The following is a 57671-nucleotide window of genomic DNA, read 5'->3' on the forward strand; positions in this document are numbered from 1 at the left end:
CAGGCTTATCTCCCCCAAGAGTCCACATCGACGGGGAGGTTTGGCACCTCGATGTCGGCTCATCGCATCCTGGGGCTGTAGTCGGTCCCAAGGGTTGGGCTGTTCGCCCATTAAAGCGGTACGCGAGCTGGGTTCAGAACGTCGTGAGACAGTTCGGTCCCTATCCGTCGTGGGCGTAGGAAATTTGAGAGGAGCTGTCCTTAGTACGAGAGGACCGGGATGGACGCACCGCTGGTGTACCAGTTGTCTTGCCAAAGGCATAGCTGGGTAGCTACGTGCGGACGGGATAAGTGCTGAAAGCATCTAAGCATGAAGCCCCCCTCAAGATGAGATTTCCTTTAGCATTATGCTAGTAAGATCCCTGAAAGATGATCAGGTTGATAGGTTCGAGGTGGAAGCGTGGCGACACGTGTAGCTGACGAATACTAATCGATCGAGGACTTAACCAATTTAAATGAACGATATGAACGATCTTGATGAAAAATATTATCTAGTTTTGAGAGAACAAAAAAAACTCTTGATTTTCTCATAAAATATATTATAATAGTATTTGTCCTTAAAAAATGTCTGGTAATGATGGCGAAGAGGTCACACCCGTTCCCATACCGAACACGGAAGTTAAGCTCTTCAGCGCCGATGGTAGTTGGGGGCTGTCCCCCTGCGAGAGTAGGACGTTGCCAGGCTGAAGGATATAATTCTTCTATTCCACCATAGCTCAGCGGTAGAGCATTCGGCTGTTAACCGAAGGGTCGTAGGTTCGAATCCTACTGGTGGAGCCATTATGGAGAGCTGTCCGAGTGGCCGAAGGAGCACGATTGGAAATCGTGTAGACGGTTACCGCCGTCTCAAGGGTTCAAATCCCTTGCTCTCCGCCATTCTTAAACTCTTACAATTATGGCCCGTTGGTCAAGCGGTTAAGACACCGCCCTTTCACGGCGGTAACACGGGTTCGAATCCCGTACGGGTCACCATTATATATTGGAGGATTAGCTCAGCTGGGAGAGCACCTGCCTTACAAGCAGGGGGTCGGCGGTTCGATCCCGTCATCCTCCACCATAAATTATAAGATTAATATCGTCGCGGGGTGGAGCAGTCCGGTAGCTCGTCGGGCTCATAACCCGAAGGTCGCAGGTTCAAATCCTGTCCCCGCAACCAGGTCCCGTGGTGTAGCGGTTAACATGCCTGCCTGTCACGCAGGAGATCGCGGGTTCGATTCCCGTCGGGACCGCCATTATAAAAAATTTGAATTAAGTCTCGGTAGCTCAGTCGGTAGAGCAACGAGCAAAGCATCACTGAATTTACTACGAGTTGTACTCGTCGAGAGGCTTCTTGAATAGTCTTCCTGAGACGAGGACAATGGATACGAAAAACAAAGTTTAGGCCCAACAATAATAAATGGCTCGGTAGCTCAGTCGGTAGAGCAATGGACTGAAAATCCATGTGTCGGCGGTTCGATTCCGTCCCGAGCCACCATTTAAATTATAAAAAGAAATAATTGCATTTAATATATGCCGGTGTAGCTCAGTTGGTAGAGCAACTGACTTGTAATCAGTAGGTCGTGGGTTCGACTCCTATCGCCGGCACCATCCTTACTGGAGGGGTAGCGAAGTGGCTAAACGCGGCGGACTGTAAATCCGCTCCCTTGGGTTCGGCGGTTCGAATCCGTCCCCCTCCACCATTTTAAATTAAGTTGTAACAATTCTTACTATAGGGGCATAGTTTAACGGTAGAACAGAGGTCTCCAAAACCTCCGGTGTGGGTTCGATTCCTACTGCCCCTGCCAATTATAAAACAAAACTTAACATTATGGCGGTTGTGGCGAAGTGGTTAACGCACCAGATTGTGGCTCTGGCACTCGTGGGTTCGATTCCCATCAATCGCCCCAACATTATAAAATTATTGGGCTATAGCCAAGCGGTAAGGCAACGGACTTTGACTCCGTCATGCGTTGGTTCGAATCCAGCTAGCCCAGCCAATTTTGCGGAAGTAGTTCAGTGGTAGAACACCACCTTGCCAAGGTGGGGGTCGCGGGTTCGAATCCCGTCTTCCGCTCCAATACATTAGGCGGCATAGCCAAGTGGTAAGGCAGAGGTCTGCAAAACCTTTACCACCGGTTCGAATCCGGTTGCCGCCTCCACTAATAAATGCCAAACAGTGTTACAAGCCGGGGTGGCGGAACTGGCAGACGCACAGGACTTAAAATCCTGCGGTAGGTGACTACCGTACCGGTTCGATTCCGGTCCTCGGCACCATTTTTTATTTTAATACTGTTTACGCCGGTGTGGCGGAATTGGCAGACGCGCACGACTCAAAATCGTGTTCCTTCGGAGTGTCGGTTCGAACCCGACCACCGGTATTAATTAAGAATAGGCCAGTGCGGGTGTAGTTTAATGGTAAAACCTCAGCCTTCCAAGCTGATGTCGTGGGTTCGATTCCCATCACCCGCTCCATACATAGTGAGTAACGTAGTGTTTCGTTAAACAAATTAACGATGCATTACGTTTTTTTGTTTACCCACTATGGATACTTTTAATCTAATATGTTAAAGAACAAAAAAAGAATTCATTAATAAAATGAATTCTTTATGATACTAGATTTACTTTAAAATTCCCGCCGTTAATTTGTACAAACATAGAAGCAACACTCTCTAGCATCTTTACTGCTTCATTATTTTCAATAGATGGAAGTAAATAAACAAGTTGAATGGCATCAGTAGTTGCTTCTGAAATAGGGGATCTAGTACTATCAATGTAAGGACTTCCGAACGGGCCATTTTCGTCAGCAGTATGAAGGATTTTATCAAGACTGATTATTCTACCGTTTAAACCAGTATAGTGATCATTTTCTTTTCCAATCATTACTGATAGCTGTCCGTTAAGTTTTGCATTATCATATAAACCAAAAGGAATTGAATACTTTAACGAAAAAAAATTATTAATGTCTACGCCAGAGTTTACAGGTTCAAGAAACTGACCTTTTTTAATCCTTCTATATAGCGCTTCGGCGGATGGGCGGTACCTACTCGGATCAGTACCAGTTTGTTTGAAAATCTTTCTCCATTCCGCTATTCCGTGAACACTTTTTAGTTCTTGATCAAGTAAATCAAAGTATATTGATTCTTGAAAAAGGCGAAATCTACCTTTAAACATTTGGGGTGTAGTGCTTATAGTTGTATTTTCATATTCAATATAACCTAACTTAAAATTTGGAATAGCTTTTTTTACTTCATTATGTATTGTAATCATTATACCGCTTCCTTTATTTCCATGTTTATATTAGTTTACCACACATTAAATGAATAGTTAAAAATGTTAGCAAAGGAGGTGCATACATTGAATTTTACTAAATTAAAAGAAGAAATTATTCAATACAGTAAGCAAATTGGCATTGATAAAATTGGTTTTACAAGTGCAAGTCCTTTTGTTGAATTGAAGGAACGGTTGAGAGTACAGCAAGAAAATGGGTACCAATCAGGTTTTGAAGAAAGTGATATTGAAAAGCGAACGAATCCTCAGCTTTTACTCCCTCAAGCAAAATCTATTATTGCGATTGCGATTGCTTACCCATCAAAAATGAAAGATGCACCTCGTAGTACGAGGAAGGACCCACGGGGTATTTTTTGCAGGGCATCATGGGGAACAGATTATCACCTTGTACTGAGAGATCGCTTAAGTAAATTAGAAGAATTCATTAAACAAAAAGTCCCAGAAGCAACATTAAAATCAATGGTCGATACAGGTGAGCTTGCAGATCGAGCAGTTGCCGAAAGAGCAGGTATCGGGTGGAGTGGTAAAAACTGTGCCATTATTACGCCAGAATTTGGTTCCTACGTGTATTTAGGTGAAATGATTACAAATATACCATTTGATCCAGATCAATCGATTGAAGACCGTTGTGGGTCGTGTAATAAGTGTGTGGATGCTTGTCCAACCGGTGCATTAATTCAAGGAGGGCAACTCGATTCTAACAAGTGCATTGCCTTTTTAACACAGACGAAAGGCTTTTTAAAAGAAGAATATAGAACAAAACTAGGTAATCGTTTGTATGGTTGTGACACGTGCCAGACGGTATGTCCAGAAAATAAGGGGAAGGACTTTCACCTTCATGCGGAATTAGAACCCGATCCTGAGCTAGTAAAGCCGAGATTAAAGCCTTTGTTAACAATGAGTAATCGAGAGTTTAAAGAAAAATATGGCCATATGTCAGGTTCATGGCGAGGAAAAAAACCAATCCAACGAAATGCAATTATAGCACTAGCCCATTATCGGGATAAAACGGCTGTCCCAGTTCTCCTTGAGCTAATTGAAAATGATCCAAGACCTGTCATTAGAGGGACAGCAGCATGGGCATTAGGTAAAATTGGAGAACAATCTTCCTTACCTCGCTTAATGCACTTAATGGAGAAAGAACAAGATTCAGATGCACGAGAAGAAATGGAGAAGGGAATAGCATTATTGAAGAGTGAGAGTTAACCAATAACTCTCACTTTTTTTCTGTCTTTTTAATGAGACTACTTCTAAAAGCATACAGTGTAAAAAGAAGTTTTCTGGAGGAGTGTATACGATGAATACTCAATTGAAAAGACATGTTGAAATGTTGCTTCAAAGTTATGTATATAGAAGTTCTCAAACTGGTAACTATATTATAAACGACGATACGATAAAGAATAAAAGGGAAATGCACAGAAGAAGAGGGGCAGAGATTGTCAAATGTAACGCAGAAGGGAAAATAAATAAAATTACTTCGATCGGAAACCAGAAAGAAGTCACATATCAAATTCATATTAGGTATTTAATTAATCATAAGGATAAACTATATTTAGAAGAAGAAATGTTAAATAGAATATCTGTATGGGATGATAATGAAATAGTAACTGATAGACAAGTAATGAATAACGTAGAGCCGATTTACATGCAACCGATAGAAGAATGTGAAGAGCGGGATTATCGTTTCACTTATGATAGAATGGCTGCTGTTCAATATGCAGAAAGATGGTGGAATAGTTACAATCCTCAGTTTAAAAAATTTGATGTTGATTGTACGAACTACGTTTCTCAATGTGTACACGCAGGTGGGGCCCCAATGGTAGGTTTTCCTAATAAGAGTAGTGGTTGGTGGATGAAAAATAAAGCTTGGAGCTATACATGGTCTGTTGCTCACTCTTTACGCTGGTATATACCTAATGCAAAAAGTGGCATGAAAGGAAGAGAAGTAACAAGGGCAGCTGATTTAATGCCAGGAGATGTTATTTGTTATGATTTTCAAGGTGATGGGAGATTTGACCATAATACTATCGTAGTTGCCAAGGACCAAGATGGGATGCCGTTAGTAAATGCACATACACATAACAGTAGAATGAGGTATTGGGCATATGAAGACTCGTCAGCGTACACTCCAAATATAAAATATAAGTTCTTTCATATTATTGATCGCAATTAAAATATTGATTATCGAATAAATTAAATGTATTGTTTATATGTATGATTGATTTAAGTAATTTTAGAGGTGAAAAACTTGGGTATACATGTAGTATTATATCAACCAGAAATTCCAGCTAACACAGGAAATATAGCTAGAACTTGTGCTGCAACAAATACAACACTACATTTGATTCGACCGCTTGGATTTTCAACTGACGATAAAATGTTAAAACGGGCAGGTCTTGATTATTGGGAGTTTGTAAATGTTGTTTATTATGATTCACTTGAAGAATTGTTTGAAAAAAACAGTGATGGTGAATTCTTTTTCATTACAAAATTTGGTCAAAAACCACATACTTCCTTTGACTATAGTAATTTGGAAAAAGATTATTTCTTTGTTTTTGGAAGAGAAACAACCGGTCTTCCAAAGGAAGTTATTCAAAAGAACATAGACACTTGCTTACGTTTACCTATGACGACAAATGTAAGGTCGTTAAACTTATCTAATACAGCAGCAATCTTAGTATACGAAGCACTAAGACAACAAGATTATCCTAACCTTTCAATTGAATATCCTGAAATTTAATGAAAAAACGGAGCGTAGATTTAATTCTATACTCCGTTTTCTATTTGTGTCTAAAAAAGCGCTTGTCCTAGTGAATAGGAAAGCGCCGGGGTGTTTCCATTATTTAGTTTTTGCACCAGGTCTATCGTTATAACCAGCAGTGAAAATTGCTGTTAAGAACGCTAGGCATACACCTAAAATTAAAATTGTTCCCATATGTAGCTCCCCCTTTAATAAAGTATATAAGTAAGCATACTATCCATTATTATAACTTAATAAGTAATTATTGTGAATGTAATGTATGAATAAAATTTGACAATATTTCCTTTATTCTATTATGTACCGTATTCTTTAAACTGATTCAAAATTGTTTTTTACAATAATATGGTACTTCATAAAAAATCGTTGTTATTGTTGCTATATGTAGACAAACCTTACACTTCTGATTTTATTATTCCTCAAGAAGGTCCTTGAATAATTTTCTTTGAAAAGCATGTTTCAAATAATGACAGCATACATATTATTAATCTTGCTCTTGAAGAGATAAATGGGGGAGGTCCTTATGGATATTTTACGTAAAATTGAAAAGTACAGGGAAGAAGAACAGCGGCTTAAGTGGGAAGGAACCTTCGGCGAGTATTTAAAGTTAATAAAGGAACGCCCGTATATTGCACAATCGGCTCATTCAAGGGTGTACAATATGGTCAAAGATGCAGGAGTAGAAGAGGTTAATGGCAGGAAGGAATATAAATTTTTCAGTAATTCGTTATTTGGGTTAGAAGAAGCATTAGAGAGACTCGTCGAGGAGTATTTTCATCCAGCAGCAAAGAGGCTCGATGTTAGAAAACGTATCCTTTTATTAATGGGTCCTGTAAGTGGAGGGAAATCAACTTTAGTTACAATTTTAAAAAGGGGCTTAGAACAGTATACGCTAACAGACCGTGGTGCTGTTTATGCAATTAAAGGCTGTCCGATGCATGAAGATCCTTTGCATTTAATACCGCATCATTTAAGAGAAGATTTCCATCAAGAGTATGGTATTCGTGTTGAAGGAAACTTATCACCATTAAACATGATGAGACTGGAAAAAGAGTATGGTGGAAGAATTGAAGATGTACTAGTGGAACGAATATTCTTATCGGAAAATCAACGTGTAGGTATTGGAACGTTTAGTCCGTCCGATCCAAAATCACAAGACATTGCTGATTTAACTGGAAGTATTGATTTCTCGACAATTGCAGAATTTGGTTCTGAGTCAGATCCACGGGCATATCGTTTTGATGGTGAACTGAATAAAGCAAACCGCGGTATGATGGAATTTCAGGAGATGTTAAAGTGTGATGAGAAGTTTTTATGGCATTTATTATCATTAACCCAAGAAGGAAACTTCAAAGCTGGGCGTTTTGCATTAATAAGTGCAGATGAATTAATTGTTGCTCATACGAATGAAACAGAGTATCGATCCTTTATTTCTAATAAGAAAAATGAGGCACTTCATTCACGGATTATTGTTATGCCAGTCCCGTATAATTTAAAAGTTACACAAGAAGAGAAAATTTATGAAAAGATGATAAATGAAAGTGATGTGCGTGATGTGCATATTGCACCGCATACGTTACGGGTAGCAGCAATGTTCACAATTTTAACAAGGTTAAAAGAGCCAAAGCGTGGCGACATTGACTTATTAAAGAAAATGAGATTATACGATGGTGAGCAAGTAGAAGGCTTTAACTCAGTGGACGTGGAAGAATTGAAGAAAGAATACAACGATGAGGGAATGAGCGGAATCGATCCTCGATATGTTATAAACCGCATATCTTCCACTATTATTCGAAAAGAAGTACCTTCCATTAATGCATTAGATGTTTTACGCTCATTAAAAGAAGGGTTGGATCAACATCCATCTATTTCGAATGAAGATAGAGAAAGGTATTTGAACTTTATTTCAGTAGCAAGAAAAGAATATGATAACATTGCGAAAAAAGAAGTTCAAAAAGCATTTGTTTATTCATATGAAGAATCTGCTAAAACATTAATGGATAACTATTTAGACAATGTGGAGGCATATTGTAATAGAGTTAAACTACGTGATCCACTTACTGGTGAAGAAATGAATCCAGATGAAAAGTTAATGAGGTCAATTGAGGAGCAAATCGGTATTTCTGAAAATGCAAAAAAAGCATTTCGTGAGGAAATATTAATTCGTATTTCCGCTTATGCGCGAAAAGGGAAGCGATTTGATTATAATTCCCATGAACGACTACGAGAAGCAATCCAGAAGAAGCTATTCGCCGATTTAAAAGATGTGGTGAAAATAACGACATCCTCTAAAACACCGGATGAAACGCAGTTGAAGAAAATAAATGAGGTAGTTGCAAGGCTTATCGATGAGCATGGATATAATTCAACATCAGCGAATGAATTACTTCGTTACGTAGGAAGTTTATTAAATAGATAAAAAAATTAGAGAGTACCTTATGAGCTATTCATTAGCTTTTACGGGTACTCTCTTTTGTTATAAAATATATTACTTACATACTTTTACTTTTTATATCTATAAATTGTTGATCCACATTAACAGGTTTGTTCGTAAATAAGCTTACGAGAACGGTTGCGAGTAATGCAACTAAAAACCCTGGCACTGCTTCGTAGGTAACTCCGAATAATATTTTGGCAAATAACGCTTTTACATCAGGTAAAAAAGCAAAAGTCCATTCAGGCTGCTTTTTAACTAATATAACCGTTATTAATCCGAGGATCATTCCAGTAAGAACACCAGCTTTTGTTGTACCTTTCCAGTACAATGATAGTATTAGTGCTGGGCCGAAGCAGGCTCCAAGTCCGCCAAATGCGAAAAGAACCATCCAAAATACAAATTGTTCTGCGGAAAACGCTAACCATACAGCAAGTAACATAAAACAAGCAATAGATATGCGGCTAAATAATACTAGCTTCTTTTGAGAAACTTCTTTTCCTTTTGCAAAAATTTTATCATAAATATCACGAACGACTGCACTTGCTCCAACGAGTAGCTGGCTATCTGCACTCGACATAATCGCTGCTAGTACTGCGACTAATAAAATCCCCATAAAAAACGGATTTAAAATTTCCTCACCAAGAGTTGTAAAAATCGCTTCACTGTTTTCACCAGGTAACATACTAATATTAGGGAAATACGCTCTACCGGCAAGACCTACCATGATTGCTCCCCAACCCATAACAACATTCCAAATGGTTCCGATTAACGCAGCTTGACGCATTTCATTTACATTTTTTAAAGACATATATCTAACAAGAATATGAGGGTTCCCAGGACTTCCAAAACCAATTCCTAATAAACCGACAATTGCTCCAAAACCGAATGTCCAAATGCTTGTAAATCCAGCCCCTTGTGCATGCATCGTGTCAAGAATTGGGCCGAAGCCACCGAGACCGATAATTGCTATAATTGGTAAAATTATTAGAGATAAAAACATAAACATAGCTTGCAAAACATCTGTTTTACTTACGGCGTGAAATCCACCTAACATCGTGTACAATAAAATAATAATAGCTGTTAACCACATTCCGTTAGATTGAGAAAGCCCTAAGCTAGATGAAAAAGCTGTCCCGCCTGCAACTACTTGACTACCTACATAAGCAATCATAAAGAAAATGATAATAAGAGAGCTTGTTATTCTTAGCAGGTTAGATTTATCTTCATATCTGTTTTCTAATATATCGGGTAAAGTAATACTTCCTGTTTTCTCACTATATACTCTAAATCTTTTAGCAACGTAAAAAAACATAAATACTTCAACTGTTATGTAACCAGCAACAGCCCATACTGCATTAAGACCAGTTGCATAAGCAGTTCCAGTGACCCCTAGTACTAACCAAGCACTTCTTCCAGAACTAACCGCACTTAATGCTACCGTAAACTCCCCTAAGCCTCTACCAGCTAAGAAAAAGTCAGACAATCCACCAGAACTTTTTTTAGTACTAACAAAGCCTATCCCAATAAGCACTAGTAAATAGAACACTAATACAGCTACTGTAATTGGATTAGCACTCATTTTGTTTCACCTTCCTTTTCCTTCGTATGATAAAAGGCTGCAACTGCAAGACCAATAATAGCGAGAGGAATGATAATTAAACCTAGCATCATATCAAAATTCATAACGTAATCCTCCTTCCAGTTAGATATGGAATTATCATATCTAACTTATCGCGAATCGTAAATACTATTTGAAATATTACAAAAATTATATGTTTACAATTTGGACAAGCGGGAATGTAAAAACCAAGAGGTGATAACAATGGAAAATGTAAAAAATACGATGGCACCAAATAATGAAGAAATGAAGAAGTTGGCAAAAGAAATAGAACAATTGAAAAAGAATAATTCAAATAAAGAGGAAGTACCAAAACAATTTGAGAAGAAAGAAAAAATAAGTAAAAGCCCGTAGCATTGCTATGGGCTTTTGTATAATGAGCTAACAATCAGTTTTCACCTTTTTAGTATGATACAAGCTATTGCTCGCATAAGAATAAATACAAATTAGAAATAATATTGGACCGGTTGCTCTTATATAAAAAAAGAAACAGTTTTAGGCAATAAAAGAAGCATGTCCGAGTTTAAAAGAGGCAACATTTATCTAAATAATCTGTCAATATTTTTACGATTCTGCATAGGATAGAGTAACCAACCTCTCGTTAGTTTAAGGTTGGTGCATTTTTTACAGTAACCAAAATATTGTATGAACTTTACTTGCAAATCGTGCATAATTTTTTAAAGTTTTTTAATAAAAAGGAGGGAAACAATAATGAGTTCCAATGAGACAAATTTTATTGTATCAAAAGAGGATTGGTCCCTCCATCGTAAAGGCTACGACGACCAAAAACGCCATCAAGAAAAGGTACAAGAGGCAATAAAAAACAATCTACCTGACTTAGTTACAGAAGAAAATATTATTATGTCTAATGGTAAAGAGGTCGTGAAAATTCCTATTCGGTCATTAGACGAATATAGAATTCGCTATAACTATGACAAAAACAAACATGTAGGCCAAGGCGATGGGGATAGCCAAGTTGGCGATGTTGTGGCGAGAGACGGATCTAATTCAGGAAAACAAGGCGCAGGGAAAGGTCAAGGGGCCGGAGATCAAGCAGGAGAAGATTATTTTGAAGCAGAAGTTTCGTTAATGGATATAGAAGCTGCTCTTTTTAATGAGTTAGAGCTACCAAATCTTCAGCAAAAAGAAAAAGCAGAAAATGTTGTGGAGCATTACGAGTTTAATGATATAAGACGTACAGGATTAATGGGAAATATTGACAAAAAAAGAACAATGCTTTCCGCATATAAGCGGAATGCAATGAACGGAAAAGCTAGCTTCCACCCAATTTATAAAGAAGATTTAAAGTTTAAAACGTGGAACGAAGTAATTAAACCAGATTCAAAGGCAGTAGTTTTAATGATGATGGATACAAGCGGATCGATGGGTATGTGGGAAAAGTATATGGCTAGAAGTTTTTACTTTTGGATGACAAGGTTTTTAAGAACAAAATATGAGACAGTAGAAATTGAATTTATTGCACATCATACAGAGGCTAAAATCGTCTCAGAAGAAGATTTCTTTTCCAAAGGGGAAAGTGGTGGGACTATTTGTTCTTCAGCCTATAGGAAAGCGTTAGAACTAATAGATCATAAATATAATCCAACACATTACAATATTTATCCGTTCCATTTTTCTGATGGTGATAACTTAACTTCTGATAATCAACGTTGTGTAAAATTAGTAGGGGAATTGATGAAAGTTTCCAATATGTTTGGGTACGGAGAAGTTAATCAGTACAATCGACATAGTACTTTAATGTCGGCCTATAAAAATATTCACGAAGAAAAGTTTAGACATTATATTTTAAAGCAAAAACCAGATGTTTTTCATGCGATGAAGGAGTTTTTCAAGAAAGAAGAAAGTAAATTGTATGCTTAAAAAACTAGCGCACAAGCGTTAGTTTTTTATTTTTATAGATAAAAAGAGGGAGGCTTATAATAAGCTCTCCCTCTAGTAAAAGTTACATTATTTTAGTTTAATACCTTTGAAGTATGGAGTACCACTGAAGTCTACGAATAGACCAGAAGCAACACCGTTAGTTCCGTATACGAAGTCAGGATGTTGTAGGTAAACCATTGGTACTTCGTCTACAAGAATTTCAGAAAGTTCTTTGTAAGCTTCGTTACGCTCATCTTGATCAGTTGAAGAACGAGCTAAGTCTAATAATTCGTCAACTCTTTCGTTCGTATAGAAAGAACGGTTACCAGGTGCCCCATGCATATCAGAATGGAATAGTGCATATAAACCGTAGTCAGCATCACCTGTTACTGTAGTCCAACCAAGGATGAACATTTCATGCTCACCAGCACCAGTTTTTTCTAAGAATGTACCCCACTCAATAGATTGGATATCAACATCGATGTTGATTTGAGCTAATTGAGATTGAATTAAAACAGCGATATCAGCACGCTCTTTGTTTCCTTCGTTAACATATAACGTTGTTTTGAATCCGTCAGCATATCCTGCTTCTTCTAATAATGCTTTTGCTTCTTCCACATCGAAACCAAGTGGAGTTAAGCCTTGGTAGTTACCAACTACAGTCGGTGCCAATGGACCAACAGCAGCAGTACCTTGACCATCTAAAATACCATCAACGATATCGTTTTTGTTAATTGCCATAGAGATTGCTTGACGAACTAATTTGTTATCAAATGGTTCAACACCCATATTGAATCCTAAGTAGTCCATACGTGTACTTACGATACGAGTAAGTTCAATATCAGGTACACCTTCCATATGTCTTACGTCAGAAGAACCGATTTGAGCTGCATTCGCATCTCCAGATTCTAACATAGCCATACGAGTAGATTGCTCAGGAACTACGATAAAGCTCATTGTATCTAGAGAAGTTTTCGTACCCCAGTAATCTTCGTTTTTCTTAAATTTAATTTCGCTACCACGAGCCCATTCTTCTAATACGAATGGTCCAGTACCGATTGGGTTTTCATCAACTGTTTTTCCACCATTGTTTTCTTCTTCAAGTGCAGAAGGAGCAATGATTGATCCAGCGTTATGTGCTAAGTGAGCTGGTAGTGGAGCAAATGGCTCAGCTGTTTTAATAACAACTGTATAATCATCTTCCACGATTACTTCAGAAATCATGTTAAGTACAACAGCACGAGGAGAAGCGAAATCAGGATCGATTAGACGCTCTAAAGATAATTTTACTGCCTCTGCTGTAAAATCAGTACCGTCATGGAATTTTACACCTTGACGTAATTTGAATTCCCAAGTTCTGTCGTCAATTGGATTGAATTCTTCAGCAAGTAGAGGTACAACAGATCCATCTTCAGCGAAATCTGTTAAACGCTCAAAAATTTGAGAAGTTGCATTTGTTGTTGCAGTGTCGTTCATACCGTGTGGATCAAGAGTTGGTGCATCCGAGCCTGTAACAAACACGAAATGTCCGCCATCTTGTCCTTCAGCAGTTCCACCGCCATCATCTTTACTATCATTGTTAGTGCCAGCGTTTTGACCGCCACAAGCTGCTAATACTAGCATAACAGCTAGTGATAGCATTAAAAGAAAGTGCTTTTTTGCTTTCATAAAATGAAAACCCCCTATTTTTTTATCAACAATACATGTCTATGCATGATTAGAAATTATAATAATCGAAAAATTTTAAATTTACAAGGTTTATTTTTAAAATTTGTCTAAAAACATAATATTTTACTTATATTACCAATAACCTGATTTTAAATTTTTTATAGGAAAGAAGAGATCCATCAAATGAATCCCTTCGTTTAGTAATTGTTAATTTAGTTTTACATTTTTGAAAAATGGAATTCCGCTAAAGTCGATATATAAACCTGATTCAACCCCGTTAGTTCCATATATGAAATCAGGATGTTGTAAGTAAACCATCGGAACTTCATCTACTAAAATTTCAGAAACTTCTTTGTAAGCTTCGTTTCTTTTTTGTTGGTCTGTTTCGGAACGAGCATAATCTAATAGTTCATCTACTCTTTCATTTTTATAAAAAGATCGATTTCCTGAAGCACCTTGATTAGCAGAGTGGAATAAAGAGTATAACCCGTTATCAGCATCTGCTGTTACAGTTGTCCAGCCAAGAAGAACTAAATCGTGTTCACCAGCGCCTGTTTTTTCTAGTAGGGTTCCCCATTCAGTTGATTGTATGTCTACGTTAATATTAATTTGCTGTAATTGAGATTGTATAAAGACTGCAATATTCGCTAATTCTTTATTACCTTCTCTAACAAAAAGAGTAGTTGTAAATCCTTCAGCGTAACCAGCTTCTTCTAAAAGGCTTTTCGCTTCTTCTACATCGTAAGTGAGAGGAGTTAGTCCTTGATAGTTACCTACGACAGTAGGAGCAAGAGGTCCAACGGCTGGTATACCATGACCTTCTAAAATGCCATCAATAATATCTTGCTTATTAATTGCCATTGCAACGGCTTGGCGAACTAATTTGTTATCAAAAGGCTCAGCATTCATATTAAATCCTAAGTAGTCCATACGCGTGCCACGTATGTGAGTTAATTCAATACCAGGAATACTTTCCATTTGAGTAACGTCAGAAGAACCGACTAGAGCGACATTTGCTTCGCCAGATTCTAACATAGCCATACGAGTAGACTGTTCAGGTACAACTGTAAAACTCATTGTTTCGATGGTAGGTACATCTCCCCAATAGTTTTCATTTCTTTTGAATTTAATCTCGGATCCACGATTCCATTCATCTAATAGAAATGGGCCTGTACCAATTGGGTTTTCATCAACAGTTCTTCCACCGTTTTTTTCTTCCTCAATTGCTGAAGGGGCAACGATGGATCCCGCATTATGTGCTAAGTGTGCTGGAAGTGGAGCAAAAGGTCCATCCGTTTTAATTATTACTGTAAATTCATCTTCTACAATTACTTCTTCAATCATATTTAGTAATACAGCCTTTGGAGAAGCAAGTTCTGGATCTAAAAGACGATCTAACGACATTTTAACAGCATCTGCTGTAAAGTCTGTTCCATCTTGGAATGTAACTCCTTGGCGGAGTTTAAACTCCCAAGTAGTATCGTCTAATGGAGTAAACTCTTCTGCTAATACTCCATACACAGTACCATCCTCATTGTAATCTGTAAGTCTTTCAAAAATTTGAGTTGTTGCGTGTGTAGATGCAGTGTCATTCATACCATGTGGATCTAGTGTTGGTGCATCAGAAGCCGTAACATAAACAAAGTGTCCACCTTCTTTACCTTCTCCACTTCCAGCATTGGTGCTGTTGTCACTACTGCATGCAGCTAAAGCAAGGACTAGAGCCGTAAATAAAACGGCAGTTAGTGAATTTTTTATTTTCATAGACTTTGACCTCCTATATGTTTTTGTAAAATAATGTTGTCTATGTAGAATAGTAGTTATAATAGACTAAAAATTCCATTGTTACAAGTGTATATTCGAAATTTATTGAATAATAATAATAAACTTTTTATAAAAAAAACTATCTCAAAAAATTATATTAGTCTAATTAGTAAGATTAATCCAACAAATGCTATTGTCAACTTTTAAATTTCTATATAATATAGTAATCAACAATTTAAAAAATTTGTAAGATTATCAATTTATTTAAAGGGGGAAAAGGTATGAGTCAACCGCAGATTGAAACGACAACAACAGTACCTATACGACATCAATCTGGTACTATCCGACGTTGGTCGGCATTTTATAAAAGATTAGCTAAAAATAAAGCTGCGTTAGTTGGGGCAGCTATCGTTTTAGTTTTTGTCATCTTAGCAATATTTGCACCGCTTATTGCTCCTTACGATCCAAAATTAGTAGATATGCCTAAGAAACTACAAACACCTTCCGCTGAGCATTGGTTGGGCACTGATGAAATGGGAAGGGATATTTTAAGTAGACTTATATTTGGTGCTAGAGTTTCTTTAACAGTAGGAGTACTCTCTACATTACTAGGGGCTATTATTGGAGTTTTCTTAGGAATCGTCGCTGGATATTACGGGAGAGCGATTGATTCTGTCATTATGAGATTTTGTGACGTTTTATTAGCATTCCCTGGTATTTTATTAGCATTAGCTATTGTAAGTATTTTAGGAGCTAGTACAACGAATGTAATTATAGCAATTGCTTTCTTTGCAATACCTACTTTTGCACGTATTGTACGTGGTTCAACGTTAAGTGTTAAAAAGCTAGAATACATAGATGCAATACGGGCGATGGGCTCAAGTGATTCTAGAATTATTTTTAAGCATATTTTACCGAATGTTTTATCACCGATTATTGTACAGTCAACGCTTTACATTGCTTCAGCTATTATTACAGCAAGTGCTTTATCATTTTTAGGCTTAGGTACACAGCCACCAACTCCTGAGTGGGGGGCAATGTTAAGTGACGGTCGACATTTAGTTCGTTCTTCTCCGCATGTAACGCTGTTTCCTGGTATAACGATATTAATTGTCGTTATTGGTTTTAACCTATTTGGAGATGGCTTAAGAGATGCACTAGATCCGAAAGCGAAGAAATAATTTTTATGGAAGAAGGTGAACTTAAATGTTTGTATATATAATTCGTAGGTTACTACAAACTATCCCGGTAATGATTGGGGTTACTTTAGCAGTATTTTTAATGATTCATTTAATTCCTGGTGATGCTGCGGTTATCATGGCTGGTGAACAAGCAAATCCAGAACAAATAGAACAAATGAGAGAAAATTTAGGCCTAAATGATCCATTACATGAACAATATTTACGTTATGTAGGAAACGCAATTCAAGGTGATTTAGGAAATTCTATTCGAACAAAGCGTCCTGTCGTAAACGAAATATTCGATAGCCGTTTTTGGGTCACCGTCCAACTAGCTGTTATCGGTACAGCACTAGCAGTATTGATTGGTCTTGTTGCAGGTGTAATATCAGCTACGAAAAAATATACTTTTACTGATACAGGGGTTATGATTCTTGCGTTATTTGGACTTTCCATGCCTAATTTCTGGTTAGGTATTATGCTAATTTATTTCTTCTCCGTCAATTTAGGATGGTTACCAGTAGCGGGCTGGGGAACATCTTGGAAGCAGATGGTTTTACCTGCGATCACGCTAGGAACAGGTGGGGCAGCAATTATTGCTAGGATGACACGTTCTAGTATGTTAGAAGTACTGAACCAAGATTATATTCGTACTGCTTATGCAAAAGGTGTAAGTGATAAACTAGTAATCTATAAACATGCCTTACGTAATGCTCTTATCCCAGTAGTAACTGTTGTTGGTTTACAGTTTGGTGGATTATTAGGGGGAGCGGTTGTAACAGAGAGTGTTTTCGCAATCAATGGTTTAGGACGCTTCATTATTGATTCTATTAAAGCTCATGATTTTCCAATGGTACAAGGGGCGATATTAGTATGTGCACTATTATTCGTACTCGTTAACTTCCTTGTCGATATAACGTATAGACTTATTAATAAAAGAATTGATTTAAACTAAGGTGGTGAAAAGGAATGACGACAACTAATAATGTGATACTTGAAGTGAAAGGTCTACGTACATCCTTTTTCACGGATGAAGGTGAAGTAAAGGCTGTTGATGGTGTAGATTTTGAAATAGAAAAAGGGAAAACACTAGGAATCGTTGGGGAATCCGGTTCTGGAAAAAGTATAACGTCCTTATCTATTCTTCGCTTGTTGGAAGAACCAGTTGGAAGAGTAGTTGGTGGAAATGTTTTCTTTAAAGGAGAAGATTTATTAGCGAAATCAAAAAAAGAAATGATGAAAATACGCGGAAATAATATTTCGATGATTTTCCAAGAACCAATGACTTCCTTGAATCCAGTATTAACTTGTGGAGAGCAAATTGCCGAAAGCATACGAATTCACCAAAAGTTAAACAAAAAGGATGCATGGAATAAAGCGGTTGATATGTTAAAGCTAGTAGGAATTCCTTCTCCAGAAAGTCGTGCGAAGCAATATCCATTTGAACTATCAGGTGGAATGAGGCAGCGTGTCATGATTGCAATTGCACTCTCGTGTAATCCTGAACTTTTAATCGCTGACGAACCTACTACTGCGTTAGACGTAACCATTCAAGCGCAAATTTTAGAGTTGATGAAAAAGCTACAAGAAGAGTTAGGTACATCATTAATGATGATTACACATGATCTTGGAGTTGTAGCAGAAATGTGTGATAAAGTAGCCGTTATGTATTGCGGAAAAGTAGTTGAATATGCAGATGTAAAAACAATTTTCACAGACCCTAAACACCCTTATACAGTTGGGCTTTTAAACTCTGTACCAAAACATGATCAAGAGTATGAAGGGGACTTATCTGTCATTCAAGGGTCGGTACCGAGTCCATTCGCCTTACCGAAAGGATGCCGTTTCGCACCACGTTGTCCTCATGCAAAAGAAATATGTCATGCAGAACTACCAGAGTTAGTTGAAACAGCAGATGGGGATCAAGTAAGATGCTGGATCCATACAGATAAATGGGAAAACGAGGAGGTGGCGGCTAGCCATGAGTAAGCCACTTTTAGAAGTAAATGGATTAAAACAATATTTTCCTATTAAGGGGGGTATGTTAGGCCGCACAGTTAATCATGTAAAAGCTGTTGATGATATAAGCTTTATAGTGAATGAAGGAGAAACGGTTAGTATTGTAGGAGAGTCTGGTTGTGGGAAATCAACAACTGGTCGTGCAATTTTAAGATTAGAAGATCCTACGGAAGGGGAAATAGTATTTGAAGGTGAAGATTTACTAGCATTAAGTAAATCGAAAATGCGTAAAAAGCGGAAGGACCTACAAATAATATTCCAAGACCCTTACGCATCGCTAAATCCTCGTCAAACGGTTAGCCAAATTATTGAAGAGGCGTTAGAAATTCAAAATGTTGTACCGAGACGAGAAAGAAGACAAAAAGTTATAGATTTGCTGGAAACGGTAGGAATCGGAGCTCATCAAATTGACCGACATCCTCATGAATTCAGTGGAGGGCAACGTCAACGTATCGGTATTGCACGGGCATTATCAGTAAATCCTAAGTTAATTATTTGTGATGAGGCTGTTTCGGCTCTAGATGTATCGATTCAAGCTCAAGTTTTAAATTTACTAAAGGATTTACAGCGTAAGTTTAAATTAACGTATTTATTTATTTCTCATGATTTAGGAGTAGTTCGCCATATATCTGACCGAATTATCGTTATGTATCTTGGGAAGATTGTAGAGGTTGCTGATAAAAAATCGTTGTTCGAAAACCCACAACACCCATATACGAAAGCTTTACTATCAGCGATACCAAGTACAAACATTGAGCAGAAAAAAGAACGTATTATCCTAAAAGGAGATGTACCTTCTCCAATTAATCCACCACAAGGTTGCCGTTTTCATACAAGATGTCCTTATGCTATGGAACGTTGTGCTTCCGAAGAACCGAAACTACATTCGATTCCGGGTGCTACACAACAAGTAGCATGCCACCTTGTGGAAGAAGGCTCAGTAGATTATAGTAAATTAACTGCAAATTATTAATATAGAAAAAAGCAGGGGTGTCCAAAAGGTCAGTAGAGACTGACTTTTTGGACCTTTTTTTTGTGAGATGAACACATGGTTATAAAAACTTGTAGAGCACTATGAGGATTAAATTTTTAATTGTAATAGTGCTACATCCCTTAAACTAAAATAAATAAATTCATTTAAATGACAGCAAAATATAGGTAAAGTTGTAGAAGGAGTAAAACTAAGTCACCAAGTGTGTTTCTGTTTATCAAATATATACAAAAAATTAGTGTTAAAACGGAAGCAGGAAAAATATAACGTAAAGTAGAATTATTGTAGAATTATTATAGGAAATGAAAACGGAAATGAGGAGAATGAACCGTTGCGAGGAAGAGTTTCTATATTGTTTGTTTTAGTTGCTGCGATACTTTGGGGAACAACAGGTACAGCTCAAGCTTTAGCTCCAGCGGGTGTTCATCCTATTTCTTTTGGAGCGATGCGACTAGCGATTGGTGGGTTAACGCTATTCGTATTTATTTGGATACAAGGTAATATATCGTTTCATAATTGGCCGAAAAAATTACTATTTCTAGCAGTTATCTGTATGACGCTTTACCAACCGTTCTTTTTTACAGCAGTGAGTATGACCGGTATTGCGGTAGGTACTGTTATTGGAATTGGAAGTGCACCTATTACTGCTGGATTGCTTGAATGGATCGTACAGAAAAAACGACCGACGAAACAATGGGGGATTGCTACGAGTGTTGCGATAATTGGCTGTTTATTACTTTTTATTCAAAAAGATGCAGTGTCCCTAAATATGACAGGTGTTGTTTGTGCCTTTGCTGCAGGTACCTCGTTTGCTGGTTATACGTTAGTGAGTAAGCAATTGATAAAAAGTCATTCACCTAATGCAGTAGTTGCAGTTGTTTTTACATTGAGTGGAATGTGTTTACTACCATCATTATTTCTTTTTGACCTTACTTGGTTCCTAGAGGTTAATGGCTTCGTATCTAGTTTGTATATTGGTGTTATTGCAACTGCCTTCGCATATCTTTTATTTGCAAAAGGATTAATGAATGTTAGTGGTTCTACTGCAGTTACGCTTACTTTGGCTGAGCCGATGACAGCTGCATTATTAGGTGTTTTTCTAATTGGGGAGACATTAAATTGGATATCTTGGATAGGAGTATTTTGTATTTTTATAGCGATAATTATTATTTCAATGAAACCGAAAAAATTAAAAAATGATGGTGATGTGCCAGTCACGATTCGAAAGGTTGGAGGATAAATGTTGGTAAGAAAGTTAGTAAGTGAAGATGCAGAAACATATTGGAACTTAAGATTAGAGGCATTAAAACAAAACCCTGAGGCGTTTGCTTCAAGTTACGAAGAGGCGGTACAAAAAGACAACCCAATTGAAGAAGTCCAACAAAATTTAATTACAAAAGGTAGTTATACTTTTGGTGCTTTTAAAGAAAATAAATTAGTAGGTATGGTAACGCTAGTACGGGAAAAAGCAATAAAATTGAGGCATCGAGCAAACATATTTGCGATGTATGTTTCACCAAATGCAAGAGGTACAGGTGTTGCAAAGGCACTAATACAAGCTACTATTGAGGAGGTAAATAGATTAGAAGGAGTCATAAAAATAAAACTTAACAGTCGTTGCATCAAATGAGAGTGCAAAAGGATTATACAGTAGTGTTGGCTTTCAAGTCTATGGAACAGAAAAGAAGGCATTGAAAGTAAACGAAACGTATTATGATGAAAAGCATATGGTTTTATTTTTAGACTAATACAAATTACAAAGTCATGGAGGAGTTTATTTGAATTACTTATTACTTGTAGTCGGCTTTGCCCTATTAATAAAAGGGGCCGACTTTTTTGTAAAAGGAGCTTCCAATATTTCTAGTTTATTACGAGTACCACCGATATTAATCGGTTTAACAATTGTAGCTTTTGGTACTAGTTCTCCTGAAGCCACAGTAAGTATAATTGCATCTTTGGAAGAAAATGCAGATGTTGCGTTAGGAAACGTTATTGGAAGTAATATATTTAATATTACACTCGTAATTGGATTAACTGCCTTTTTAAATCCGTTAAAGGTGGAAAGTGAAACAATTAGAAAAGAAATCCCCTTTACTCTTTTAGCGAGTGTCGCACTTTTAGTAGTAATGAGTGATATAGCGTTAAAAGTTTCAAGTGTAAATTTAATAACAAGAAGTGACGGAATAATTCTTCTGTTATTTTTTCTCATTTTCATGTACTACATATTTGAAGTCGCAAGAAATAGTCGCGAGCAAACTAACAATATCAATGAAGCGGCAGCGACTGAAAATATTACATGGGGTAAAAATATTGTATTCACTCTGATCGGCTTAGCTGCCATTATTTATGGTGGTGATTTAGTTGTAAAAAATAGTACAGAAATCGCTTACGCATTAGGAATGAGTGAAACATTAGTCGGATTAACAATCGTTGCAATTGGGACGTCACTTCCAGAACTAGTTACGTCTATAACAGCAGCAATTAAAAAACAAAGTGAAATTGCATTAGGAAATATAGTGGGAAGTAATATATTTAATATCCTCTTTGTGTTAGGTTCTGCATCGGTTGTGTCACCGTTAGCGGTTAATGGTAAGGTGTTTGTAGATGCAATATTTATGATCATTATGACATTCATTTTATTAATTTTCTCTAGAACACGTTATAGAGTAGGGAAAATAGAGGGATTAGTACTCGCAACGACATATATTGCGTATATGATTTTCATTATTTTAAGAAATTGAAAAAGGTGGCTATTATTAGCTGCTTTTTTTCATGTGCAAATCTTTAATAAAGGATATTGCTGCAACCCTACCGAATATTCTTAATAGAGTAAAACAAACGAGTAGGAGGATTATAATGTTAGTCAAAAAAATGAAAGAAGATAAATATAAGGAAGCTATCCAATTATCTGAATATGCTTTCCAATATAAAGTGCCTTTAGATGAAATAGAAAAACGAATAGAACGTATGAAAAAAAACCATATACTGTATGGAATATTAGAGGACGATGTGTTAGTAGCCAAATTACATCTATTACCGTTCGAGATACATTTAGGTGAGCAAAAGTGGAAGATGGGCGGAATTGCAGGTGTTGCAACATATCCAGAATATCGCAGAAAGGGATATGTTAAAGAGTTGCTAACTCATAGTTTACACGTAATGAAAGAGGAAGGGTACACTGTTTCGATGCTACATCCGTTCTCTATCCCGTTTTATAGAAAATATGGGTGGGAAGTGCTGTCTAATCGATTGAAATGCACATTTACGAAGAGTGACTTAGTAATGTTGCCTACTGATACAAATACCGGAAAAATTAAGCGGTACCGTGATGTGAGTGACTTTACTGATTTAAGTACTGTGTATGATCAGTATGCTAGTACGTTCTCGGGTATGCTTGTACGTAGTAAAGATTGGTGGGAACAAATTACGGAAGGTTTACATGCTGCTATTTACTACGAAGATATAGTGCCTACTGGGTATTTATTATATTCCATTAAAGATTCGAAAATGGAAGTGGAAGAATTTGTGGCTCTCGATAAAGGGGCAAGAAACGGGCTATGGAATTTTATATGCCAACACGATTCCATGGTTAATACGCTTGAAATAATAACGAACGAGAGAGATCCACTCATCTACTCACTCGTAAACCCTAATATAAAAATGGAAGTTTCTCCTTATTTTATGACGCGGATTGTAAATGTTGAAGCATTTATAAAACAATATAAGTTTAACAAAAGTAGAGAAAGTGTGAAAATAAAAATAACAGATACTTTTGCTCCGTGGAATGAACAAACGTTTCTAATAGGAGAAGAAAAATCCAGTAATCATTCTGAAGAAATGGAAATGACGATTAATACTTTTTCTTCCCTAACATTCGGCTATAAAAGACCAAGAGAACTATATGAGGCTGGTTTTATTACAGGCAAAAAAGAACAAATAGAAAAGCTCGAAGATTTAATACCTATACAACAAACATATTTTTACGATTTCTTTTAATTGGTAATAATGAAGATAAAAGCAATAAAAGGGTGAAATAATGAGATTTGTAGATGAATTATACACTTTTTATCGAGATCAATTTACTGGTTCTGAATTTGATGCAGAAATAATTGCAGCAGCCATTTTAGATGATTTAGAGCGGGTAGACGTTTTGAGGTTGTTAGGGGAATTAGAAGATGAAGAATTGTACGGTTTGTTAGGATTTTATTTAGTAGAAAACTTAAAAACAAAGATGGCAAAAGACGGCTATATTGAAAGAGATACCAGACTACATTAAAGTAGTGAAACAACATTTAGAAAGGAAAGCAAAATGGATTCCATACAAAGAATAAGAAATGAAATGGAAAAGTTACAGGAATTGGTTTATTTTGATGAAAATCACTTTCTTCGTGAAAAAGTAGAAAATCTATCAAAGTTAGAGACAATCATTCAAAATGTTGAAGAAATTGGGAAGGTAGCAAGTAAAAATGATGATGTGCAATTTATCTATTTCGGATCTTTAGGTAATCTTTATAGAATAAAAGAAGAACCGGAAAAAGCGATCTTCTACTTAGAACAAGCAATAGATATTGCTTTACGAGTGAGCGATAACAATAAGTATGTTACGACTTTAATTAGATTAGGAGAAGCGAAGAAATATAATAATGAGTTAGAAGAGGCACTAACGTATTTTGAAAAGGCATTAACCGTATGCAATGAGGAAAATTTAATATCGTTGATTGATTTTGCCTATCAACATAAAGGAAAATGTCTTTTAGAATTAGACAGATTAGAAGAGTCCATTATCAGCTTAACAGAAGCGCTTAAAATAAGGGTGAAAAAAGGGGATAAAGCACTTATTAAGTCTACTAAAGACGCAATTCAATTGGGATATAAGATGTTAAAAGAAAAAACACTCCCTTATTCTAGTATTTAACTATGGAAAAAGGAAAAATAATACTATTAAACGGTGTTTCAAGTTCTGGAAAGTCTACATTATCAAGGGAGTTAGTAGCTGTCTTACCTCACTATTTTCATTTTAGTATTGATGACTATGATTACATTATTGAAAAAATGGAAGATAGGCAGGAAGGTAAATTAATTCCTATCCCAACGGAGTACTATTTTCATCGTAATATTGCAATGTTTTCAAATAGTGGTGTGAATCTTGTAGTTGATCATATTTTGCACGATCAATTAACATTAAAAGATTGGTTTGAAGTTTTAAACGGCTATCCTGTCTTTTATGTTGGTGTCCATTGCCCGGTTGAGGAATTGGCTAGAAGAGAACTGGCAAGAGGAGATAGAAGAATTGGCCAAAGTAAAGAGCAATTATTATTTGTTCATCAAAATGATGAAGTGTATGATGTCGAAGTAAATACGTTCATTGAACAACGTTCCGATTGTGTAAATAAAATTATTCAAAAACTAAACGTAAAAGCATTTTAAAGTAGAAGGAGGTTGGGACACAACTATTTTTATCAAAGTAAAAAACGAACAAAAAATAGTAGAGTGGAAATAACCCGCTCCGGAAATATACTTCGCTTTCCGCGGGCTTGGCTAGCTCCGGGCGTTAGCGGCTAGCAAACCTCCCAATCCGTCCGTACGATAAGTCAACATCGACACACTGTCGTTCGTCGTGTTTCCTATATCTCCTACCGGATTGGTCCAGTTTGTACGCCGCTGATCGAACGCCCTCCGCTTTTCGTGCTGGTGAGCCTCCTCGTGCTAAAGCACTGCTATCTTCTCACCTATGCCTTTGCTCCCGCAGGACAAGGAAGGCTTCGGCAGCGAAACATCGCACGAAGAAAAATGCGGAGGCATTTTTCGAGGAGTCTACGTATATTTCCTCCGCTAATTCTGCGATTGTTTTTTTATCATGATCATTTTAGTTTTGTCTCAGCCTCTTTCTTTTAATGTGTGTTCTAGAGAAATGTTACTTTCCAACATAGATTGATTGAGGGCGGTATATCGTGTTGTTTTCGGCTTGTTCAAGTACGTGGGCGGTCCAGCCTACCATTCTACTAGCGGTAAAGGTTGGAGTGAACATTTCTGGGGGAAAATCAATCGCCTTCATTATGGCAGCAGCATAATATTCCACATTAGTATATAAGGAGCGTCCAGGTTTTAATTCGTTTAATTGGTCAATACATATTTGTTCCACTTCCATTGCAAGGTCAAGCCATTCATCCTTACCAACAAATTTTGTAAGTTTCTCCTTTAACGCCATGGCTCTCGGATCGTGAGTTTTATAAACACGATGACCAAAGCCCATTAATTTTTCACCATTTAATATTTTAGTTCTAATATACTCCACTATGTTTTCAAGTTTGGCTGTTTCATTTAGTAGGTCAATTACTCCAGAAGGTGCACCACCGTGAAGCGGTCCTTTCATCGTCCCAATAGCAGAGGTGATAGCAGAAACGATATCTGATTCAGTAGAGGCAGTTACTCTTGCCGAAAAAGTAGATGCGTTCATGCCATGTTCCATCGTTAATATCATATACGTCTCTAGAGCGGAAACATGTGCTGGGTCGGGAACGTTACCGTTTAACATGTATAGAAAGTTCTCAACATGACCGTAACAATCATTTGGAGGAATATAATCTAAACCTTTTTTACGTCTAGTATGATACGCGATAATAGAAGGAACAATTGCCGTTAAATACATTGCTTGTGAGATGGAAGGTTTCCAGTTAAATTCTATCGTCCCTAAGGATGAGATAGTGGTACGAATCACACCCATTAAGTCCATGTTTGGAGGAAGAGAATCTATTATTGTTTTTGTTGTGTCTGTTAAGTCGAGATATTCCTTCCAGTCCTTATTAAACTGTTGAAGTTGGTGTTTTTCTCCTATTTCACCGTACCATAAAAGGTAAGCTACTTCCTCAAATGAATAATTTTTAGTTAGTTCTCCAATCTCATATCCGCGATAAATTAATTTGCCGTTCTCTCCATCGATATCGCATATTTTTGTTTCTGCAGCTACAATCCCCTTTCAAACCTTTCTGAAACATAAAATCTCCCCTTTCCTTATTTAAGTTCATTTTATAAAATATAGTTAATTAAAAAAATTAAATATTTTTAAATTAATTAATTAAAAAACATAATTAATTAGGGGGGAAGCTATGGAGTTCGCGTGGTTAAAAACATTTGTTACGGCTGCCGAATATGAAAATTTTAAACGCACAGCTGATGTGTTATTTATTTCACAGCCTACAGTAACGGTTCATGTAAAGCTTCTAGAAAAAGAGTTAGGAATAAAACTTTTTCAAAGAGAGGGTAGGAGAGTTAAATTAACGGAAGAAGGAGTGAGGTATTTAGAACACGCAAAAAAATTGCTATATGTATATGAAGAAGGATTGAAAGATATCAATTCTTTTAGTCAAGGCTATACAAAAAAACTATCCATCGCGATTTCTCCGTTAATAGCAGATACTATTTTACCGTTTGTGTTAAAAAGTTATACGAAGCGTTATCCAGATGTAGAAATTGATGTGAAAATAGCGGAGTCCGTTGATATTGAAGAAATTGTACTTAATGAGGAGGTAGACTTAGGGCTATCTTGTTTAAAAAGTACGAATACGAACTTGCATTCGGAAATGTTATACAAGGATGAAGTTGTTTTTGTTGCTCCTCATGATGGGAGAGATTTTGAAACGGCTCCACCGTTAGATGAAGAGGAACTACTAACAAATAACTATCTTCTTACTCATAACCATCCAGCATACTGGGACACCTTAAGTTTATTGATAAAAAATAAAATACCAAGTGTAAAAATGATGAAGGTATCGCAAATCCATATAACGAAAAGGTTTATTAGTGAAGGGCTAGGTGTATCCTTTCTTCCAAGATCAACAGTGCGTCGTGAGCTCCTTGAAGGCAGATTGTTAGAAGTGTACTCCCATTCCTTTTCATTACCGGACGCCAATACGTACGCTATTATGAAATATCACCATGAAAAACAGAAGGAATTTTTAACATTTTTAAAAAGGTATTATATATAAGAAGGGGGTAAAGGCATGATTTTTCAACGTGATAGCTTATTAGTTAGAAAACTTAAAGACTCTGATAAAACATTGCTTGCGAAGTGGCTTTCTAATCCAACTATCCTACAATATTATGAAGGCCGTGATAATCCGCATAATATTGAATTAGTGACGAAACACTTTTTTAATGTGGAAGATCATTATGTTACAGGTTGTATTGTCGAATATGAAGGAGTTGAAATAGGATACATTCAATACTATCCAATTGAGGAAGAGTATAAAGACAAATATGGCTATAATAATCGTAATGAAATTGTTTATGGAATGGATCAATTCATTGGGGAGAGTTCTTATTGGAATAGAGGGATAGGTACTGAACTTGTCCGTGGGATGGTTTATTATTTAATAAATGAATTAAAGGTTGATGTTATCGCGATGGACCCACAAGCATGGAACGAACGAGCTGTTGCATGTTACGAAAAGTGTGGATTCAAAAAGGTTAAACTAATGCCAAAACATGAATGGCATGAAGGAGAATATAGAGATTGTTGGTTAGTAGAATATAGAAGAGAAAATAAATAATAAGTATGTACGCCAGGATATTTTCCTGGCGTTTTCATATCTATTAACAGAAGTTTGTCTCATCTAATGTAGCATACTATCTGATCCCATCAGCTTTTCGTATATCGATTTTGGGATTTGTATCTCCTCAGTTGAAACATTCCCCTCATGTTCATATCCATCAAATGATAAAACGGTTTGTTCCGTTGTCCAAATAGTAATTTCTAATACTTGTTCATTATTTTTGCCTTTCGTTTCTAGTCTTAAATGATACGGATTTATGTTAAGATGGTATGTGTTAAAGGTGAGGTGCAGCATTTCTTGTTCAATTTTTCTAGTATTTGGATGAGAAATAATAAATGAGGACAAGTCCCGAACGCTTATTTTTTCAACAGGTTCATGTTTAAAAATCTCTTTCACTTCTTCACCTAAGTGCTTTGTGAAGTTTTTAAATTGTTCCATAAAATTGTTCATTATTACACACTCCATTGTTTTACCATTACTATTTCCAACAAAAGGATATTTTATCCGTTACTATAATAGAAAGAATAGGAGTACTACAAATATGAAATTAATATCTTGGAATGTCAACGGCTTAAGAGCTTGTGTAACAAAAGGTTTTCTTGACTATTTTCATGATGTAGACGCAGATATTTTTTGTATTCAAGAAAGTAAATTGCAAGAAGGTCAAATAGATTTACCACTAGAAGGCTATTACCAATATTGGAATTACGCAGAGAAAAAAGGTTATTCAGGAACAGCTGTTTTTACAAAAATAAAACCAATCTCCGTCCGTTACGGTGTGGGGGAGGAAGATACAGAGCCGGAAGGGAGAATACTTACGCTCGAATATGATGATTTTTATTTAGTTAATATGTATACACCAAATTCTCAACGAGACTTAGCGCGGTTACCATTCCGTTTACAATGGGAAGATAATATAAGACAATATTTAAAGCAACTTGATCAAGGGAAACCAGTCGTCCTTTGTGGAGATTTAAATGTCGCTCATGAAGACTTAGATTTAAAAAATTTCAAATCAAATAGGGGAAATTCAGGTTTCACCGATGAAGAAAGAGGGAAAATGACCGAGTTGTTAAAAGAGGGGTTCATCGATTCCTTCCGTTATTTCTATCCAACAAAAGGTGACTGTTATACGTGGTGGTCTTACATGAGAAATGTTAGAGCGAGAAATATAGGTTGGAGAATAGACTATTTTATTGTTTCAGAATCGTTAAAGGATAGATTAGTAGATGCTGATATTCATGATCAAGTATTAGGTAGCGATCATTGTCCTATTCAATTAACTATTAAGAGTTAAAGTACTTCATTTGAAGTGCTTTATTTTTTTTGAAAAAATATGCTTGACGTTTCTTCAATCTATTAATATAATTATCATTGTTAATGATAATCATTATCAACGAATGGAGATTCGTTTTTTTATTTAGCATTAAATGATAATGAATCTCATAATCATTTGTAGGGGGTTTAGTTCAAACTAGTTAAATGAACGCTTTTCAATATTGTCTTTACATAAAAAATATGAGGTGAACAAAATGAAAAAATGGTTAAGTGTTTTATTATTTATTACAGTTATGACAGTTTTAGCAGCATGTGGTACGTCTAACAATACATCTGGTACTGCTAACAACGGTAGTGGAGATAATGGAAATGGTGACAGTGGTTCTGAAGTAGCTACACTTACAATTGAGCACGAACTTGGAACAACGGAAGTAAGTAAAAGTCCTGAAAAAGTAGTCGTTTTTGATTTTGGTATTTTAGATTCTTTAGACCAAATGGATGTTGAAGTTGCAGGAGTTCCACAAGCGAACATCCCTCCGTACTTATCAAAATATGAAGATAGTAAATATGAAAATGTAGGTAGTTTAAAAGAGCCTGATTTTGAAAAAATTAGTGAAATTAACCCGGACTTAATTATTATCTCTGGAAGACAAGCAGAATCTTATGATGAGCTATCTAAAATTGGTCCAACTATATTTTTAGGTGTAGATACAAATGATTACTTAAACTCTTTCACTAAAAATATGGAAACATTAGGTGAGATTTTTGAACAAGAAGAATTTATTCAACAGCAGCTTGCTACTGTTAAAGAATCAATTGAAGCGTTAAAAGAGAAAGCAACAGCATTAAACAAAAATGCGTTAATCGTTTTAGCTAACGAAGGTAATATTAGTGCTTACGGAGCTGGTTCTAGATTTGGAATTATTCATGATGAATTCGGATTCACGCCAGTTGATGCGGGTATCGAAGTATCTACACACGGAATGAACGTTTCTTTCGAATACATTTTAGAACAAGATCCTGACTATTTATTCGTAATTGACCGTGGCGCAGCAGTTGCTGGTGAATCTTCCGCAAAACAAACAGTTGAAAATGCAATTGTAGAAAAAACAAAAGCATATCAGAACGGAAATATCGTATATTTAGACCCTAACTACTGGTACCTTTCTGGTGGAGGTTTAACATCCGTGCAAGAAATGGTAAAAGAAATTGAAGGCTCAATAAAATAATAGAGTAAATGGAAAAACTCAGCGTTGTGCTGAGTTTTTTTATGTAAAAAGAAGGAACACTTCGTCCCATTTTGCCAAAAGAAACAGTTAGTGAACTAAGTGCCTCTTTAAGTAACAGCACATAGTTCACTAATATTGCTTTTCACATCATTGAATAAACTCTCTTATCCTACCAATCTGCTCTTCTGCATCACGCATACCTAGTTCATATAACATCTCTAATTTGCTTCGATTACGTTCCATTCTTCCAACTGGTAAGGCGACACTAGGCCGTAATACGATAACATTCTCTTTTTTCTCTTCTTCCAATAAATATTCGATCGTTTCGTTATAAACGCTATGGCGTGTTTGAAGTAAGCCATTTACTTTAGGAAACTCTTTATATTGAAAAAAGGACGAAAACTTACTTGGTTTCTTAAAGTAGCCAGCAGGTTTTGTTAATATAACAATATTCTTTCGCTTACCATCTTGTTGTGCTTTTCTAATTGGAATAGGATCAATTATTCCACCGTCTAGTAAAATACGATTATCGTAATGCACTGGCGGAGCAACAAAAGGCAAAGAGCTAGATGCGCGTATAATTGGTAATATATTTTCTGCATGGTCGCTTTTGTTAAAATAGACTGCTTCACCGGTATGACAATCTGTCGTGCCGATTACTAATTGTTCATTACTATTTTGGAATGCATCAAAATCAAAGGGGACAATTCTTTTCGGGATTTCATCAAAAATAAAATCCATTCCGAACAGTTGTCTCTTCTTAAAATAATTCCTAACTGAGAAATATCGCCAATCATTGACATAATCTAAATTAACTTTTTTATTTCTACCAGCTTGACGAGATAGGTAGGAAGCAGCCATACACGCACCTGCAGAAACTCCGATACTATAAGGAAAGTAAAGGTTTTCTTTCATAAAGTACTCTAGTACTCCGGCTGTATATACCCCTCTCATTCCTCCACCTTCAAGTACAAGTCCAACATTTTCCATATTTTATTACCTTCTTTGTATTTAGAATAAAACTATTTTAACAGAATGGAAATAATTTGTCAGAAAATATGCTAGCAAGTAATAAGGAACGTACTAAAGAGGATTAACCTGTTAAAGACGCATTAGAAAAAATAACGCTACTCGCGAGAATGGAGTTTTAAAAAAACAAATGGAAATTTCGGAATAATTGTACAAATATTACTCCAATTCGTTTATAATAAAAAATATTTAGAGTTTCGAAATTATTTGAGTAGAGGGGTAAACAGAATGCAAAATGTACAAGTGAAAAATACTTTAAGAGATGAAGTACCTGAAAAACTAAAATGGGATTTAACAGACCTGTTTCCAACGAAAGAAGCATGGCAAGAAGAATTAGAAGCAATAAAACAAGAGGTGCCAACAGTTACTCAATATAAAGGAAAACTTGGCGAAGGAGCTAACAATTTATTAGAATGCTTATCACAACAAGAAGCACTTTATGTTCGTGTGATGCGAGTAGCTACTTATGCTAATTTGCAACAGGCAGAGGACGGAACAAATTCAGAGAGCCAAGCACAATCAGCATTAGTTGGTTCATTTTTAGCTTCTGTTTCAGCGTCAACTGCTTTTATCGATTCGGAAATATTAGCTTTACCTGATGGTACGATAGAAAAGTATTTAGTAGAAGAACCGAAGTTGCAAGTTTTCCAAAAGCCTTTAAATGAGCTGCTAGAAACGAAACCACATACATTGCATCCTGAAACGGAAGAAACGTTAGCAGCGCTTGGGGAAGTATTATCATCACCATATATGACGTATCAGCGCAGTAAATCTTCTGATATGGCTTTCGCTCCGTTCCAAGATGAACAAGGAAAGGAACTACCTTTAACTTTTGCAACGTTTGAAGATAGATATGAATTATCACCTAATACGGAAGTACGAAGAAATGCGTTTCAATCATTTACAAATACATTAAAGCAATATCAAAACACTTTTGCAGCTACATACTCAACCGAAATTAAGAAACAAGTGACTCTTTCTCGTTTGCGCGGGTATGAGTCCGTCACACATATGCTACTGCAACCACAAGATGTTTCATTAGAAATGTACAACAACCAATTAGATGTTATTCAAAAAGAATTAGCACCTCATATGCGTCGATTTGCTAAATTGAAAAAACGTGTACTAGGATTAGATAAACTAATGTTCTGCGATTTGAAAGCACCGTTAGATCCTGATTTTAACCCTACAACTACTTATGAAGATGCTTCTAAAGTTATATTAGAATCACTTCAAGTAATGGGACCAGAGTATGTGGAAATTATGGAAAAGGGGTTAAAGGACCGATGGGTAGATTTAGCTGAAAACGTTGGAAAATCTACTGGTGCTTTTTGTGCAAGTCCATATGGAGTACACCCATACATTTTGATTACTTGGACAGATACAATGCGCGGCGCATTTATATTAACGCATGAATTAGGACATGCCGGACATTTTTACTTAGCTGGAAAAAATCAGACATATTCTAACACAAGACCGTCTATGTATTTTGTAGAAGCACCGTCCACGATGAACGAATTACTATTAGGGCAGCATTTATTAAGTACAACAGAAGATAAAAGAATGAGAAGATGGATTATTCTTCAATTTTTAGGAACATACTATCATAATTTTGTTACACATTTATTAGAAGGCGAGCTTCAAAGAAGAGTGTATGCTTTAGCGGAAGCTGGTACTCCCATTACTGCGAAAACGTTAACGGAACAAAAAACAGAAGTTCTATCTAATTTCTGGGGAGACACTGTGGAATTAGATGAAGGAGCTGGCTTAACGTGGATGCGTCAACCGCATTATTACATGGGCCTATATCCATACACATACTCTGCTGGTTTAACAGCATCTACTGCAGTAGCGCAACTTATGAAAGAAGAAGGTCAACCTGCAGTTGATCGTTGGATAGAAGTATTAAAAATGGGTGGGACGAAAACTCCTTTAGAACTGTTAAAACACGCAGGTGTTGACATGTCAACGCAAGAACCAATTAAAAAAGCTGTAGCATTTGTAGGAAGCTTGATTGATGAATTAGAAAAAAGTTATGAATAATAACTAATATCTTTTAAAACCCGCCATAAATGGTGGGTTTTTAGTTTATAGAAATATGGTTTACTCATTAAAGTCGATTAAGAAGGATTAACACAAACTCGTTTCGTCCAATGGATTCGTGAGTTTTCTAATATTAGTGAAAAATAAAGGAAAATCTCACTTTTTGTTGAAATTAAATATATAAAGTTCTGTTTGGTGGTGAAATGTCTCTTGAGTAATGTAGCTAAAGCCAATTTCGACAAAATATTTCTCTTTTTACAAGAAAACCAAGATGAATTTTTAATGGAGTGGGAGCATTATATTAAGCTTTCCGATAACGATATACATAAAGATAAAGTGAAAAATAACGGTTATCAAATGTACATACTTGTAAAAAAGGCATTAAAAGACTTAATTTCGAATGAAGAACTAAAACAGCTAGCTACTAAAGTCGCTCTTGAAAGAGTAGAAGCAAATATTAATATCGGGGAATTTGTTTTTAATGTTAATTTCGGAAGGACTGTCATTCTAAAATATATAAGTAAAGTAGACATTCCAATAGAAGATTTGCAAAGTGCAATAGAGAAGATTAATTACCTTTTTGATCAATTTAGTTATTATGCTGTAAAAAAGTATACAGAAATAAAAGATAAAGAGCTGGAAGAAAAAACAATACTAATTCATGAAACTCAGAAAGATCGCTTAGCATTACTAGGTCAAATGTCTTCAAGTTTCGTCCACGAATTTCGTAATCCTCTTACAGCAGTAATTGGGTTTACTAAACTGCTTCGTGATGAGTACCCAACATTAAAGTATCTAGATATTATCGATGTTGAATTAGAGCAACTTAATTTCAGAATTACACAATTTTTGCATACTTCTAAAGCTAACATTCCTGGTAGGAAGCCTGAAAAAATAAACGTAAATGAGGTAATCGATAACATTTTACAACTAACGTACCCTAGTATTGTCGCCGCCGATGTTGATGTAAAGGTAGAAATGGAGTGCGAAGTAATATTAGAAGGAAATAAAGATGAATTAAGACAAGTGTTACTAAATTTAATCATTAATTCAATTGATGCATTAAGTAATAGAGAAAAACCTAAAGTAATAAAAATAACGAACTGTGAAAACGGAAGATTTGTAGGTGTTTCAATTTCTAACAATGGACCGGAAATACCTGAGAATACAATTGGAACGATATTCGAGCCATTTTATACAACAAAGGAGTTAGGAACAGGAATAGGGCTTTTCGTTTGTAAAAATATTATTGAAAAACATAACGGTACCATTACATGTAAATCATCAAGAGAAGAAACAATCTTCCGAGTTGAACTACCTAGGCTTGAAAAAGTGTAATGATGTTATTGTTTAAAGCACACTCTATTATTGAGTGTGCTTTTCGATTTATCCAAGGTATATACTCATTTTTTAGTGTCTGTTTAACAGTTTATTTTTCAATTCGATTTGTACACGCCACGCTTTTTGCCTTTGCACTATTACAACTATCATTAAATTGTTAAGAAAAAGTGAAATAGTTCCACAATTCAATTCAGTTTCAGTATAAAGACCTTGACTGTCAATTGATTATAGAGATATAATTATTACTGGTAATGAGAATCGTTATCAGATTTTTGGTGCGGAGCATCACTTTTATTTTTATTTTTAAATGATAATGAATATCACTTCGTAATTAGTGAAATAAAAAGCAACATAATAGGGGTTCTAGACATGAAAAGAAGGTATTTAATAATCTTACTAATAATTTTATCCATTATCTCCTTATTTATCGGAGTGAAAAACATTACACCACTTGACTTAATTTATTGGAGAGATGATGAAGTACAAATTTTTCTAATAAGTCGAGTACCACGGTTAGTAAGTATTATTATTGCCGGTGTTTCTTTAAGTATTTGTGGTTTAATCATGCAACAATTAACTAGAAACAAGTTTGTTTCTCCTACTACTGCTGGAACGATGGACTCTGCGCGTTTAGGTGTTCTAGTTTCGTTAATGTTATTTACATCTGCAAGCATGTTCCAAAAAATGATTGTTGCGTTTATTTTTGCTTTACTAGGAACCTTCATTTTTATGAAAATATTAGATAAAGTTAAGTATAAAGATGCCATTTTTATTCCGTTAGTAGGTTTAATGTTTGGTAATATTATAGGTTCCATAACTACTTTCTTTGCGTACAAGAACGATTTAATTCAGAATATGTCTTCATGGCTACAAGGTAATTTTTCGTTAATTATGCAAGGAAGGTACGAATTACTCTATATAAGTATTCCTTTAATGGCTATCGCCTATCTTTATGCTAACCGATTTACGGTAGCTGGGATGGGAGAGGAATTCGCAGTTAACCTAGGAATGAATTATAAACGAGTAGTTAATATCGGATTAATTATTGTAGCGTTAGTAGCTACATTGGTATTGTTAACAGTCGGTATGATACCGTTTTTAGGATTAATTGTTCCTAATATCGTAAGTTTATATCAAGGAGACAACTTAAAGAAAAACCTATCTCATACTGCCCTAATTGGTGCAATCTTCGTATTAGTATGTGACATTCTTGGTAGAACGATTATTTACCCGTATGAAATCCCTATCGGTTTAACAGTAGGTGTTATAGGAAGCGGAATGTTCCTGTACCTATTAATGAGGAGAAAGAATTATGCAGCTTAAGTGGAAGATTTCAGGATTAATAATAGTATCAGTCGCATTAATACTAACGTATTTATTTATCGGGTTAGGTAGTAACTGGGGTTATGTTTTACCTAGAAGAGGAATGAAAATTTTAGCAATCGTCATCACTGGTGGAACAATTGCAATTTCTACCGTCGTCTTTCAAACGATTACAAACAACCGAATTTTGACTCCAAGTCTTTTAGGTTTAGATAATTTATATATTTTAATACAAACTTTTATTATATTTTTATTTGGTTCTACTAGCTTTCTTTTAATCAACAAAAATGTGAACTTTATTATCTCTATCTTATTAATGGTGTTATTTTCCTTAGTCTTTTATAAAATCTTGTTTAAAAGAGAAGGAAACAATATATACTTTCTTTTACTTGTAGGGATTATATTTGGAACATTATTTGATAGTGCTTCTACGTTCATGCAAGTACTAATTGATCCAAATGAGTTTATGGTTGTACAGGATAGAATGTTTGCTAGTTTTAATAATGTACAAACAGATTTAATTTTTATTGCAATAGGTGTACTCGTTTTAGTTGGACTCTATTTTATGAAGTTTGCCAACTACTTAGATGTTCTATCGTTAGGTAAAGATGAGGCAATTAACTTAGGTGTTGACTATGATTATGCAGTAAAACGGTTATTAATTGTTATTGCTATTCTAGTTTCTATTTCAACGGCATTAGTTGGTCCAATTATCTTTTTAGGTTTACTAGTAGCCAATGTATCGTATGAGTTTTTGAAAACGTATAAGCATAAGTACTTACTTATAGGATCTGTTTTTATTAGTATTATTGCACTTGTAGGTGGGCAACTCGTAGTAGAGAGAGTCTTTACGTTCTCAACAACTCTAAGTGTCATTATCAACTTTATTGGTGGAGTGTACTTCATATATCTTCTACTAAGGGGGACAAGAAAATGATTGAAGTTTTAGGTGTAAGTAAAGCCTATGGAAATAAAAAGGTCGTAGAAGATGTTTCTGTAAATATTGAAAAAGGGAAAATAACGACTTTTATCGGGCCGAATGGAGCTGGGAAAAGTACGTTATTATCAATCGTTAGTAGGCTGATTAAGCAAGATGAAGGAAAAGTTCGCATAGATGGTAGAGATATAAATAGATGGAATAGTAATGAATTAGCAAAGAAAATTTCAATATTAAAACAATCTAACCAAATCAATATTCGCCTTACAGTACGTGAGTTAGTTGCATTTGGACGTTTCCCTTATTCACAAGGTAATTTAACAAAAGAAGACTGGCAATATGTTGATGATGCAATCCAGTATATGGACTTAGGTGAGATGGAGCATAAGTTTCTTGATCAGCTAAGTGGTGGTCAAAGGCAACGTGCTTATATTGCAATGGTAATTGCCCAAAATACAGAATATATTTTACTAGATGAACCGCTGAATAACCTTGATATGAAACATTCCGTTCAAATAATGAAGGTATTAAGTAGACTAGTAAAAGAAAGAGGAAAAACAGTTATTATTGTTATCCATGATATAAATTTTGCGTCTGTATATTCAGATTATATTGTTGCTTTAAAGGACGGAAAATTAATTAAGGAAGGCGCTACCGATCACATTATTAATTCAGATATTTTGAAAACAATTTATGATATGGATATTCATATAGAAAATATTCAATGTAATAGAATTTGTGTGTACTTTTCTTAGTAGCTAGAAGAATACTTAACTGTTCTTTATCAGGCATTTATAAAAAAGGGAATGCCTGTTTTATTAAAGGCTACAACAATAAATAGAGAATTAAGAGGGGTTCTTATGAAAAAATTATTAACTGTTTTTACAATTATATTTTTCATTACAATTTTAGCTGCGTGCGGAAATACTGACACAACGTCTGGAAATGCTAGCTCAAATAGTAACGATGAAGATGTACTAACAATTGAACATGAACTAGGGAGTACAGCTGTAACTATTAACCCATCAAAAGTGGTAGTGTTTGATTTCGGTATTTTAGATTCATTAGATAAAATGGGAATAGATGTAGTTGGAGTTCCACAGGCAAATATTCCGCCATACTTATCGAAATATGAAGATGAGAAGTATGAAAATGTAGGTGCTTTAAAAGAGCCAGATTTTGAAAAAATTAGTGAAATTAATCCGGACTTAATCATTATTTCAGCAAGACAGGCTGAATTATATGATGAGCTATCTAAAATCGCACCAACGATTCATCTTGGTATTAATACAAATGATTACTTACAATCATTTGAAAGTAATATGCAAACGTTAGGTCAAATTTTTAACCAAGAAGGATATATCGAACAACAACTTGCTTCAATTAAGAGCGCGATTGAACAATTGAGTGAAAAAACAACTAAAAATGGAAAAAATGCGTTAATCATACTGGCGAATGAAGGGAATATTAGCGCATACGGCCCAGGATCTCGTTTCGGTATCATTCATGATGAATTTGGGTTTGAGCCAGTTGACGCTGGTATTGAAGTTTCAACACATGGGATGAATGTATCATTTGAGTACATTTTAGAGCAAAATCCAGATTATTTATTTGTTATCGACAGAGGTGCAGCGGTTGCAGGTGAATCTTCTGCAAAGCAAACAGTTGAAAATGCGCTAATTGAAAAAACGAAAGCATACCAAGAAGGTAATATCATTTATTTAGATCCAAACTATTGGTATTTATCCGGTGGAGGTCTAATATCAGTTTTAGAAATGGTGAAGGAAATTGAGGGAGCACTTCAATAATGCCAAAAACTCAGCTATGAAAGGCTGAGTTTTTAATATATCTAAAATTAATAACGAAGATATTTTTGAATTAGAGACAATTTTGTAAAGAAATCTAAAATATTCCAATATAAACGTAATAAAAATATTAAAAGTATGCATTTTTATTGCTAAAATGTTTAAAATTGAATATATTTATATTAATGATTACTAGGAGAGTGATGAGATTTTGGACAGTATACCCTATGACTCGATAATCTTTTTTGGAGCATTATTAATACTTTCGGGTTATTTTTCTGCATCAGAAACAGCTATTACAAGTGCGAACAAAGTTCGTTTACGAAATATGGCTGATGATGAAAATGTAAAAGCACAGCGTTCGCTTAAATTGACGGAGAAGTTTGACCACAGTTTATCCACTATTTTAATTGGGAATAACATTGTAAACATTGCGATGGCGACGATTGCAACAAAAATTGCGACGGATCTGTTTGGTTCGCAAGGGACCACGTTAGCTATTTCAACTGCTGTTACTACGATTCTTATTCTTATTTTTGGTGAAGTTCTTCCGAAATCGTTAGCGAAACAATATGCAGAGAAATACTTGTTAGTTATTTCTGCTTCTTTAATGGCGGTCATGAAACTCTTCTATCCGATTACTTGGCTTTTTGTCCAGTTAAAGCTTGGCATAAACAAAGTATTAGGTTCTAAAGAAATGGAGCCAACTGTTACGGATGAGGACGTCAAGGCATTAGTCGAGATTGGAGAAGAAGAAGGGACATTTCTCTCTCAAGAAAAAGAACTATTGCATAATGCAATTGAATTTGACGATATAGTTGTAAATGACATATTAACACCACGACCTGACGTCGTTGCTGTGTCCATAAATAATAGTTTACTAGATATTAAGGAAACTTTTGTACGTGAAAAATACTCTAGAATTCCAGTATACGAGGGAACAATTGATAATATTGTCGGGATTATATCACACCGTGATTTTTTCGAGCAATATGTAGAAAATAAAAACTTTGAATTAACAGACATAATGAGAAAACCGCATTTTGTCATCGGTTCAAGTAAAATTTCAAACCTTTTAAAAGAACTACAAAAGTCTAAAAACCACCTTGCGATTGTTATTGATGAGTATGGTGGAACAGCGGGTATTATCTCAATTGAGGATATTATCGAAGAAATTGTCGGTGATATTTGGGATGAGCATGATGAAAGTATACTATTAATTGAAGTACTTCAAGAAGGAAAATTCCGAATGGATGGAAAAACATCCGTTGAAGACTTCTCCACTGTTGTAAATTTAGATGTTAGTGATTCTAGTTCCATCACATTAAGCGGCTGGATTTCTGAAAAAATTGGTTATTTACCGAAAAAGGGTGAAAAGATCCAATTAGATTTTGCGGAAATTATAATTGAAGAAGTCCGTAAAAATAGAATTCAAAAAGTTTTAGTTGAAGTGAAAATGGAACAATCTTATACCGCATAATCCAAAACTCCTCTATTTTAGAGGAGTTTTTTCACGTAATCGGACAATAGAAAATAAAATAATAAGTAGATACAAGCAATTATTTCTACATGAAAATAGTATGTTTAAACAACAACTATAGGTTTATGGTTCTTTAGTTTAGGTTAAAGTATACGAACTATACGAACTAGTTTAAGGAAAAAACTTAACTTTAGTCTAACATAAATTGGTTGTAGTAATATAATTGTGCCGTGCAAAAAATGAAACTACATAATTAATAAGTATCTTTACACTTAGAAAGAAAGGAACTCAATGTCTTGGTCTATTTCTTATTCACTATTTCCGTAATAGCTACAGTACTAATTGCCATGAAATTATCAAAATATGCAGATCATATTAGCCGAAACACAACGTTAGGCGGAGCCTTTTTAGGAGCGATCCTTTTAGGTGGCGCTACCTCTTTACCAGAAATTACAACAAGTTACACAGCGGCTATCATTCATAATCCTGACATGATTTTAGGTAACATTCTTGGTAGTAACTTGTTTAATTTATTAACATTAGCATTTATTAATATTTACTTCTTAAAGCAACGCATTTTTCAATTTAAAACGAAGGAACATTTATATGCTAGTATTTTAAGTTTGTTCCTAACCGTATATTTACTATTTGGGTTGTACATTCAATCAGATATTCACTTTTTTGGAATCGGACTTGATTCTATTTTATTGTTAGTTGGTTATGGCTTTGGATTATGGATTTTATCGAGAATACCGAGTGAAAAGGCAGAAGAAAAAGAAGCTCATCCAGAAAAGATGGAGAGAAATTCTATTCGAGGAACAGTTATAAAGTTTATCGTTAGCTGCTTACTCATCATGGTTTTTGGTACGCTTTTAACGCTTACAGGGGATAAAATAGCAGTAATTACTGGTTTAGGATCTAGTTTTGTAGGAATGTTTTTAATTGCCGTAACTACATCGTTACCAGAGGTCGTAAGTTGTATCGTTGCTGTAAGGCTTGGAAATCCTTCGTTAGCTATTGGAAGCGTGTTAGGTAGTAATTTATTTAATTTATTCGTTCTTGGAAGTTCAGATATTTTTTATCGATCAGGACTACTTTTATCATCGGTAGATATATTCCATTACTTTTCGACGTTTATACTCATTATCATGCACCTAGTCGTTATTTTCGTTTTATTAAGAAAAACGACACATACTCCTAAATATGTGTACGTATCACTATTAATTTTTGTCTTATATGTCGTAAATAGCTTATTTCTACTTTTTAATCCATTTCCACATTAAAAAAGCAATCCGAGTTAATTGGATTGCTTTTTACGCTATTATTTAAATTTAGTGACTAATACATTTAACTGCTCTGATAATTGAGAGAGGTTTTTAGCACTTGAAGCAATTTCCTCCATAGAATGGTTGGATTGTTCAATTGTTGCAGCTGTTTCTTCTATACCAGCAGCTGATTCCTCTGTAACAGATGCAATGGATTCAATCGACATATTAATGTCTTTAGAAGTTTTTGTTACATCTTGTAAGTTATGCGTCATCGTTTGTATTCTTTCACCCATTGTTTGAATATGTTCATGAATCGTACCAAACGTGTCGCCCGTTATTCTAATTGATTCCGTTCCTTCTTTCACTAGATGGAAACTAGTCGTAAGCGATTCGGAGATAATCTTAGATTCCGTTTTAATGCCATTAACGATAGTAGTAATTCCTTCAAGTGACTGGGATACTTGTTCCGCTAACTTTCTTACTTCCTCCGCAACTACTGCGAAGCCTCTGCCGCTTTCACCAGCACGTGCCGCCTCAATTGCTGCATTTAATGCTAAAAGGTTCGTTTGAGCAGCAATACCTTGTATTACTTCGACTAAACTAGATACTTCTTTCGTTTTTTGTTCCAGACCACCAATCTTTTGAAAGGACTGCTCTACATTTTCATAAATGTTTTCCATTGCTTCTACTGAGTTCTTCATTAATTCTTTACCAGAAGATGTTGATTGGAGAACTTCAGATGAAGCTTGGAAGCAATCTTCCCCTAATGTATTCGTGTTACTAATTAGGCTAGTAAACACATTCACTTTTTCATTTATTTCAGAAGCAGCATCTGCTTGTTGATCAGCACCTGCGGATAGCTGTTGCATCGTAGCAGCTACTTGTTCGCCTCCTTGTTGCACCTCGTTTGAAGATTCTTTGAGTGCTTCGCTTTGAATGGTGACTGTTTGTGAAACGTGTTGAATTTCCTCCACCATTGCTTTTAAATTATTTTTCATATGATTGACAGACGTACTAAGCTGGCCGATTTCATCTGTACTTGATGTTTGAATATCGCCAATAGATAAATTTCCTTCTGAAATTTCATTTGCTGTATGTACAACATTTTTTAGCCCGTTACTTATGGAACGGTTTAGTCGAACTATAATGATCCCACTTAAAGCGATTGTTAATACTGTTGCTATCAAAATAACAATGGCACTTCTAGTTATATTAGAGAAAGTCGTTTCGTTACTTTCCTGTCTCATTTGCTCGTACTGACTGCGAAGATCATATAAAATATCTATTGTTTGGCTGTTCAACACTTCCATTTGCCTTAATGTATTAGTAACGATAATTTCGTTATCCATTAAAATAGCTGCAATTAACTCATTGAAAAATAAATGATTAAATTGGTTGTTAATCGTTTTATACTGTTCAAAAGCTTCTGCTTGTGATGAAAGAATGATACCTTCCACATTTTCCTCTAAAGTAGTTAAGTGTTCTGAAATCTCTTCATATTGTTTGACAGTCGTTTCGTTCGGTTGAAATTGATAACTGTATGCTTTTATTGTCTTTTCCTTAACGATAGATCCCATTTCCGTTAACAAAATTTCTTGCCTACTAGCTTGGTCCATTTTTTCAACATTACCACTTAATCGATAAAACTGCATAAAGACAATGGATAATGTAATAACAAATAACGCAAGAGTAATTCCGAAAATAGTAAAGTATTTTGTTCCGATATTTTGTTTTTTCCACCAGTTGCTCATTAGATGTCCCCCAAATTTTAGTCTAATAATTATATCGGAAAAAAATAACGAAATATTAGTGTAAACATTAAATTTGTAAAATGTATATTTGCATCATTGGGAAAGTTAGAAGAATTCTTTAGGCTTACGTGATGATGGACCTCCCTATTTTCCCAATAACAATGTTAGATAACATATGCTAACATAAAAACGAACTAAATACGTCAGAGTATTTAGAAAATAAGAGGGAGGTTTTATTTTGAGAAAATTTTCTAAGTTACTTTCCGTTTTAGCAACTTTAGTTTTAGTTGTTTCTTTTGTGTTACTTCCAAGTAGCACGAGTGCAAATGGGAAATCTGTCATGAAGGAATATTTGATTGGGTTTGAGAAGAATGTTGGGGCAAATGATAAACAAACTGTCCAAAATCTTGGTGGGCAAATTAATCATCAATTTCAATATATGAACGTATTAGAAGTAACATTGCCGGAGCAAGCAGTTAATGCGTTAGAGAAAAATCCGAATGTGGCATACATAGAAGAAAATGTGAAAATGCATGCCGTAAGTCAAACTGTACCGTATGGTGTTCCTCATATTAAAGCAGATGTTGCTCACTCACAAAATGTAACTGGGAATGGCGTGAAGGTAGCCATACTTGATACAGGCATAGACGCAGCCCATGAAGATTTGCGAGTAGTTGGTGGAGCAAGTTTCGTCGCTGGTGAGCCGAATGCACTTCAAGATGGCAATGGACATGGAACACATGTAGCAGGAACTGTAGCAGCTTTAAATAATCAAGTAGGCGTTCTAGGTGTAGCGTATGACGTTGATCTTTATGCTGTTAAAGTGTTAGGTGCTGACGGTAGTGGAACGTTAAGTGGAATTGCACAAGGAATAGAGTGGTCTATTGCAAATAATATGGATGTAATTAATATGAGTTTAGGGGGAAGTACAGGGTCAACTACATTAAAGCAGGCTGCTGATAATGCATACAATAGCGGACTTGTTGTAGTAGCTGCTGCCGGCAATAGTGGAGATTTCTTTGGGCTTATTAATACGATTGGATATCCAGCTCGCTACGACTCTGTTATTGCGGTAGGAGCAGTAGATTCAAATAATAGAAGAGCATCTTTCTCTAGCGTCGGTAGCCAATTGGAAGTGATGGCTCCAGGTGTAAATATTTTAAGTACATTGCCTGGGAATAGTTACGGTTCTTTAAATGGAACATCTATGGCTTCACCTCATGTAGCAGGTGCTGCAGCTTTATTATTAGCACAAGATCCAACTTTAACGAATGTGCAAGTTAGAGAAAAATTACGTGACACAGCAACAAACTTAGGAAGCAGTTTTTATTATGGAAATGGAGTTATTGATGTAGAGAAAGCATTACAATAGTTTCATTAGATAGCTTCGTCCGGAATCTATTTCTGGACGATTTTTTTGTGTAATCTAACACCCTTTTGTATAATACAAGTCAAGAGAAAAAAGGGAAGTGAACGAAAAATGAATAAAACGTTAGCATTTATAGGCTGTGGGAAAATGGCTCAAGCGATAATAGGTGGAATGATTCAATCAGGAATTGTTGATCGTAAGCGAATAATCGCAAGCGCAAGAACAGAAGAGACGAGGCAACTTGTAAAAAAGACTTTTAACATAAAAATCGAAGGAGATAATAAGCAAGTTGCAAAAAATGCTGATATATTATTTCTTGCTGTAAAGCCTGATGTTCATAAAGAAGTAATCGATGAAATAAAAGATTATGTGAAAAAAGATGTTATTGTAATTACGATTGCTGCGGGCATTACGTTGTCGTATTTGGAGAGCGGTTTTCATAACGAAGTGAGAGCAATTAGAGTAATGCCAAACACACCTTCTCTAGTGAGGGAAGGAATGAGTGTAATTGCACCTAACAGATATGTTACTACTGATGAGCTTGACCTAGTAGTTAAGCTATGTGAAACGTTTGGTCAAGCTGAAGTAATGAATGAAGGGCTTATGGATGCAATTCCAGCAATAAGTGGATCTTCTCCAGCTTACGTATATATGTTTATTGAAGCGCTTGCTGATGGGGCAGTTAAACAAGGGATTCCAAGAGACCAAGCATATAAACTAGGGGCACAGGCAGTATTAGGTGCAGCGAAAATGGTATTAGAGACAGGAAAGCACCCAGGAGAATTAAAAGACCAAGTTTGTACACCAGGTGGAGCGACAATTGAAGCAGTATTAACTTTGGAAAAAGAAGGATTACGTTCAGCTGTTCTTTCTGCGATGGATGTCTGTACAGAGAAAGCTAAAGCACTTGCAAATAACTAATCCCTTTAAGTACCAGTACTAATATACATACTTATGTTGATAGATACTCCTATCTATATTAAACTTAAACGTAACCCGACAGTATAGGAGGCACCAATGAATATATTTTTAACTGGAGCAACTGGTTTTTTAGGAAGCAAGCTGATAAAACAATTTCTACTTGAAGGACATGCTATTTACTTGATAGCTAGAGATATAAAAAAGGCAGAAAGTACTCTATCGACACTATGTTCAACAGAAGATGCATCGATTACGATTTTTCAAGGAGATATAACAGCAAAGAACTTAGGGTTATCTGAGGACGATGTAACATATCTGGAAAATAAAATAGATGTATTTTATCATTTGGCAGCGCTTGTAAAGTTTGATGTGGAGTTAAGAGAAGAATTGATGGCAACAAACTTTGGAGGGACGAAAGAAGCGCTTAGTTTTGCTCACAAAATTAAAGTTAAAAAGTTTCTTCACGTAAGCACAGCATATACTGTAGGAACAAGCGACGAAGGATTTGAACAACTGTCCCCAATAGGACAAACATATTATAATCCATATGAAGAGAGTAAAGCGTTAGCAGAAAGAGCGGTGTTTGAGTACGCTGACAAAATGGATGTAAGTATTTTTCGACCAAGTATTATCGTAGGAGATTCCAAAACAGGTGAGGCAAATTCGCAATTTACGTTGTATGGGTTTATGCGTGGATTAGATTTATTCAAGAAACGGTTAGAAAGAAAAGGCCTTTTAACTGAAAAAATTCACTTAATTGGCTCAAGTGATGGAACTTCTAATCTTGTACCTGTTGACTATGTAGCAGATATACTCGCATTAGGAAGTCAAAAAGCTGAGAAAAATATGATTTACTTTATAACAAATCCTAATCCTTCCACTAATATGGAAATACTAAATGTTATTAAACATTACCTTCAGTTTAATAATTTGCAAATATATGAGTTTAATAGTCAGTACGAACTCAATCCGTTAGAAAAGCAAATGAATGAAATGATTAGTGTCTTTAAGCCATATTTAGATCGTAACATCATCTTTCACGACCAAAATACACAACAATTATTAAAAGATTCAAATTTACAGCATTTAAATATGACAGAAGATATACTACACCTCATCGTTAAATCATATTTTCAAACGAACAATGAAGAAAAGATGAAAGTCTAATAGCAAATCGCTATTGGGCTTTTTTATTTTTTTTATCTTTATCTTTATCTCTCTTCTTCTCCATCATTATTCGGAATATATATGAAATAATTAACGAAAGAGGTGAAAGTATGGCACTATTTACTCCGCCGGCTATTGTACGAACCCAAGTGTGGAGACTATCTCCTAAAGCGACAATATATTTTCCAATCGTTAGTGGATTGAAAAATAGTCAAGTACAACATTTTATTAATTATCGACTACAAAATGTAATCCATCATCTATTAGTTTCCCAAGGTTATTTCCAAAATAAAGATAGAGCAGAAGTAGTTAGTACGTTTGAAGTGAAAAATAATCAAAGAGGAATTTTAAGTATTGCCATAAGTAATTATACGTATATAGAAGGAGCAGCACATGGCTTAACGGTTATTCAATCACTCACGTTTAATACAGTAACAGGAAAACAATATTCGCTACCAGATTTGTTTAGTCCAAACAGTAATTATGTAGAAAGAATATCTAACGAAGTTCGAGCTCAGATTAGAAGAAGAGAAATTCCAACGTTAGAGCCTTTTGAAAATATCAACCCGAACCAATATTTTTATATAGCAGATAAAACAATCGTTATATATTTCCAAGCATACGAACTAAGCCCCTACGTCGTCGGACTACCAATGTTTCCTATAAACCTATTTTATCTTCAAGACATAGCAGCCCAAGGAGGACCAATCGACATTCTAGCGACGAATAGCTAAAGTCGAGGTTGGGACACAACTATTTTTATCAAAGTATAAAACGAACAAAAAATAGTAGAGTGGAAATAACCCGCTCCGGAAATGTACTTCGCTTTCCGCGGGCGGCTGGTGAGCCTCCTCGTGCTAAAGCACTGCGGGGTCTCACCTATGCCTTTGCTCCCGCAGTCTTTCATGTATTACAAGCTATACACCACAGAGAATGAAAATGGTTTTTGCGTGGCTATACTAATGCTACGGCTGGATGAGGAAGGTCGTGACTCCTTGGTGTGTGTGAGCCCTCCCCGCAGTCTGACTCCTTCGACCACGGTGCATCACAGATTGTTGCTCCCTTTATGGGAAGCACTCATGGTAGATTAACCCTATTCTGGTTGTTGCACCAGCCTCAAATCTGCTTCGCCGTAGAAAGGATGTTTTCAATGGAAGTAATCATTGAGAATGCTTGTGGTATGGATGTCCACAAGGATAGCATTACTGCATGTGCCATTACACCAAAAGGAAAGGAGATTGAAACTTTCTCCACTAAAACTATATATCTTATAGAGTTGGTGGACTGGGTTAAGAAACACAACTGTACCCATGTGGCGATGGAAAGTACAAGTGTCTACTGGAAACCTATTGTCAATTTACTAGAAGCAGAAGGTATTGAATTTCTAGTTGTGAATGCTCAACATATTAAAGCTGTTCCTGGGCGTAAAATCGATGTGAAAGATGCCGAATGGATTGCCAAATTACTTCGTCACGGTTTACTTAAAGCTAGTTATATTCCTGACCGAAATCAGCGAGAATTACGTGAACTTGTGCGTTATCGTCGTAGCATAATTGAAGAACGTGCCAGACAATATAATCGGATTCAAAAAGTGTTAGAAGGAGCTAATATCAAGCTTGGCTCTGTTGTTTCTGACATTATGGGAGTTTCTTCTCGTGATATGCTTCGATCCATAGCTGAAGGGAATGAAGACCTTGAAGAGTTAACAAACTTTGCGAGAGGAAGAATGAAAAATAAAAAAGATGAATTGAAACTCGCACTTCAAGGGTATATTCAAGAACATCAACGATTTATGATAAAAACGATTATGGATCATATCGATTTCCTAACTGAGCAAATCGATAAACTAGACAAAGAGATAGAAAAAAGGATGGAAGACGATCAAGAAGACATAGATCGTTTAGATTCCATTCCTGGCATTGGAAGAAAAATGGCGGAACAAATGCTTGCAGAAATTGGCCCAAATATAAAAGAGCAATTCCCGACTGCACCCCAACTATGTTCATGGGCGGGTTTAGTTCCAGGAAATAACCAAAGTGCTGGAAAACGTAAGTCATCCAAAACGATGAAAGGAAACAAATATCTTAAATCAGCACTCATTGAAGCAGCTCATTCTGTTCGAGGGTCTAAAAACTACCTTGGTGCACTTTACCGTCGGACTGCTTCACGTAAAGGTAAAAAGCGTGCAGCAGTTGTTGTAGCCCATGCGATGTTACGAATCTCCTATTATCTCTTAACACGAAAGGAAATGTACGTAGATCTAGGAGAAGACTACTTCGATAAGCAAAGACAACAGTCCATTGTTAGACATTCACTACGAAGATTAGAAAATTTAGGCTACACCGTGACACTAGTTGAACCAAAAGTTTCATAAAGCGATCCCAAAAAGTCGATAGATTTTTGAGTATGACGCTCTCCTCAAAAAAACAAGAATAAGCTGCGTCTAATTTAGTATTGCCATTTTTCCATATTTTAGTGCTATATTTTCATGGTAGGAGTCTACGTACATTTCCTCCGCTAATTCTGCGATTGTTCGTTTTTTATCATGATCATTTTAGTTTTGTCTCAGCCTCTTTTTTTTGTTATTACAAAGTGGGGAGTACTACCTGTTTTGTAGAGGAAGGATTAATTTAAACCGCCACTCTGTTTCAAGGAAGTCAAAGAAGATAAGCAAAATATTAATTAAAATGTAAAATAAAAGATATAAAGTTTGTGTTACAATGGAAAAAGATTTTGCAATTTTTATATACAGAGGAGAACAATATGTCCATTTTAGAAGCGATTATTTTCGGTATAGTTCAAGGAATATCGGAATACTTACCTATTTCGAGTACAGCGCACATAGTTATCACTCAATACCTTTTAGGTTATAATTTACCAGGTTTATCATTTGAAATTTTTCTTCATTTAGCATCCATTTTAGCTGTTATTATTTATTTTAGAAAAGATATTATTTCCATCATTACCGGTTTTTTTGCCTACTTTAGAGAAAAGACTGCAGAGAATAAAACAAGTTTTTGGTTTGCCATTTACATTGTTGTTGCGACTGCTATTACTGGCGTCGGAGGCATACTGTTAGAAGATGCTTTTAGTGAAACGTTAAAACGTCCATTAACTATTTCTATTACGTTAACGATCACTGGTTTAGCCTTAATTTACATTGAGCGCTTGCATAAAGATGGAAATAGAACGGAAAAAGATATGACGTTGAAAGACTCTGTTATCGTTGGTATTGGACAAACTATCGCGGTTTTTCCAGGAATTTCTCGTTCAGGTTCTACGTTAGTAGCTGCTTTACTATCAGGATTAAATAAAGAAACTGCTGTAAGATATTCATTTTTACTATCAGTACCTGTTATTTTAGGTTCATCTGTATTAGCATTTAAAGATATTTCAGGAGGAGCGTTTGCGGAAGTTGGGGTGCCCGCATTAATCGTCGCGTTCATCGTGACATTCATCTTCTCTTGGTTAGGTATTATTTGGTTAATCGACTTCTTAAAGAGAAGTAAACTAATTTATTTTTCTATTTATTGTTTTATTTTAGCGATACTTGTTTATATATTTATTCCAGCAAGTGCAGTAGCAAACTTATAATAAGGAAAGGAGCTAGTTTTTAAAAACTATGCTCCTTTTTTGTAGCCAGGTATGGAAATTGTTACGACTGTACCTTTGTTTATTTTACTTTTAAATTGAATGTCTCCCCCATGAGCATAGATGATGGAAAAAGCCGTCATAAGGCCAAGACCAGTACCTTTTTCAATAAGGTTGTAGGCTGGTTCACCAAGTCTTTCTATTTGTTCCGAGGTCATGCCAACACCATTATCTTTAACTTGTATAATAACGTTTTTATTTTTCATAAAACATTTAACTGTCACTTTGCCATGTGGGTTACTTACAGCATCAATTGAATTTTTTAAAATATTAATAAGTGCCTCGCATAAAGGTGCAAAATCTCCTTTTAATCGATAGTTTTTTTCGTGAAAACAATCAATCGGCACTTTACTATTGGATGAATAAGTTGTTAATGCTTCGATTGATGAATCAATAAGCTCTATTGAAGATATTGATTTCATTTCAGATACTTTATTGTTAGCTAAATTTAAAAAATTTTGTACTATTTCTTCCGTCCGATCTAATTCATGTAGAATAATAGGAACGAATTCTTTATTCGATTTATTTTGTTCAGTACCTAATAGTTGAGAAAAACCTTTAACGACAGTTAAAGGTGTTCGAATTTCATGCGCAACGCTTGCGGCCAAGCTAGATACCATAGAAAGACGTTTTGTTTTTTGCACTTGTCTTTGGATTGCTGCAATATCTAGAAAATACTCTAATAAAAAAATGGCTAGAACGATAGTGATAAAGCTAAATACCCCTAGTAAAATTGCATAACGGAAATCTTCAAAAAGATGATTGTATTGAAATTGAAGGAAGGAATGTCCGAAATAAATTACAAAATAAAGAGCTAAAAATTTAATGGAAATAATAAAAAATGATGCAACAAACTTGATTTTTTTATTAAAATCAGCCCAATATGGGTAAAGAAATGCAGGTAAGATTGTGTATAGAGGGGTAGCGATGAACGTTGAAATTATTCCGTCATACCCACCAATAAGTAAACGAAAAAGTAGTAAAACTACAATCGTAAAAAATCCATATAAGTATCCTCCATATAATATAGCTATTATGATTGGAATGCCACGCAAGTCAAAATTTACACCAGCATGAACGAATATTGGAAACAGCATACACATGATGGAAGATATAGAACAGCTTATAAATAAGTACATTTTTTGCATCGATTCGTTAATGATTTCATTCCGATAAAAAGTAATGCTATGATAAAGTAAAATGGGAAAGAGAATAAAGAAAAGATGCAAAATAAAATCTTTTATGTAAATCATGTTTGTCACCTTACATTTCTTTTTAAGTTAACTATTGTTGTCTATCATGTAATCAAATTACCATAAAAAACTGGTAATTTCTATATTTTTCAATATATTTCGAAAAAAGATTAGGAGAATTATTTTATGAAATTATTACAAAACTATTTAAATCTTTGGAATAATCGAAAGGGCCAGATAGAGAATCAAACGGAACAAGAGCATTTTCAGCTACTCTTAGAGAGGGAATTAAATGATGAACTAACACATCCAAGATTAAGGAAGACGATACATGAAAAGTTTTCACTAGCTGTTGCTCGTATTATCGATTCGAACCTTCCTAATGATGATAAGATTGAATTGATCGAAGCTTTTCGAGATGTATTAGCAAAAATCGAAAATAGGCAGAAAAAATAACGGCAACAACTTTGTATGCCGTTATTTTTAAAAGATACTAAAAATAGCTTTTGCAATTCCTCGTCTTTTCGGTTTTAATGGCAGTGGGTTTTGAATCTGGGTAGTCCTCGGTTTAGAAGCTTGAAGTTTTTCTTCCATTTCTATTAACTTTGTCTCCAACGTTTCTACTTTAGAAGACAGTTCTTCAATTTCTTTTCTTTGTTGTAAAAGTTGATAGGATACAACATCATCTGCCTTTTGTTGAATTTGTATTTCTGCTACTTTTAGTCGTGATAAAATTTTTTCTAGTTGATCCATGGTTGTGACATTCTCCTCTTCTCTCTCTTTTATTAGTTGTCGGGATTGTTTAGTAGTTGTTGTGACGTCTTCACCATTAATTTCTTTAATTTTTTGTACAGCTTGTTCATTGTAAACATAATGGCCAAATGCATTTTTATTGCAAGGGATTTTATATCTTTTCACCCAATCTCGAACTGTCCGTGGCGAAACTCCAATCTCATCAGCAATCTCATTTGTTTTCATTTGCCTCAACATTTATCCCTCCTTAAATAATAATTACACAGAGGTTTTCATTTTCCTTTCAGGCTGACAAAACTAGTGTGAATTCGGCAAAGAAAGTGAAAAAGGTACATGGGTGTCTATCTTGAAATTAAGAAGTTGGTTAAAGGTTTGTCCGTTTCACTTGCGGTGTTCGCTTTGTCTACCGTACCGCGACGTCCTGTCGCACGGTCGACACTAGCACATCATGTGCGTCGCCATGAGCGTGGCTTGAGTCTCCTCCTCGCTTTCACTTGTTTGGGGTCTGGAGGACATAGCAAATTTAGCCTAAATAAACATTTTTTTAGTAAAAATTTCCTATGCTTAGAAGAATAAAAAAACTACTTAAATTTGTATGATAAAGACCATATAATAAAGGGAAGATATTTTGTTTCAATTTTTAAAATATTCCATTATATAAAATTGTCTTTATAAATTTTAAAAATAGACAGTTTATAAAGGAAGGAAAAGGCGTTATGACGGTAGAACAACGGATACATATAATGGACGTAGGAAGTAAAATTAAATTTTTTCGGCTCCGTAGAAATTTTACACAAGAAGAATTAGCACAAGGAATCATATCGGTTTCTTATTTATCAAAAATTGAAAACAATATCACGACTCCTAGTTTGGAAGTATTAAAATTACTTTCTGAAAGATTAGAAGTAGATTTGTTTGAGCAAGAAAATGAATCATTGTTACAACAAATGTTTAACTGGTATTACTCAGTTAGAGATGGTAATGCTGAGCAGAGTAGAATTTTATTTCAAAAGCTGGAACCGTTGATTACTACTCAATCATTAAAAACGTATATTTATTTTTCACTTTTTAAAGCGAGATATTTTATTTTATTAAGGAAGTTCGATGAGGTTGAATTGGAATTAAGTAATTTGGAACAATATCAAGCTACCTTCGATTTGAAAATGACATATTTTTATTATAAGTTTCAATCTATCATTTTTTATATAAAAAATAACTTTCATGATTCCATTGAAAAGTTAAAAGAAGCGGAGAAAGCCTTGCACCATAGTACAGACTTAGACCAGACGGAGAAAGCGGATATCTATTATTTATTAGGGCTTGCCTATAGTCAGTTAATGAGGGTGCCGATAAGTATTATTTATACGAAAGAATCTCTATTAATATATCAATCAACCTACAATTATACACGAAGTGCAGAGTGTCAAATTCTTCTCGGGATTAGTTATCGAAGAATTGGAGAATACGATAAAGCTGAGGAGAGTTATATATTGGCATGGAAAATAGCTGAATTATCAAATAATCAGGTATTACAAGCTACCATTTGTCATAATTTAGGTAAGTTATTTTCCGATCAAAAACAGCATGAAAAGGCATTAGTACAATTTCAAAAAAGTTATAAATTAAAAGAAAATGTATCGGTCTTGTCCAAATTAAATACTATTTTTTCAATTGTTGATGAGTACTACCAGTTAGGAGATTTAGAGCATTCTTTTAATTGGCTTGAGCTAGGAAGAACCCTCCTAGAAGAAAAGGAAGAATACAAAAAATATAGTATCTCCTTTCATTTGATGAACTATTTACTAACAAAGGAATATGAACAGCTAGATACCTATTTTTTAGAAATAGCTTTACCATACTATCGGAAGCACCATATGAAAGAGCTAATTCTTAAATTTAGTGAAAGGTTAGCTTTACATTTTGAACAATGTTTTAAATATAAAAAGGCAAGTTATTATTATTCTTTATGTTATAAGGAAATAAAATAAATTTTAAGGAGGAAATATGATGCATAAACTATTAAAAACGTTGGTAGGTGCAGGGCTTGTTATATCTCTATCATTAGGAGTGCAGCTTGTAGACCATAATGCGAATCAATCATTAATTGCTTTAGAAGAGCATCCTGATCCAGTACATTTTGGATAATGAGGCAAGGCATTGTTTCCTATGAGAAACAATGTCTTTTTCGTTGTTTATAGTAAACTGTCATTCTTTTTCCATTGGGAAAATAGGGTGAAAAAAAGTTATAGTATGACAAACTAATAGACTGAATTTTCCCAATACCGGAAGAGGTTTCTCCTATGCTATCTTATTAATGAATGAAGATGAGGAGTTGAGGAGAAATGAAGGGGAAAAAAAGAGTAGTGCTATCAGTAGTTGCTTCCGCTGCGATCTTAGCGTCAGTTATGGTTAGTTCACCAACTAGTGGGGCAGATTTTCAAGTGAATTTTAATGGTGTGAAAAGTTTAGAAAATGCTAGTTTGGCTAAACCGGTAAGTAGCGGGGAGGCATCCTTTCTAGTAGATACGGAAAATATTAATATTCCTAAAGGTATTCAAAAGAAGTTAGAAGCAGTCTCGAAAAATAACGAACTATACATCGTACAATTTACTGGACCTATTTCAGAAGAAGAGAGAAAAGGATTGGAGTCTCTAGGAGTATCGATTCTAGATTACATTCCAGATTATGCTTTTATTGTACAATATAGTGGTGCTACTAAAAATATAAGTTCTTTGCATTCGGTTGAGAATGTACAACCATTTTTACCATTATATAAAATTGACCCTGCGCTTTTAACGAAAGGAGCTTCTCAGCTAGTTCAAGCGGTTATTTTAAATACAAAACACGAAAACAAAAACATGAAATTTAACGGTTTAGATGAGATTGTTCAGTATGCTGCTAATAATGAAGTTCTTTATATTTCGCCAAAGCCTGAGTATGAGCTAATGAATGATGTAGCAAGAGGAATAGTAAAAGCAGACGTTGCACAAAACAATTACGGACTATATGGACAAGGTCAAGTAGTTGCAGTAGCGGATACGGGTTTAGATACAGGTCGTAACGATAGTTCTATGCATGAAGCATTCCGTGGGAAAATTACAGCTCTTTACGCGTTAGGAAGAACTAACAATGCAAATGATCCGAATGGGCATGGTACGCATGTAGCTGGTTCTGTACTTGGTAATGCTTTAAATAAAGGAATGGCTCCGCAAGCTAACTTAGTCTTCCAATCTATTATGGATAGCAGCGGAGGATTAGGAGGATTACCATCGAATTTAAATACGTTATTTAGTCAAGCTTGGAATGCTGGCGCTAGAATTCATACTAACTCTTGGGGGGCCCCAGTAAATGGAGCGTACACTGCTAACTCGAGACAAGTGGATGAGTATGTTCGAAACAATGATATGACGGTACTTTTTGCAGCTGGAAATGAAGGACCTAACTCTGGAACAATTAGCGCTCCAGGGACAGCGAAAAATGCCATTACGGTCGGCGCAACGGAAAACTACCGACCAAGTTTTGGTTCAATTGCAGATAACCCTAATCATATCGCACAATTTTCATCGAGAGGAGCTACGAGAGATGGACGAATTAAACCAGACGTAACAGCTCCTGGAACATTTATATTATCAGCACGCTCTTCTTTAGCACCAGACTCTTCGTTTTGGGCGAATTATAACAGTAAGTATGCGTATATGGGCGGTACCTCTATGGCGACACCTATAGTTGCGGGGAATGTCGCGCAATTACGCGAGCATTTTATAAAAAATAGAGGAATTACACCTAAACCTTCCTTAATAAAAGCTGCACTTATCGCTGGGGCTACTGATGTTGGTTTAGGATATCCAAGTGGTGACCAAGGCTGGGGGCGTGTTACTTTAGATAAATCGTTAAATGTAGCGTATGTCAATGAAGCAACTGCATTAACAACAGGACAAAAAGCAACGTATTCGTTCCAAACGCAAGCGGGTAAACCATTAAAAATCTCGTTAGTATGGACAGATGCACCTGGAAGTACAACAGCATCTTATACACTAGTTAATGATTTAGATCTAGTTATTACTGCTCCGAATGGACAAAAATATGTAGGTAATGATTTTAGTTATCCTTATGATAATAATTGGGATGGTCGCAACAATGTTGAGAACGTATTTATAAACGCTCCGCAATCTGGAACGTATACAATTGAGGTTCAAGCGTATAACGTTCCATCTGGACCACAGTGTTTCTCACTAGCTATCGTACATTAATATATTATTAATAAGAAAAAACTAAGGTATTTTCACCTTAGTTTTTTCTCATTTTGCTCAACGATTATATTTTTTTTCACGACTATGGATGCTAACAAAACGAGACTACAAAACAGTGCTGTTACAATTGTAACTAGGGTGCCACCTATTAGTAAAAAAATATCGTGTCCCCTCATTAACCAAAACCAACATACAAATGTTAGCAACCAAGTAAAAAACAAAACAGTAAAACTGTATAGGACATGGAATTGGTACGTCCTAACATTTTGACCGTATTTTACAATGAAGAAATATCCTAAAAATATAGAGGAAATCATTAAGAATATGTGTAACAGTAGGACATAATCATACATATCTCTTCACCTTTCCTTTTTACCATTCTATTGGTTAGATACGGAAAGTGTGAAAAATAGGCGACAAGATTATATACTTTTAATTTTGCGACATCAAATTTGGTCACGTTGATATCAAGTAACATTTGAAAAGAATACTTCCATTTCGGATATGTGCTTATCCTTTCGGAAGGTATACAAGGGTGAGACCTATTCAAAATTTGATTTTATTTTTTTTAGCAACAAAGGAGGACAAAAGCTTTCCGGGATAGGCGCTTTAGCATGTAAAGATGTATTGTCGAATGGGTGAGGGACGGTAATATGCCATGCATGAAGTGCGTGCCTTCCTCCATTTTTCGTTTTGGCTCCATATAATTGGTCCCCAACGAGTGGATTCCCGATACTGCTCATATGTACTC

At 35.4% G+C, this 57671-nt stretch carries 49 protein-coding genes, 17 tRNA genes, 2 rRNA genes and 1 pseudogene (2 of these 69 cut by a window edge); 58 read left to right on the top strand and 11 right to left on the bottom strand.

Features of this window, described 5'->3' with window-relative positions:
* The 19 genes from BC6307_RS02830 to BC6307_RS02920 form a co-directional block, all read left to right on the top strand.
* Positions 1–449: ribosomal RNA gene (locus tag BC6307_RS02830) — 23S ribosomal RNA — on the top strand (it extends 2487 nt beyond the left edge of the window).
* Positions 450–566: 117 nt separating this feature from the next.
* Positions 567–683, top strand: a 5S ribosomal RNA gene (gene rrf / locus BC6307_RS02835).
* 21 nt (positions 684–704) lie between these two features.
* A tRNA-Asn gene (locus BC6307_RS02840) sits at positions 705–779 on the top strand.
* Between the two features lie 4 nt (positions 780–783).
* A tRNA-Ser gene (locus tag BC6307_RS02845) sits at positions 784–875 on the top strand.
* A gap of 21 nt (positions 876–896) precedes the next feature.
* A tRNA-Glu gene (locus BC6307_RS02850) sits at positions 897–971 on the top strand.
* A gap of 9 nt (positions 972–980) precedes the next feature.
* Positions 981–1056, top strand: a tRNA-Val gene (locus BC6307_RS02855).
* A gap of 22 nt (positions 1057–1078) precedes the next feature.
* Positions 1079–1155 (top strand) — tRNA-Met (locus BC6307_RS02860).
* A tRNA-Asp gene (locus BC6307_RS02865) sits at positions 1156–1231 on the top strand.
* Positions 1232–1397: 166 nt separating this feature from the next.
* Positions 1398–1473 (top strand) — tRNA-Phe (locus tag BC6307_RS02870).
* A 37-nt stretch (positions 1474–1510) separates the two neighbouring features.
* Positions 1511–1586 (top strand) — tRNA-Thr (locus BC6307_RS02875).
* An 8-nt stretch (positions 1587–1594) separates the two neighbouring features.
* Positions 1595–1678 (top strand) — tRNA-Tyr (locus BC6307_RS02880).
* 31 nt (positions 1679–1709) lie between these two features.
* A tRNA-Trp gene (locus BC6307_RS02885) sits at positions 1710–1783 on the top strand.
* A gap of 26 nt (positions 1784–1809) precedes the next feature.
* A tRNA-His gene (locus BC6307_RS02890) sits at positions 1810–1885 on the top strand.
* Between the two features lie 15 nt (positions 1886–1900).
* A tRNA-Gln gene (locus BC6307_RS02895) sits at positions 1901–1975 on the top strand.
* 5 nt (positions 1976–1980) lie between these two features.
* A tRNA-Gly gene (locus BC6307_RS02900) sits at positions 1981–2055 on the top strand.
* Between the two features lie 8 nt (positions 2056–2063).
* A tRNA-Cys gene (locus BC6307_RS02905) sits at positions 2064–2137 on the top strand.
* Between the two features lie 26 nt (positions 2138–2163).
* Positions 2164–2252: transfer RNA gene (locus BC6307_RS02910), tRNA-Leu, on the top strand.
* A gap of 23 nt (positions 2253–2275) precedes the next feature.
* Positions 2276–2356 (top strand) — tRNA-Leu (locus BC6307_RS02915).
* A gap of 20 nt (positions 2357–2376) precedes the next feature.
* Positions 2377–2450, top strand: a tRNA-Gly gene (locus tag BC6307_RS02920).
* A gap of 132 nt (positions 2451–2582) precedes the next feature.
* Here BC6307_RS02920 and BC6307_RS02925 read toward each other — a convergent pair.
* Positions 2583–3245, bottom strand: coding sequence for a B3/B4 domain-containing protein (locus tag BC6307_RS02925; RefSeq protein WP_094366049.1), 663 nt, complete (start codon positions 3243–3245; stop codon positions 2583–2585).
* Between the two features lie 63 nt (positions 3246–3308).
* Here BC6307_RS02925 and queG point away from each other — a divergent pair, with 63 nt between their 5' ends.
* The 4 genes from queG (at position 3309) to BC6307_RS02945 (ending at position 8443) form a co-directional block, all read left to right on the top strand.
* Complete coding sequence (gene queG / locus BC6307_RS02930; RefSeq protein WP_425319485.1) at positions 3309–4472, top strand: tRNA epoxyqueuosine(34) reductase QueG; 1164 nt, start codon at positions 3309–3311, stop codon at positions 4470–4472.
* Positions 4473–4563: 91 nt separating this feature from the next.
* The gene (locus tag BC6307_RS02935; RefSeq protein WP_066419868.1) at positions 4564–5439 is read left to right on the top strand and encodes an amidase domain-containing protein; all 876 of its coding nucleotides are present in this window, start codon (positions 4564–4566) and stop codon (positions 5437–5439) included.
* A 75-nt stretch (positions 5440–5514) separates the two neighbouring features.
* On the top strand, positions 5515–6006 hold the full coding sequence (trmL, locus tag BC6307_RS02940) for a tRNA (uridine(34)/cytosine(34)/5-carboxymethylaminomethyluridine(34)-2'-O)-methyltransferase TrmL (RefSeq protein WP_066419865.1): 492 nt from the start codon (positions 5515–5517) through the stop codon (positions 6004–6006).
* Positions 6007–6547: 541 nt separating this feature from the next.
* Positions 6548–8443 (top strand): PrkA family serine protein kinase, encoded by a 1896-nt coding sequence (locus tag BC6307_RS02945; RefSeq protein WP_066419863.1) that lies wholly within the window; start codon positions 6548–6550, stop codon positions 8441–8443.
* Between the two features lie 73 nt (positions 8444–8516).
* On the opposite strand, the gene BC6307_RS02950 is transcribed toward BC6307_RS02945, so the two are convergent.
* Positions 8517–10040 carry a sodium/proline symporter gene (locus BC6307_RS02950; RefSeq protein ID WP_066419862.1) on the bottom strand — a complete coding sequence of 508 codons (1524 nt, stop codon included), beginning with the start codon at positions 10038–10040 and terminating at the stop codon, positions 8517–8519.
* A gap of 243 nt (positions 10041–10283) precedes the next feature.
* Between BC6307_RS02950 and BC6307_RS24695 the strand changes: the two genes are divergently transcribed.
* Both BC6307_RS24695 and yhbH read left to right on the top strand, forming a co-directional pair.
* A complete protein-coding gene (locus BC6307_RS24695; RefSeq protein ID WP_157076698.1) occupies positions 10284–10433 on the top strand; it encodes a hypothetical protein in 150 nt (49 codons plus the stop codon).
* 357 nt (positions 10434–10790) lie between these two features.
* Entirely contained in the window at positions 10791–11960 is a 1170-nt protein-coding gene (gene yhbH / locus BC6307_RS02955) for a sporulation protein YhbH (RefSeq protein ID WP_066419861.1), read from the top strand.
* Positions 11961–12047: 87 nt separating this feature from the next.
* Here the strand turns inward: yhbH and BC6307_RS02960 are convergent, their stop codons facing one another.
* A complete protein-coding gene (locus tag BC6307_RS02960; RefSeq protein ID WP_066419860.1) occupies positions 12048–13628 on the bottom strand; it encodes a glutathione ABC transporter substrate-binding protein in 1581 nt (526 codons plus the stop codon).
* Positions 13629–13835: 207 nt separating this feature from the next.
* Positions 13836–15392 carry a glutathione ABC transporter substrate-binding protein gene (locus BC6307_RS02965; RefSeq protein WP_066419859.1) on the bottom strand — a complete coding sequence of 519 codons (1557 nt, stop codon included), beginning with the start codon at positions 15390–15392 and terminating at the stop codon, positions 13836–13838.
* Positions 15393–15673: 281 nt separating this feature from the next.
* On the opposite strand from BC6307_RS02965, the gene nikC reads away from it, so the two are divergent.
* The 11 genes and pseudogenes from nikC (at position 15674) to BC6307_RS03020 (ending at position 25007) form a co-directional block, all read left to right on the top strand.
* Positions 15674–16573: a nickel transporter permease gene (gene nikC, locus BC6307_RS02970; protein ID WP_066419858.1), complete on the top strand. Its 900-nt coding sequence runs from the start codon at positions 15674–15676 to the stop codon at positions 16571–16573.
* Positions 16574–16598: 25 nt separating this feature from the next.
* Complete coding sequence (locus tag BC6307_RS02975; RefSeq protein WP_066419857.1) at positions 16599–17525, top strand: ABC transporter permease; 927 nt, start codon at positions 16599–16601, stop codon at positions 17523–17525.
* Between the two features lie 14 nt (positions 17526–17539).
* On the top strand, positions 17540–18559 hold the full coding sequence (locus tag BC6307_RS02980) for an ABC transporter ATP-binding protein (RefSeq protein WP_066419856.1): 1020 nt from the start codon (positions 17540–17542) through the stop codon (positions 18557–18559).
* Positions 18552–19562, top strand: coding sequence for an ABC transporter ATP-binding protein (locus BC6307_RS02985; RefSeq protein WP_066419855.1), 1011 nt, complete (start codon positions 18552–18554; stop codon positions 19560–19562). The genes BC6307_RS02980 and BC6307_RS02985 overlap by 8 nt, the downstream gene beginning before the upstream one ends.
* A 349-nt stretch (positions 19563–19911) precedes the next feature.
* Positions 19912–20820 (top strand): EamA family transporter, encoded by a 909-nt coding sequence (locus BC6307_RS02990; RefSeq protein WP_066419853.1) that lies wholly within the window; start codon positions 19912–19914, stop codon positions 20818–20820.
* Positions 20821–20823: 3 nt separating this feature from the next.
* Positions 20824–21328 (top strand): annotated as a pseudogene (locus tag BC6307_RS02995) (GNAT family N-acetyltransferase).
* A gap of 30 nt (positions 21329–21358) precedes the next feature.
* The gene (locus tag BC6307_RS03000; RefSeq protein ID WP_066419852.1) at positions 21359–22321 is read left to right on the top strand and encodes a calcium/sodium antiporter; all 963 of its coding nucleotides are present in this window, start codon (positions 21359–21361) and stop codon (positions 22319–22321) included.
* Positions 22322–22436: 115 nt separating this feature from the next.
* Positions 22437–23576 (top strand): GNAT family N-acetyltransferase, encoded by a 1140-nt coding sequence (locus BC6307_RS03005; RefSeq protein WP_066419849.1) that lies wholly within the window; start codon positions 22437–22439, stop codon positions 23574–23576.
* 40 nt (positions 23577–23616) lie between these two features.
* Positions 23617–23856 (top strand): DUF6154 family protein, encoded by a 240-nt coding sequence (locus BC6307_RS03010; protein WP_066419847.1) that lies wholly within the window; start codon positions 23617–23619, stop codon positions 23854–23856.
* Between the two features lie 33 nt (positions 23857–23889).
* Entirely contained in the window at positions 23890–24495 is a 606-nt protein-coding gene (locus BC6307_RS03015; protein WP_066419843.1) for a tetratricopeptide repeat protein, read from the top strand.
* Between the two features lie 2 nt (positions 24496–24497).
* Entirely contained in the window at positions 24498–25007 is a 510-nt protein-coding gene (locus tag BC6307_RS03020; RefSeq protein WP_066419841.1) for a chloramphenicol phosphotransferase CPT family protein, read from the top strand.
* Positions 25008–25494: 487 nt separating this feature from the next.
* Here the strand turns inward: BC6307_RS03020 and BC6307_RS03025 are convergent, their stop codons facing one another.
* Entirely contained in the window at positions 25495–26550 is a 1056-nt protein-coding gene (locus tag BC6307_RS03025) for a citrate synthase/methylcitrate synthase (RefSeq protein ID WP_066419917.1), read from the bottom strand.
* 136 nt (positions 26551–26686) lie between these two features.
* Between BC6307_RS03025 and BC6307_RS03030 the strand changes: the two genes are divergently transcribed.
* Positions 26687–27565, top strand: a complete 879-nt coding sequence (locus tag BC6307_RS03030) for a LysR family transcriptional regulator (RefSeq protein WP_066419919.1) — start codon at positions 26687–26689, stop codon at positions 27563–27565.
* A 15-nt stretch (positions 27566–27580) separates the two neighbouring features.
* A complete protein-coding gene (locus tag BC6307_RS03035) occupies positions 27581–28129 on the top strand; it encodes a GNAT family N-acetyltransferase (RefSeq protein ID WP_066419920.1) in 549 nt (182 codons plus the stop codon).
* A gap of 63 nt (positions 28130–28192) precedes the next feature.
* Here the strand turns inward: BC6307_RS03035 and BC6307_RS03040 are convergent, their stop codons facing one another.
* Positions 28193–28582, bottom strand: a complete 390-nt coding sequence (locus BC6307_RS03040; RefSeq protein WP_066419921.1) for a hypothetical protein — start codon at positions 28580–28582, stop codon at positions 28193–28195.
* 91 nt (positions 28583–28673) lie between these two features.
* Between BC6307_RS03040 and BC6307_RS03045 the strand changes: the two genes are divergently transcribed.
* Together BC6307_RS03045 and BC6307_RS03050 are read left to right on the top strand one after the other, a co-directional pair.
* The gene (locus BC6307_RS03045; protein ID WP_066419922.1) at positions 28674–29429 is read left to right on the top strand and encodes an exodeoxyribonuclease III; all 756 of its coding nucleotides are present in this window, start codon (positions 28674–28676) and stop codon (positions 29427–29429) included.
* Between the two features lie 235 nt (positions 29430–29664).
* Positions 29665–30639 (top strand): siderophore ABC transporter substrate-binding protein, encoded by a 975-nt coding sequence (locus BC6307_RS03050; protein ID WP_066419923.1) that lies wholly within the window; start codon positions 29665–29667, stop codon positions 30637–30639.
* A gap of 147 nt (positions 30640–30786) precedes the next feature.
* Here the strand turns inward: BC6307_RS03050 and BC6307_RS03055 are convergent, their stop codons facing one another.
* Complete coding sequence (locus tag BC6307_RS03055) at positions 30787–31629, bottom strand: patatin-like phospholipase family protein (RefSeq protein WP_066419924.1); 843 nt, start codon at positions 31627–31629, stop codon at positions 30787–30789.
* 267 nt (positions 31630–31896) lie between these two features.
* On the opposite strand from BC6307_RS03055, the gene pepF reads away from it, so the two are divergent.
* From pepF to BC6307_RS03095, 8 genes are all read left to right on the top strand, one after another.
* Positions 31897–33711, top strand: a complete 1815-nt coding sequence (gene pepF, locus BC6307_RS03060) for an oligoendopeptidase F (protein WP_066419925.1) — start codon at positions 31897–31899, stop codon at positions 33709–33711.
* A gap of 210 nt (positions 33712–33921) precedes the next feature.
* Positions 33922–35049 carry a histidine kinase N-terminal domain-containing protein gene (locus tag BC6307_RS03065; protein WP_235858245.1) on the top strand — a complete coding sequence of 376 codons (1128 nt, stop codon included), beginning with the start codon at positions 33922–33924 and terminating at the stop codon, positions 35047–35049.
* Between the two features lie 372 nt (positions 35050–35421).
* Positions 35422–36375: an ABC transporter permease gene (locus BC6307_RS03070; protein WP_066419926.1), complete on the top strand. Its 954-nt coding sequence runs from the start codon at positions 35422–35424 to the stop codon at positions 36373–36375.
* A complete protein-coding gene (locus tag BC6307_RS03075; RefSeq protein ID WP_066419927.1) occupies positions 36365–37312 on the top strand; it encodes an iron chelate uptake ABC transporter family permease subunit in 948 nt (315 codons plus the stop codon). Before BC6307_RS03070 ends, BC6307_RS03075 begins: the two co-directional genes overlap by 11 nt.
* Positions 37309–38067 carry an iron ABC transporter ATP-binding protein gene (locus tag BC6307_RS03080; RefSeq protein WP_066419929.1) on the top strand — a complete coding sequence of 253 codons (759 nt, stop codon included), beginning with the start codon at positions 37309–37311 and terminating at the stop codon, positions 38065–38067. Before BC6307_RS03075 ends, BC6307_RS03080 begins: the two co-directional genes overlap by 4 nt.
* Positions 38068–38172: 105 nt before the next feature.
* Positions 38173–39120 (top strand): siderophore ABC transporter substrate-binding protein, encoded by a 948-nt coding sequence (locus BC6307_RS03085; RefSeq protein WP_066419932.1) that lies wholly within the window; start codon positions 38173–38175, stop codon positions 39118–39120.
* A gap of 208 nt (positions 39121–39328) precedes the next feature.
* A complete protein-coding gene (locus BC6307_RS03090) occupies positions 39329–40597 on the top strand; it encodes a hemolysin family protein (RefSeq protein ID WP_066419940.1) in 1269 nt (422 codons plus the stop codon).
* A 296-nt stretch (positions 40598–40893) separates the two neighbouring features.
* Positions 40894–41880, top strand: a complete 987-nt coding sequence (locus tag BC6307_RS03095) for a sodium:calcium antiporter (protein WP_066419942.1) — start codon at positions 40894–40896, stop codon at positions 41878–41880.
* A 38-nt stretch (positions 41881–41918) separates the two neighbouring features.
* Here the strand turns inward: BC6307_RS03095 and BC6307_RS03100 are convergent, their stop codons facing one another.
* Positions 41919–43616, bottom strand: coding sequence for a methyl-accepting chemotaxis protein (locus tag BC6307_RS03100; RefSeq protein WP_066419944.1), 1698 nt, complete (start codon positions 43614–43616; stop codon positions 41919–41921).
* A gap of 238 nt (positions 43617–43854) precedes the next feature.
* On the opposite strand from BC6307_RS03100, the gene BC6307_RS03105 reads away from it, so the two are divergent.
* The 6 genes from BC6307_RS03105 (at position 43855) to uppP (ending at position 50667) form a co-directional block, all read left to right on the top strand.
* A complete protein-coding gene (locus tag BC6307_RS03105; protein ID WP_094366053.1) occupies positions 43855–44988 on the top strand; it encodes a S8 family peptidase in 1134 nt (377 codons plus the stop codon).
* A 108-nt stretch (positions 44989–45096) separates the two neighbouring features.
* Positions 45097–45906, top strand: a complete 810-nt coding sequence (gene proC / locus BC6307_RS03110) for a pyrroline-5-carboxylate reductase (RefSeq protein ID WP_066419946.1) — start codon at positions 45097–45099, stop codon at positions 45904–45906.
* A 96-nt stretch (positions 45907–46002) separates the two neighbouring features.
* A complete protein-coding gene (locus BC6307_RS03115) occupies positions 46003–47073 on the top strand; it encodes an SDR family oxidoreductase (RefSeq protein WP_066419947.1) in 1071 nt (356 codons plus the stop codon).
* A gap of 110 nt (positions 47074–47183) precedes the next feature.
* Positions 47184–47807 carry a DUF3298 and DUF4163 domain-containing protein gene (locus BC6307_RS03120; RefSeq protein WP_066419955.1) on the top strand — a complete coding sequence of 208 codons (624 nt, stop codon included), beginning with the start codon at positions 47184–47186 and terminating at the stop codon, positions 47805–47807.
* A gap of 416 nt (positions 47808–48223) precedes the next feature.
* Complete coding sequence (locus BC6307_RS03125) at positions 48224–49447, top strand: IS110 family RNA-guided transposase (protein WP_094366054.1); 1224 nt, start codon at positions 48224–48226, stop codon at positions 49445–49447.
* A 389-nt stretch (positions 49448–49836) separates the two neighbouring features.
* The gene (gene uppP, locus BC6307_RS03130; protein WP_066421186.1) at positions 49837–50667 is read left to right on the top strand and encodes an undecaprenyl-diphosphatase UppP; all 831 of its coding nucleotides are present in this window, start codon (positions 49837–49839) and stop codon (positions 50665–50667) included.
* Positions 50668–50693: 26 nt separating this feature from the next.
* On the opposite strand, the gene BC6307_RS03135 is transcribed toward uppP, so the two are convergent.
* Positions 50694–51977, bottom strand: coding sequence for an ATP-binding protein (locus tag BC6307_RS03135; RefSeq protein ID WP_066421184.1), 1284 nt, complete (start codon positions 51975–51977; stop codon positions 50694–50696).
* A gap of 126 nt (positions 51978–52103) precedes the next feature.
* Here BC6307_RS03135 and BC6307_RS03140 point away from each other — a divergent pair, with 126 nt between their 5' ends.
* On the top strand, positions 52104–52373 hold the full coding sequence (locus BC6307_RS03140; RefSeq protein WP_066421181.1) for a hypothetical protein: 270 nt from the start codon (positions 52104–52106) through the stop codon (positions 52371–52373).
* Positions 52374–52400: 27 nt separating this feature from the next.
* Here the strand turns inward: BC6307_RS03140 and BC6307_RS03145 are convergent, their stop codons facing one another.
* The gene (locus BC6307_RS03145; protein ID WP_066421179.1) at positions 52401–52907 is read right to left on the bottom strand and encodes a MerR family transcriptional regulator; all 507 of its coding nucleotides are present in this window, start codon (positions 52905–52907) and stop codon (positions 52401–52403) included.
* A 479-nt stretch (positions 52908–53386) separates the two neighbouring features.
* On the opposite strand from BC6307_RS03145, the gene BC6307_RS03150 reads away from it, so the two are divergent.
* The 3 genes from BC6307_RS03150 to BC6307_RS03155 all read left to right on the top strand — a co-directional run bounded on the left by BC6307_RS03150 (position 53387) and on the right by BC6307_RS03155 (position 56920).
* Positions 53387–54658 (top strand): helix-turn-helix transcriptional regulator, encoded by a 1272-nt coding sequence (locus tag BC6307_RS03150; protein WP_066421176.1) that lies wholly within the window; start codon positions 53387–53389, stop codon positions 54656–54658.
* Between the two features lie 19 nt (positions 54659–54677).
* Positions 54678–54815 carry a hypothetical protein gene (locus BC6307_RS24700; protein ID WP_157729271.1) on the top strand — a complete coding sequence of 46 codons (138 nt, stop codon included), beginning with the start codon at positions 54678–54680 and terminating at the stop codon, positions 54813–54815.
* A 197-nt stretch (positions 54816–55012) separates the two neighbouring features.
* Entirely contained in the window at positions 55013–56920 is a 1908-nt protein-coding gene (locus BC6307_RS03155; protein ID WP_066421170.1) for a S8 family serine peptidase, read from the top strand.
* Positions 56921–57462: 542 nt separating this feature from the next.
* Here BC6307_RS03155 and BC6307_RS03165 read toward each other — a convergent pair.
* A protein-coding gene (locus tag BC6307_RS03165) for an RluA family pseudouridine synthase (RefSeq protein ID WP_066421162.1) crosses the window boundary here: on the bottom strand, positions 57463–57671 show its final stretch. Its footprint extends 721 nt past the window's final position; only the last 209 of its 930 coding nucleotides appear in the window; its start codon lies off the right edge, out of view; its stop codon occupies positions 57463–57465.

Source organism: Sutcliffiella cohnii, assembly GCF_002250055.1.
In the GTDB taxonomy this organism is placed as follows: domain Bacteria; phylum Bacillota; class Bacilli; order Bacillales; family Bacillaceae_I; genus Sutcliffiella; species Sutcliffiella cohnii.

What these genes read in the sequence shown, in the direction of transcription:
- BC6307_RS03030 (WP_066419919.1), top strand. Translation starts at nt 26,687, where the DNA reads ATGGAGTTCGCGTGGTTAAAAACATTTGTTACGGCTGCCGAATATGAA.
- BC6307_RS03100 (WP_066419944.1), bottom strand. Translation starts at nt 43,616, where the DNA reads ATGAGCAACTGGTGGAAAAAACAAAATATCGGAACAAAATACTTTACT.
- BC6307_RS03010 (WP_066419847.1), top strand. Translation starts at nt 23,617, where the DNA reads ATGAGATTTGTAGATGAATTATACACTTTTTATCGAGATCAATTTACT.
- BC6307_RS03080 (WP_066419929.1), top strand. Translation starts at nt 37,309, where the DNA reads ATGATTGAAGTTTTAGGTGTAAGTAAAGCCTATGGAAATAAAAAGGTC.
- BC6307_RS02985 (WP_066419855.1), top strand. Translation starts at nt 18,552, where the DNA reads ATGAGTAAGCCACTTTTAGAAGTAAATGGATTAAAACAATATTTTCCT.
- BC6307_RS03115 (WP_066419947.1), top strand. Translation starts at nt 46,003, where the DNA reads ATGAATATATTTTTAACTGGAGCAACTGGTTTTTTAGGAAGCAAGCTG.
- queG (WP_425319485.1), top strand. Translation starts at nt 3,309, where the DNA reads ATGTTAGCAAAGGAGGTGCATACATTGAATTTTACTAAATTAAAAGAA.
- BC6307_RS03075 (WP_066419927.1), top strand. Translation starts at nt 36,365, where the DNA reads ATGCAGCTTAAGTGGAAGATTTCAGGATTAATAATAGTATCAGTCGCA.
- BC6307_RS02980 (WP_066419856.1), top strand. Translation starts at nt 17,540, where the DNA reads ATGACGACAACTAATAATGTGATACTTGAAGTGAAAGGTCTACGTACA.
- BC6307_RS02950 (WP_066419862.1), bottom strand. Translation starts at nt 10,040, where the DNA reads ATGAGTGCTAATCCAATTACAGTAGCTGTATTAGTGTTCTATTTACTA.
- BC6307_RS03150 (WP_066421176.1), top strand. Translation starts at nt 53,387, where the DNA reads ATGACGGTAGAACAACGGATACATATAATGGACGTAGGAAGTAAAATT.
- BC6307_RS03120 (WP_066419955.1), top strand. Translation starts at nt 47,184, where the DNA reads ATGGCACTATTTACTCCGCCGGCTATTGTACGAACCCAAGTGTGGAGA.
- nikC (WP_066419858.1), top strand. Translation starts at nt 15,674, where the DNA reads ATGAGTCAACCGCAGATTGAAACGACAACAACAGTACCTATACGACAT.
- BC6307_RS03045 (WP_066419922.1), top strand. Translation starts at nt 28,674, where the DNA reads ATGAAATTAATATCTTGGAATGTCAACGGCTTAAGAGCTTGTGTAACA.
- pepF (WP_066419925.1), top strand. Translation starts at nt 31,897, where the DNA reads ATGCAAAATGTACAAGTGAAAAATACTTTAAGAGATGAAGTACCTGAA.
- BC6307_RS02965 (WP_066419859.1), bottom strand. Translation starts at nt 15,392, where the DNA reads ATGAAAATAAAAAATTCACTAACTGCCGTTTTATTTACGGCTCTAGTC.
- BC6307_RS02945 (WP_066419863.1), top strand. Translation starts at nt 6,548, where the DNA reads ATGGATATTTTACGTAAAATTGAAAAGTACAGGGAAGAAGAACAGCGG.
- BC6307_RS03040 (WP_066419921.1), bottom strand. Translation starts at nt 28,582, where the DNA reads ATGAACAATTTTATGGAACAATTTAAAAACTTCACAAAGCACTTAGGT.
- BC6307_RS03035 (WP_066419920.1), top strand. Translation starts at nt 27,581, where the DNA reads ATGATTTTTCAACGTGATAGCTTATTAGTTAGAAAACTTAAAGACTCT.
- BC6307_RS03055 (WP_066419924.1), bottom strand. Translation starts at nt 31,629, where the DNA reads ATGGAAAATGTTGGACTTGTACTTGAAGGTGGAGGAATGAGAGGGGTA.
- proC (WP_066419946.1), top strand. Translation starts at nt 45,097, where the DNA reads ATGAATAAAACGTTAGCATTTATAGGCTGTGGGAAAATGGCTCAAGCG.
- BC6307_RS24695 (WP_157076698.1), top strand. Translation starts at nt 10,284, where the DNA reads ATGGAAAATGTAAAAAATACGATGGCACCAAATAATGAAGAAATGAAG.
- uppP (WP_066421186.1), top strand. Translation starts at nt 49,837, where the DNA reads ATGTCCATTTTAGAAGCGATTATTTTCGGTATAGTTCAAGGAATATCG.
- yhbH (WP_066419861.1), top strand. Translation starts at nt 10,791, where the DNA reads ATGAGTTCCAATGAGACAAATTTTATTGTATCAAAAGAGGATTGGTCC.
- BC6307_RS02935 (WP_066419868.1), top strand. Translation starts at nt 4,564, where the DNA reads ATGAATACTCAATTGAAAAGACATGTTGAAATGTTGCTTCAAAGTTAT.
- BC6307_RS03140 (WP_066421181.1), top strand. Translation starts at nt 52,104, where the DNA reads ATGAAATTATTACAAAACTATTTAAATCTTTGGAATAATCGAAAGGGC.
- BC6307_RS03155 (WP_066421170.1), top strand. Translation starts at nt 55,013, where the DNA reads ATGAAGGGGAAAAAAAGAGTAGTGCTATCAGTAGTTGCTTCCGCTGCG.
- BC6307_RS03020 (WP_066419841.1), top strand. Translation starts at nt 24,498, where the DNA reads ATGGAAAAAGGAAAAATAATACTATTAAACGGTGTTTCAAGTTCTGGA.
- BC6307_RS03085 (WP_066419932.1), top strand. Translation starts at nt 38,173, where the DNA reads ATGAAAAAATTATTAACTGTTTTTACAATTATATTTTTCATTACAATT.
- BC6307_RS03015 (WP_066419843.1), top strand. Translation starts at nt 23,890, where the DNA reads ATGGATTCCATACAAAGAATAAGAAATGAAATGGAAAAGTTACAGGAA.
- BC6307_RS03135 (WP_066421184.1), bottom strand. Translation starts at nt 51,977, where the DNA reads ATGATTTACATAAAAGATTTTATTTTGCATCTTTTCTTTATTCTCTTT.
- BC6307_RS24700 (WP_157729271.1), top strand. Translation starts at nt 54,678, where the DNA reads ATGCATAAACTATTAAAAACGTTGGTAGGTGCAGGGCTTGTTATATCT.
- BC6307_RS03145 (WP_066421179.1), bottom strand. Translation starts at nt 52,907, where the DNA reads ATGTTGAGGCAAATGAAAACAAATGAGATTGCTGATGAGATTGGAGTT.
- BC6307_RS02975 (WP_066419857.1), top strand. Translation starts at nt 16,599, where the DNA reads ATGTTTGTATATATAATTCGTAGGTTACTACAAACTATCCCGGTAATG.
- BC6307_RS02960 (WP_066419860.1), bottom strand. Translation starts at nt 13,628, where the DNA reads ATGAAAGCAAAAAAGCACTTTCTTTTAATGCTATCACTAGCTGTTATG.
- BC6307_RS02925 (WP_094366049.1), bottom strand. Translation starts at nt 3,245, where the DNA reads ATGATTACAATACATAATGAAGTAAAAAAAGCTATTCCAAATTTTAAG.
- BC6307_RS03070 (WP_066419926.1), top strand. Translation starts at nt 35,422, where the DNA reads ATGAAAAGAAGGTATTTAATAATCTTACTAATAATTTTATCCATTATC.
- BC6307_RS03125 (WP_094366054.1), top strand. Translation starts at nt 48,224, where the DNA reads ATGGAAGTAATCATTGAGAATGCTTGTGGTATGGATGTCCACAAGGAT.
- BC6307_RS03005 (WP_066419849.1), top strand. Translation starts at nt 22,437, where the DNA reads ATGTTAGTCAAAAAAATGAAAGAAGATAAATATAAGGAAGCTATCCAA.
- BC6307_RS03050 (WP_066419923.1), top strand. Translation starts at nt 29,665, where the DNA reads ATGAAAAAATGGTTAAGTGTTTTATTATTTATTACAGTTATGACAGTT.